The organism is Agathobaculum butyriciproducens (genome assembly GCA_003096535.1).
Taxonomy (GTDB): Bacteria; Bacillota; Clostridia; order Oscillospirales; family Butyricicoccaceae; genus Agathobaculum; species Agathobaculum butyriciproducens.
Genome location: QEKJ01000002.1, coordinates 172,043 through 229,713, shown reverse-complemented (window position 1 = coordinate 229,713; position 57,671 = coordinate 172,043). Strand labels below are relative to the sequence as shown.

Here is a 57,671-nt window from a genome sequence, read left to right as displayed (position 1 = left end):
TCCTTATCCGGGTCCTGTGCTTCCAGATAAAGCAGCTGAGCCACGACCAGAGAAGCGGTCGTGTCGTTTACTTCATCGCACAGCATGATAATGCGGTCATTCAGCAGGCGGGAGTAAATATCAAACGAACGCTCACCGCGGCCGGTCTGCTCTACGACCATAGGGACTAAACTCACTTGGGAAAACTCCTTTCAGCAAGGCGGATAAGCTGCGAAAAAGCGCAGATTTTGTCCTCCTTGAATATAGGTGAAAAAGCGCGAGCGTCGCTCGCGCTTTTCTTATGAACCAACGCTAAGCGTTTGGTTTGCTGTTGTTTGCGCGCTTTGGGGAATCAGCAGAAATTACTCTGCGGTCTCCTCGGTGGTCTCCTCAGCAGCCTTCTTCTTTGCTGCCTTCTTAACCTTGGCGTTCTTCTTGATGAACTCGAGCGCGTTCGAGATCTTCAGATCGCCCTCCAGAGCTTCCTTGGAAACGATGGCCTTAACCTTCTCAACTTCCATCTTGTACTGCTCTGCCATCTTAGCATACTCTTCCTCAAGCTCCTTATCGGAAACAGTAATGCCTTCCAGTTCAACAACCTTCTGCAGTGCCAGACGGGTCTTAACCTGACGCTCTGCCTGATCCTTGAACATTGCGCGGAATGCGCCCATCTCAGTGCCGGTCATCTTGAGGTACTGCTCGAGGCCCATGCCCTGCATCTGCAGGCGGTAGCCGAAGTCCTGTACAATGGTGTCAACCTGGGAGTCGATCATAGCAGCCGGAATGTCAGCCTTCATGCCGTCGATTACAGCGTCCAGAACCTTCTCCTCGAAAGCGTTGTCAGCAGCTTCCTGACGCTCTGCCTTCAGGCGCTCGGTGATCTCCTTCTTCAGATCGTCGAGGGTCTCGCAGGTGTCGGAAACGTCCTTAGCGAACTCGTCGTCGATCTCCGGCAGGATGGTCTCCTCAACCTTGTGTACCTTGCACTTGAAGGTAGCTTCCTTGCCTGCCAGCTCCTTAGCGTGGTACTCCTCCGGGAAGGTAACAACTACGTCCTTCTCGTCGCCGGCCTTGCAGCCGATCAGCTGATCCTCGAAGCCCGGGATGAATGCGCCGGAGCCCAGAGTCAGCTCGTGATGCTCTGCCTTGCCGCCCTCGAACGGAACGCCGTCTACGAAGCCCTCGAAGTCGATGTCAACGGTATCGTTCTTCTTAGCCTTGCGCTCTACGGTCTCGGTGCGGGCATTGCGCTGAGCCATGCGGTTCAGCTCTGCCTTAACGTCAGCCTGCAGAACCTTAACGGTCTCCTTCTCAACCTCGATGCCCTTGTACTCGCCGAGCTCAACTTCCGGCTCAACCGGTACCTTGGCGATGATGGTCAGGCCGCCCTCTTCTGCCGGGTCGCCCAGGTCAACGTCTGCACGGCCGACCGGCTTGATGCCAGACTTCTCAACAGCCATTTCCATAGCGTCCGGGTAAATGATATTGAAAGCTTCTTCAAAGAACACGCCTTCGCCGTACAGCTTCTCGATCATCTTGCGCGGTGCCTTGCCCTTGCGGAAGCCCGGAACGGTGATGTTCTTGCCGGTCTTCTTGAATGCCTTGTCCTTAGCTGCTTCAAACTCAGCCTTGGTGATCTCGATAGTCAGAGCAACGACGCTGTGCTCCTGCTTTTCAGTGTTTTTCAGTTCCATGTTGCCAATCTCCTTACTTACTTTCGATTGTATCTAAATCATTCTACCAGATTATTTTGAGAATTTCCATAGTTTTTTCTATTTTTTCAGAAAAATCGGGATAAAATCCACAAAATCTCCGGAGACGAGCTTCCATTCAATTCCTTCCTGCTCACCTGTTACGGCATGACTCAGGCTTTTTCCATGCAAATGTCCGTAAATACAGCGCTTTACACCGTACTTATGCAGCAGTTCGATGATCTCACCGCAGCGGTAGGACGCGTAAAGCGGCGGATAATGCAGGAAACAGAGTATCTCCTCCGGATCTGCGGCAGCGCCGAGCTTCAGCGATGCCTCGAGCCGCAGCAGCTCGCGCTTGAAGATCTTCTCGTTGTGCGGGTCGGCGAAGTCCTCCTCAAAGGGCCAGCCGCGCGTGCCGCACAGCGCGGTCTTTTCATAGAAAAAACAGTTGTTATGTAGAAAATCAATGGTAGTAAATCCGTTTTCATCTAAGAAACGGTGCATTTTGGAGGCGGTTTCCCACCACAGATCGTGGTTGCCCTTCAAAATGATCTTTTTGCCCGGCAGCGAGTCGATCAGCGCAAAATCGCCTTTCGCTTCCGCAAGGTTGATGCCCCACGAAATATCCCCGCCCAAAACAATGGTGTCCTCCGGCGCAACAAGCGCACGCCAGTTTTTGATGATCTTTTCCGTGTGCCCCTGCCACCGGCCGCCGAAAATATCCATCGGCTTGGCTACATCGGCGGCAAGGTGCAGATCAGCAAGCGTATAAAGCGCCATTACAGATCCTTGAGCAGACCGACGGTGGACAGAATGTCGGCCTTGTCTACCACGCGGTCAAAGCGCGGTGTTTTGCCTGCCAGAGCGGCAAGCGGAGCGGGTGCCGGTACACCCGTCAGCTGAGAGAGCACCTCCAGCTGGGTAACGTCGTCGTTCTCGAGCGTACCGCCGAGCGCCTCGATAACCGAGCGGCAGAACTTGAACGGAGACGCGGTGGACGCGATCACGGTCGGCGTTTCGTCGCCGGTGCGGGCGCGGTAGTCCTCGTATACACGAACGGCAACTGCGGTGTGCGTATCGCACAGGTAGTTCTCGTCCTTCCACAGCTTGTTGATGGTATCAGCTGCATGACTGTCGTCGCAGCAGCCTGCGTCGAACTCAGCCTCGATCTTGGCAAATACATCCTCGGCTACCTTGTAGCTGCCCTCGGTATTCAGCTTGCCCATCAGCTCTGCGACCAGCTTGTCGTTGAAGTCGGAAGCGAAGAACAGCAGACGCTCGAGGTTGGACGAAATCAGGATGTCCATCGACGGCGACGTGGTGGTGAAGAAATCGCGGTTGCGGTTGTACTCGCCGCCCTTCTTGAAGAAGTCGGTCAGCACGTTGTTGCGGTTGGACGCGCAGATGAACTTGTTGACCGGCAGACCCATCTTCTTGGCGATGTACGCCGCAAGGATGTTGCCGAAGTTGCCCGTCGGTACGCAGACGTTGATCTTGTCGCCCTGTGCAATGGTGCCTGCGGCAACCATATCGCAGTACGCGGAAACGTAGTACGCGATCTGCGGCGCCAGACGGCCCCAGTTGATGGAGTTTGCCGAGGACAGCATCATGCCGTCCTTGTCGAGCGCTGCGCGGGTATCCTCATCGGTGAAGATGCGCTTTACCGCACTCTGTGCATCGTCAAAGTTGCCGCGGATGGCTACAACCTCGACGTTTCTGCCTTCCTGCGTTACCATCTGCAGCTTCTGCATGGGTGATACGCCGTCCACCGGATAGTACACCATGATCTTGGTGCCCGGTACATCGTGGAAGCCGTCGAGCGCTGCCTTGCCGGTATCCCCCGAGGTAGCGACCAGAATGCAGGCGGTACGGGTCTCGCCGGTCTTGCGCAGGGACGCGGTGAGCAGGTGCGGCAGCATCTGCAGCGCCATATCCTTGAACGCGCAGGTCGGACCGTGCCACAGCTCGAGCAGGTTCTTGCCCTCGCCCAGCTTTACCACCGGTGCAGTATCTGCGCCGCCGAACTTCTCATCGGCGTAAGCCTTGGACGCAAAGTCCGCCAGCTCCTCCGCCGTGAAGTCGGTCAGGAACTTGCCGAGAATGAGCGCCGAGCGGCCCTTGTAATCGCTCTCCGCAAGCGTTTTCCAATCCGCGTCGGTAAGCGCGGGAAACGCGGTCGGGCAGTACAGGCCGCCGTCCGGTGCGATACCGTTGGCGATGGCGTATGCCGCGGAAACCTTGCGCTCCTTATTTCTTGTGCTTACATAATCCATATTTTTACAACCTCCGCAGTGGTTTTGATTGCTTCTTCTATTGTATAGCAAATATGTATGTTTGGGCAATAGGCAATTCCGTGGAAATTCCGCCGTCCTGTCACAACATTTTCTGCATAAAGTTGAATGCGTTGTCATAAAACAGCCCATCGACCGTTTCCTGCTTGTAGCCAAGCGTCAACATGCGGTCTGCCAGACGATACATATCCGCCAGACCGTCAATGCCGATCGGCAGGGTATCGCAGCCGTCAAAGTCACAGCCGAGCGCGACCACCTTCTCGCCGTACATGCCGATGAAACGCTCGATGTGGTCGATGGCGTCATCAATCACCGAATCGCTCTGCCGCACGAGGAACGGCGTGTACAGGTTGACGCCGACCAGTCCCCTGCGGTTTGCAATCTCAGCGAACTGCTCGTCGGTCAGGTTGCGCGAGTTGCGGCACAGAACCCGCGAATCGCTGTGCGTCGCAACAAACGGACGGTCGGTTGCCTCGCACACGTCCCAGAACCCGCGGTCGGACAGGTGCGATACATCAACGAGTATCCCCTTCTCGCCGCAGTCACAGACCAGCTGCTTTCCCAGCTCGGTCAGACCCTCGTTCTGATCCACGGCGGATGAGCAGCCGTAGCGGCTGCGGTAATTCCACGTCAGCGTGATAAGACGCACACCGGCGTCGTAAACATAGTCGAGCGCGTCCGGCCGGTCGGGCAGCAGCTCCGCGCCCTCGATAGAGAGCAGCGCCGCCGCCTTTCCCGCCTCCACCGCCGCGCGGATATCCGCCGCCGAACGGCAGAACGTCAGCCAGTCGGCGTTGGCGGCAAACTCGCGTCTGGCAGTCGTCAGCATGCGGTCGAACCGCTCATCGGCGGGCGTATCGAGCAGACAGTCGCGCGTTTCCGGCGAATACGGCTGTCTCGCGCCGCAGAACAGCGCAAAAAACTGTACATACGGCTGATACCTGTGCGCTGCTGCATAATTGATATGTAAATCGTTCTCCCGCAGGTGTTTTCCTGTCTCGCAGCACTCATAGATGGTGTCACAGTGCAGATCAAACAGCTTCATACTCACCCTCCAAAGGCGTTTTCCAGATGGTTGATGCGCGGCGGAACCGATGCGTTTTCCTCGCCGTAAACCTCGATCACGTCAAACCGCGGCTGCTTTTCGGTCGGGTGCTCCTGCAGCCACGCCTGTGCAGCGGCGATGATCTTCGCCTGCTTGGCCGGTGTGACGGCTTCACACGCCAGACCGTAGCGAGCGTTTTTGCGCGTCTTGACCTCCGCAAAGATAACATACTGTGCGTTCTCCGCAATAATGTCAATCTCACCGAACCGGGTGCGGAAATTCGTCGCGGCCGTGTGCCAGCCGCGCTTTTCGAGGTACAGCCGAGCCGCTTTTTCACCCCACGCGCCCTTCATCGCGGTGCATCCGGATGCTTTTCGTAAAATTTCTTGAGGAAGGTCATCCGGTGGATCGGGCATGGGCCGTGTTCGAGCAATGCCTCATCGTGCGCCTTAGTCTCGTAGCCCTTGTGCTTTTCAAAGCCGTACTGCGGGTACTGCTCGGCGAACTGGCGCATCAGGCGGTCTCGCGTTACCTTGGCGATGATGGACGCTGCCGCAACAGACGGGATTTTTGCATCGCCGGAGACCACGCACTCGTGCGGCTGCTCGAGTCCCTGCGAGCGATTGCCGTCCACATAGACAAAATCCGCCGGGCGTGTCAGACCGTCCACCGCCTGCTTCATCGCGCGGTAAGTCGCCTGCAGGATGTTGATCTCGTCGATCACCCGCTCGTCCACGAGCGAAACCGACCACGCAAGCGCGTTTTCCGTGATTTCGTCGAACAGCTTCTCACGCTTCTTTTCGCTGAGCTTTTTCGAGTCGTTCAGTCCCTCGATGACGATTCCGGCGGGCAGGATGACCGCAGCAGCGCACACCGGTCCGGCGACCGGACCGCGTCCGGCCTCATCCACGCCGCACACCGAGTCGTAACCGTTCGCCCATGCTTTTTCTTCGTATTCCCAAGTCATGTTTGTCTCTCCTAAAACCAAGGGCGAACACTGCGGTTCGCCCTCGAAATGTTGGTTTATTCCGGCTTCTCGAGCGTAATGCGGCCGAGAACACCGCCGCGGAACTCATCAAGCAGGATGCGCGCCATGCGCTCGGTGTCGATCTCACCGCCGCGCAGCAGGAAACCGCGGCGCCTGCCCGCCTGCTGCAGCAGCTCATAACCGAGGAAATCGCACTCCTCCTCCGGGATGGCGATGCTGTAGCGGTCGATGATGGTCTGCGGCGCCTGTTCTGCAAGCAGCTCCATCAGCTTGCAGCCGAGTGTCTCAACATCCAGAATATCGTCCTTGATCGCACCCGTGCACGCCAGCAGAATACCGACGCGCTCATCGTCGAACTTGGGCCACAGGATGCCCGGGGTGTCGAGCAGGTCAATGCCGCTCTCCACGCGGAACCACTGGCTGCCGCGCGTCACGCCCGGACGATCCGCCGCCTTGGCGGATTTTCTGCCGAGAATGCGGTTGATGAACGTGGATTTGCCCACATTCGGGATGCCGACGACCATCACGCGCACGGACTTGCCGACCAGACCCTTCTCGTTCCACTGGGCGATCTTGTCCGCCAGCAGCGTGCGAACCGCGCCGGAGAACGCCTGCGTACCATTGCCGCTGCGGCTGTCGGTCTGGATGACCGCCATGCCCTGCTCACGGAAATGCTTCGCCCAGACAGCCGTCATGTTCGGGTCGGCCAGGTCGATGCGGTTAAGGATCATCATGCGCGGCTTGCCTGCCGCGATCTCATCCATATCCGGGTTGCGGGACACCTGCGGAATGCGTGCGTCCACGACCTCACAAACCGCATCCACCTGCTTGATATACTCCGCCATCTGCCGGCGGGTCTTTGTCATATGTCCGGGATACCATTGAATGTTCATATTACTTCACCGTTCCAAAATCGCTGATTGGGAAAACCACGCTCTGCACATGACCGAGGATGTAGCGCTCATCCACCATGCCGAGACGGCTGTCGCGGCTGTCAGTAGAGGCGTTGCGGTTGTCGCCCATGACGAACACGCAGCCCTCCGGCACGGTCTGCGGATAGGTCAGATCGCCCATATGCTCGAGTACATCGATCGTTTCGTTGATATACGGCTCATCGAGAACCTCGCCGTTGACGCTCACGTCGCCGGTTACGGGATCAATGTCCACCGTATCGCCGCCGGTCGCAATGATGCGCTTGACGATCGGCTGATTGTTGTAAAAACCCTCCTTGCGCAGCACGACAACGTCTCCGCGCTCGGGCGTATAGTTCAGGTTGCTTACCAGCATGATGCTGTGATCCTCGAGGGTCGGGTACATGCTCATGCCGTCCACGCCGATCAGGCGCACGAAAAACGTGAATACGACCACGAAGAACACCAGAACCGCCATCAGGGATTCGCCCCAGCCGAACAGCTCGCTCGAGAAGCGTCCCTCACTCTTTTTATTTTCGGTTTGCTGCATTATGATTTCCTCCATCAAAAAGATAGCATACAATATTATTATAGCGATAATACAGCGTATGCGCAAGTGAAAACAAAAAACGGAGAGCAAAAGCTCCCCGTTTCATGTGTTTGGTTTTTACTAAGGTGATACTGCAAGCAGTATTGCCTTGAAATTAAACCTTCTCTGCGATCTTGGCAGCCTTGCCTACGCGGCCGCGCAGGTAGTACAGCTTAGCACGGCGAACCTTACCGCTGCGAACAACCTCGAACTTAGCAACGTTCGGGGAATGTACCGGGAAGGTCTTCTCTACGCCTACGCCGTAAGAAATGCGGCGAACGGTTACGGTCTGGTTTACGCCAGCGTGCTTCTTAGCAATGATGATGCCTTCGAATACCTGAATACGCTCGCGGTTGCCCTCCTTGATCTTTGCGTGTACCTTAACGGTGTCGCCGATCTTCAGAGTGGGCAGATCGCTCTTGAGCTGCTGCTCGGACAGGACTTTAACGAGATCCATTTTTTAGTCTTCCTTTCGTCTTAGACATTCTTGCCGCATCGTAAACCCATAAATGAGCAGAGGAATGCCCGTGTTCATTGTTACTTGACTATAATATCATATCATGTGGCGGATTGCAAGTGTTTTTTCAATCCTGCGCAGATTTTTGTCTCATTCGCTCGACAGACTCGGCGTGCACGGTCTCGGTCTGTGCCTGCGCCTTCTCGTTTTCATAAAAGCCGATGACAACGTAATCTCCCACCTGCAGGTCCTCAAAGCCGATTTCCTGCGTTTTGCCGGAGTCGGAATTGTAAGCAGAAAGCGCTGCTTTCGAGCAGTCTGCCGTGCCATGCTCGCCGAATACAGTCGTCTCTCCCGCATCCCGCACAGTGATTGTTTGATTTTGGCTGTCTGTGGACACAATTTCTGCGTCAGCAAGCAATCTAATCGGCTTTTGCTGACTGCAGGCGCATAAAAGCAGACAAATCCCCAATCCCGCAGCATAAGAAATTTTTCGCATTTTATCGCCACCTTGCATAATTTTTATCACAAACTGCTTGCATTTCTTGTTCACTTTTATTATACTGAAAATACCACCCGCTGTAAAGGAGTGTTTTTCATGTGGGCATACGAAAGCGTATTTTATCAGATCTATCCCATCGGCTTCTGCGGTGCGCCGCGCGTAAACGACGGCGTGACCGTTCCGCGCATCCGCAAGGTCAGCGACTGGGCGGAGCATATCGCGTCGCTCGGCTGCAATGCCGTGTACTTCTCCCCGATTTTTGAATCCGACAGCCACGGCTACGACACCCGCGATTTCCGCAAGGTGGACTGCCGTCTCGGCACCAACGAGGATTTCGCCGCCGTCTGCAAAACGCTGCACGAGCACGGCATCAAAGTTGTGCTGGATGGCGTATTCAATCATGTCGGACGAGGTTTCTGGGCGTTCAAGGATGTGCAGGAGAAAAAATGGGATTCCCCCTACAAGGACTGGTTCCACATCTCCTTTGACGGCAATTCAAACTACAATGACGGCTTCTGGTACGAGGGCTGGGAAGGTCATTTTGAGCTGGTAAAGCTCAATCTGCGCCATCCGGATGTGCAGCACCACATTTTCGAGTGTATTCGGCAGTGGAAGGACGAATTCGGCATTGACGGTCTGCGGCTGGACGTGGCGTACTGTCTCGACAAGGATTTCATCCGTGCGCTGCGCGGATTCTGTGACTCGCTCTCGCCCGACTTTTTCCTCGTCGGCGAGCTGCTCCACGGCGATTACAATCAGTTTGTCGGAGACGGCATGCTGCACTCCTGCACGAATTACGAGTGCTACAAGGGTCTGTATTCCTCGATGAACAGCTTCAACCTGTTTGAGATCACGCATTCGCTGCTGCGCCAGTTCGGTCCGGAAAACTGGACGCTGTATAAAGGCAAGCACCTGCTTTCGTTTGTGGATAACCACGATGTGACGCGCGTTGCGTCCATCCTGCAGAATCCGGCGCATCTGCCGCTGATCTATGCGCTGCTGTTCGGCATGCCCGGCATTCCGTGCATCTACTACGGCAGCGAATGGGGCGCCGAGGGCAAAAAGCAGGACGGCGATGACGCTCTGCGCCCCTCGTTCGAGCAGCCGATCGTGAACGACCTGACCGCCCGTATCACCGCAATGGCGAAGGCGCACCGCGAAAGCCGCGCGCTCTGCTACGGCGGCTTCAAGCAGCTTGTGCTCACCAACAAGCAGTGCATCTGGGAGCGCGAGACAGACGGCGAACGAGTGCTCGTTGCCGTAAATATCGACGAGCAGCCGTACCACGCACACTTTGACGCGCGCTGCGGCCGTGCTGTGGACCTCATTACCGGAGAAATGCACGACTTCGGCGGCGGCAGCGAATTGCCTCCGTACTCGGCTTACTTCTGGAAGTGTGAGCGATAAAGCAAACAAAAAAGACCTTGAAACTCAGGTTTCAAGGTCTTTTTCTATCTTATTTGCGCTTTACATAGTCGATAACGAGGGCATACGCCGTGCCGTCCGCCAGATCGGCGCTGAATACGACAGCCGTACCGTCCTTGCGGTAACGCTCGAGCGCAGACTTTTTCAGCGTCAGCGTCTGACCGCTGATCGTGTAATCGCTGCCTGCGTTGAGTGCTTCGGTCACGCCGTTGTTCTGCACAGTCACCATACGCACGCTTGTGCGCGTCAGCGGCAGCGTGAACTTCGGTTCGCTCGGCGAGAACGTGTTGTACTCCTCGACCGCCCAGCTTTCGCCGTTCGGTGCGGAATCGCTCACGGTCAGGGTAAACGCCTCGGTCTTGCCGTTTTTCAGCTCAACGCTGATGGTGTAGCTGCCCGCTCGAAGCTGCGCCAGCACACCGCGCGGCAGGATGAGCGAACGCGTCGAGGAATCGAACGTGTAGTCGATGCTCGACAGACCGAGCACCACATCCCGGATATCCTCCGAGGTATTGGCGCCGCTCAGACGTGTGTGCACATCCGCGTACTTTTCCGACTTGTAATAGCGGTCAAAAGACGCATTCTGCACATTTTCGCTCACCGAAGAATCGGTAACCGCAATGGCGATTACCGCCGTTTTACCGTCCGAGAGCATCAGCGTCAGCTTGTAGCTTCCGCGCGGCAGCCTGCCCAGCCAGTCCGCGCTGATGGCGGCTCCGGTCGAGGTCTGCGTATAGTCCGTGCCTGCGGCGAGGACTGCACCGTTACTCTCGATTTTCTCAATTTTCAGACCGTTCGGCACGGTGACCGCAACATTTTTGCCCAGTGCAGAGAGGTTATTCAAATCGACCGCTATGCTTTCCGGCGAAACAGCCGCCGTCACGCTGCCCGTGAGCGTCTGTCCGCCTGCGGTGGCGGTCACGCCGTTTGCGATCGTGTAGCCGGAGACCCGCACGCTGCTGGCAAAACTCACGCCGCTGCTCTTGATCTCCGCCTGATAAATCGTGCCATAGCCGGTGACAGACGCAGGCTTGCTGGCGGTCATGCGGTAGACCGACGCATTCGCGGTGGTGGAAACCGTGGATTCGGTATCCAACTCCAGATGATTGATATCCGCATCCAGCGTCAGCGAAACCTTCTTATCGCCGTTTATTTTTACATCCGCGAAGCCTTCATAGCCTGGGGTGGTCAGCTTTTTCTCGTAGAGCACCGCTGTGCTGCGGACCTCCGTGTTCGGAAAACGAGCGGCGCCTGCCGCAGTAACCTGCAGCAGGCGACCCATAGGCGAGGACACAACGATGTGGTCGCTCATTGTATTCGTCATTGTTACCGTGCCGCCGGCTACGATGATCGTACCCTTGACGTACACGTCATTCAGCTGTACCGCATCCGAGGCAAGACCTTCGGTCAGGTACAGATCGCCGTCGATCGTCGCATCGGACAGCGTGCAGCTTTCCGAGATGGTGACGTTCGCGGTATCGCTCTTGAGGTCGGAGCCGGTATAGGCTTTGCCGGCCGTCGAAAGCGAGGTTCCAAGGTAATAGTACAGGATCTTCGCCAGCTCTGCGCGGGTGATAACCTTGGTCGGCTTGAAGGTATTATCCTTGTAGCCGGTGATAATGCCCTTGTCCACAGCCGCCTTGACGTAGCCCGCCGACCACGTCGCAACCTGCGCCTTATCCTTAAACGACAGGTTTGCCGGTTTTACATTGCCCGGATTGGCCTTGTACAGCCGTCCGAGGATAACCGCCGCCTGCTCACGGGTGACATACCCCTCCGGATTCATCCTGCCGTTGCCGGTGCCGTTAATGTAGCCGTACTTCTCGGCAATGCGCACCGTATCGTAGTACCACGAGTTGGACTGCACATCGCTGTACGAAATGCTTGCCTTCTCCGTAAAGTGAAACGCACGGTTGACATAGCGCATGAACTCCGCACGAGTGACCTTGCGCTCCGGCTCGTACTTGCCGGTGGTCGCACTCGGATTGATGATGCCCTCATCATCCAGATATTCGATAAAGTTTTTGCTCCAGTGTCCGTCCAGATCGGAGGCAAACGCTGCCGGTATCATCGTTGCCAGCATCGCTGCACACAGGAAAGCAGATAGTAAGCGTTTTTTCATAAGATACACCTCGTATGTGGGTTACAGGCAATACCAAATGATTGAACAAGAGCGATTTACGAGCAAATTTTGCGTACTGATTAGGCGTGGTTTTGCAGCAATACGAGGTATTGCAAAAAATCACAACGACATCAGGACACAAAATTTCCGTAAAGCGCCGCAGCTTTAATCGTTTGGTATTGCCTAAAGTATAACATAGACAAACCCGCTTGACAACAGGCTTTGCCGGACACATTCTGCCAATGTTTACGCATTTCGGACATATTCGAGGAAAATTCGTCCTTTACGGCTCGTACCGCCGAACGCCTCCACGCGCGCACGGCCGACGCCGCGCACGGTCAGACGGTCGCCTTCCGTAATCTGGTGCTCCGGCTTCATGCAGGGTGTGTTATTGACGAACACCAGTCCCTTCTCGATCCGCGCCTGTGCGTCCTTGCGCGGCAGACCAAAAATCAGAGCGGCTACGCTGTCCAGACGCGGAGACGCCACCGAACCGGTCCCCCGTTTTTCCTCGACTGCCGCGTACTTCAGGTCGCTGAGGTCCTCGCGTGTCAGCGAAAGCTGCTTGCGGCCCGCTTTGGCGAAGTGCATGAGGATGAACTCCGCCATATCCTCGAGCACGATGATGTCTGCTCCTTCCTCGTGCACGAGAATGTCACCGACCACCGAACGGTCGATCTGCAGGCCCATCAGCGAACCGAGGTAGTCGCGGTGCGTGAGCGTGTCCTCCCGGCGCTTGCGGGCGCGCAGCAGCGCCAGCGGCGCGGACAGCTTTGCGCTCTCGGCATCCATGTAATCCGGATAAAACAGATAAATCCCGCGTTCCGCGTCCTCATAGCCGCCCCAGAACAGCGCATGACCGGTCGCTCCGGCAAGGCGCACCGCATCCGTGCACAGCGCCCGCTGCTTGAGGTCGAGGAACTTGGTATGGGTCAGATAACCGCGCTGCTCACACGTCTGCTCCTTGTCGAGCAGTCCTGCCAGCAGCAGCTTATCGTCGCCGCTGTGTGCAAGCGCGGTCAGGATCTCTTGCTTGGTCTTCAAGGTATTTTCCTCCATTGCGGCATAGATTTTCCGTTATGCCGCCTATTGTTTTGCATGATAGTATTGTACTATCTTCTTTTTTCGTTTACAATAGAGATTAGCATTTTAATGATGGAGATGATCGAATTGACCGTGAAGGACGCCGTTTTGCAGGCACTCGAACAGGCACGAGGCACCCGTCTTTCCGGCGGACGGCTGGCCGAGCAGCTTGGCGTATCCCGTGCGGCGGTGCACAAGGCGATCGCCGCACTGCGCGAGAGCGGCCTTGCCATTGACGCCGTGACCGGAGAAGGCTATCGCCTGGCCTCGGATGACGACAGCCTGACCGCCGCAGGCATTGACGCACTGCTCGATACCGCGGTCATCGGACGCGAAATCCTGGTCGAGCCGTCGCTCACCTCGTCCAACACAACGATGAAGGAGCAGTATCTCGGCAGAACGCACGGCTTCACGCTGTTTGCCGAGGAGCAGACCGGCGGACGCGGACGGCTCGGCCGCACGTTCGTCTCCCCTGCCGACACCGGCGTGTACATGACCATTCTGCTGCATCCGACACTGCCGCTGTCGCATCTGTCGTTCGTCACCATTTCGGCGGCGATCGCGGTCGTGCGCGCCATTGAGCAGACTGCAGGCTTCACGCCGCAGATCAAATGGGTGAACGACGTGCTGATGAACGGACGCAAGCTGTGCGGCATCCTCACGGAAGCGACCATCGAGGGCGAAACCGGCACGGTAAGCTCGCTTGTGGTCGGCATCGGCATCAATCTGCAGCCCAATCCGGCGTGGCCCGAGGAAGTACAGGCGGTCGCGGGTGCCATCAGTGACTTCGGCAAGCCGCCCCGCAGAGCCGAACTGGCCGCCGCTGTCCTCAACCACTTCGAGGATGTGTACCTGCTGCTCGAGCAAGGCAAGGAACCCGAGCTGCTCGAGCAGTACCGCGAACGGCTTTGCTGCATCGACCGTCCGGTGACGGTCAGCAGTCCGGCAGGCCGCTACGAAGCCGAGTGCATCGGACTGGACGAGAATGCACATCTGCTGGTGAAAACCGCGGACGGACAGGTGAATGCCCTGTCCTCGGGCGAGATCAGCATCCGACTGTAAATCGCATTTTATACATTATATATAAGGAGATATTTCTATGTTTCAAACCGCTGCAGGCGTGACCGTTCCGTTCCCCGAAAAGCTGTCCGAGCAGTACGAACTGGACGGCAACACCATCACCGCAAACCTCAGCTTCGAGAAGCTGAGCGACTTTGTGCATTCGTTCTACGCCGAGCTGGACGAGCCGCTGTTCCTCGCCATCCATCCGGATGCGGAAAGCGATGAGGTCTGGTATCTGGACGGCATGACGAAAAAGCAGCTGACCATGATTTTAGACGGCTACGGCGAACTGCTGTATCAGGACGGTCTTTCGGCATTCGCTATTGGCTCTCTGACCACCGAGGAGGAGCTTTTCGTACAGAAGTACAAGGTTCTGTCCATTTACAGTGAGACTGCAAAGCGTTTCGTTCCCCTGCTGAAAAAATACGGCATGGAGCCGACCGGACATCTTGTCACCGCATGGGATACGTTCTCCGAAGAAAAGCCCGGCGCCGCAGAGCGCCTCGAGATCGCCGGTCAGACCGTGCCGGATATGATTAAAGAGCTGTGCAAGATCGGCATGTATAAAGGTTAATTACAGGGCTTATACGAAAAAAGACACCGATTTCTCGGTGTCTTTTCTTATCCATCTTACATTTAGATTTCCATGATGATCGGCAGGACCATCGGACTGCGCTTGATCTTCTTGAACAGGTAATCACTGACATCGCCCTTGATGGCGGATTTCAGGCTGTTCCAGTCACGCAGATTCTCTACCGAGCAGCGGTCGAGCGCCATCTGCGAAATGGTACGCAGCTCCTCCATGAGAGCCTCAGCTTCCTTGACGTAAACGAAACCGCGCGATACGATATCCGGACCCGCAATGACAACGCCGGTCGTTGCGTCAACCGTGACAACGATAACCAGCAGACCGTCCTCGGACAGATGCTTGCGGTCACGCAGAACGGCAGTGCCGACATCACCGATGCCCAGACCGTCTACCAGCAGACGGCCGGCCGGCACGGAATTGCCCAGACGAGCCGAATTTTCGCTGATCTCGATTGGACGGCCGATCTCACTGACGAGAATGTTCTTCGGGTTGACACCCATCTCGCGTGCCAGACCGGCATGCTGCACGAGCATGCGGTACTCGCCGTGTACGGGAATGAAGTACTTCGGCTTGCACAGACCGAGCATCAGCTTAAGATCCTCCTGGCAGGCATGGCCGGAAACATGGATGGCTGCCGAACGGTCGTAAATGACCTCAGCGCCCTGCTTGTACAGCTCGTTGACCATGTTGTTGATCGACTTCTCGTTGCCCGGGATAGCAGACGCTGCGATCAGGATACGGTCGCCGGAATTGACCTCCACCTGCTTGTGACTGCCGTACGCCATACGGTACAGCGCGGACATGGTCTCACCCTGAGAACCGGTGGATACGATGATCAGCTGGCTGCGCGCGTAGCGCTTGATCTCGGAAATGTCGATCATGACCTTGCCGGAATCCTTCAGATAACCCAGCTCCATCGAAACCTTGGAGATCTTCTCCATGCTTCGGCCGCAGACAGCTACCTTGCGTCCTGCCTTGGCGGCAATGTCGAGAATCTGCTGCAGACGCGATACATTGGACGCGAACGTTGCAATGATGATGCGCTGGTCGCTCTCCATAATAAATTTCTCGAGCGATTTGCCGACGATTTTCTCACTCGGCGTGTAGCCCGGACGCTCGACGTTGGTCGAGTCGCTCATCAGCGCAAGCAGTCCCTTCTTGCCCAGCTCACCGATGCGGACAAGGTCGATCATCTCACCGGAAACCGGCGTCAGGTCGATCTTGAAGTCGCCCGTGTGCAGGATGGTGCCCAGCGGCGTGGTGATCGCCAGCGCAACCGAATCCGCAATGGAGTGGTTGGTGTGGATAAACTCGATCTTGAAGCAGCCGAGCTTAATCGTATCACCGGCGCGCACGCGGTTCATCTTGACCTTCTGGGGCATCTTGTGCTCGGACAGCTTGGTCTCGATGATGCCGCAGGTCAGTCGGGTCGCGTAGATCGGTGCGTTGCACTCGCGCAGAACATACGGAATAGCGCCGATATGGTCCTCATGTCCGTGGGTGATCACATAGCCGCGCAGCTTGTTCAGGTTGCGCTTGAGGTACGTTGTATCCGGAATGACCAGGTCAACGCCCAGCATGTCGTCATCCGGAAAGGCAACGCCGCAGTCAATAACTACGATGTCATTGCCGTACTCGATCACCGTCATGTTCTTACCGATCTCGTTCAGACCGCCGAGCGGTATGATCTTCAGTTTTTCCTTCATAATAGTATTATCACTTTCCTTTATCTGATTGTTGTTTATTATATGTACGCGGATGTCGTTTCCGCTTTTCTGAAAAGGCAGACCATGCGATCCCGTCTGTCTTTATCCACATGTGAAGGATGCGGTCCGTTTTCGCTGCAAATGGCACAGCGCATTCCCACACGGACTGCAAACACTTATTTTTAATATACCACAGCTCAGCAGAATTGTAAAGAGTCAGTCATCAAAGCGCTCTGCGCGGCCTCGTCGAAACAGCCAATCTACCTATATACTATTTATGCACAGTGCCCCACTGTTTTACCCATTCTGCGTGTCCTGCATAATGACCGGTCAAACCGGACAGACTTCCCTTTCGGTCCCTGCGGTTTGTAACAAAGCCGCCGATGTGCGTTTTACACGGCTAACCGTAAAAAACCGTATTTTCGCCCAATTATGCCATACAGATTAACGAAATCCAGCGATAAACTCTGTGAAATGTGCACAAAATTCTATGAAACCGTTTGACAAATCGGAGAGGATGCAGTATGATTGGTTACAGTTCGGAAACAGAACGTAAACAAAACAGTAACAACCCAGAAAACAACATCGGTTTTTCCGGTGGCGCGGGAAGTGTTCCCGCTGCGTTTTCACCTGACTTTTAGGAGCGTAACACAAATGTCTATTTCTCTGCGTAAGCATGCTGCCATGTTCCTCGCGGCAACCTTCACGGTAGGCTCGATGGCAACCTTCGGCGCTGCTGCACTGGATCAGCCGACTGCGGTACTCTCTTCCACTCTGAACCATTCTGTCGGCACGGTGCTCACCTCTGCCGAGATCTCCAATGCACAGCAGGCTATGGCGAAGGCAAAGGCTTCCGCACTCAAGGCACAGCAGGATGCTGCCAAGAAGGCGCAGGAGGAAGCTGCTAAGAAGGCTGAGGTTGCCAAAAAGGCCGCTGAAGAAGCAGCTAAGAAGGAAGCCGAGATCAAGGCCGCTGCAACCCAGACCGCTTACAACCAGCTGGTCGCAAGTGCAGCCACCGCCCGTCCGGTAGCTTACTCTACAACGTATCTGGCAAGCGATGCCATCAAGGCAAATGCCACTGCGCTTGGCAATTATAAACTGACCTTCTACGATCCGTGCGTTGAATGCAACGGCAACAATCTGGCACTGACCGCTACCGGCACCACCCTGACCGAAGGCCGCACGATCGCAGTTGACCCGTCCGTCATTCCGCTCGGCAGCCGCGTATTCATCGAGGGCTACGGCGTGTTCATCGCTGAGGACACTGGCGGAGCGATCAAGGGCAACAAGATCGACATTGCAGTAAGCACCCACGAGCGTGCAAATGAGCTTGGCGTGCAGTACGCAAATGTATATCTGCTGAAGTAAATTTTCGAGGAGCTGTGCGAAAGCACGGCTCTTTTTTTCTGCCTGTTTGAGCGGTTTTACGGTTGCAGACATGGATGGCATCGGTTTTTGTTTTGTATTTCGCGTCAGAATCGCGTGTGATGAACTTTTGATGGATTGGTTCAAAACTATACGGAAAATTTACAAAGTCGATTGTGCGGCGTTTGAGTGGGTTTTCATTATCATTCCAGAAATTAGGGTTTTCGCTTGCGAAGCGAGAGAATCCTGCCTGCCCGGCAGGAGCGCAAGAGGGTAGACAACCTGCGGTTTTCCACCCTCTGATTTTCTCCCCTTTCCTAAGATAATCCGGTGCAAGCCAGAGACCGGCGACCGCTGTGAAAAGGAGAACGACAGAGGATTTTTTCTTTCGTGTCGTTCTCTAACTATTCGCAATGTCAGATACCTTGCTGCTACACAGGCGGTTTCATCTCCGCAGGCGCGGCACAAGGTGAATTGCCCGAAGGGCAAGAGAGGGTCCCCTGGGGGATGACCGTGACGCGCAACTCGTTGGTCTGGTGGCTACAGACGGCACCTGCGGGTTCCATCTGATAACGCATGTTACCGTAGGTTGCGGCAAGGTGAATTGCCCGCAAGGCAAGAGAAGGTGCCCCGGGGTACAACCTCGGCGCACCGCTTCTGACGAAAACCATATCGCAAACTACCACGGACACCATTTTTATATAATATCCATAGAGCGGGGTACCCTCACCCCGCCGTCTGCAAATTATTTGTACCATTGTAACCGTAGGGGCGCACATTGTGCGCCCACGGTATCGTTAAATGGATACGGTCATTCTTCTATGCACAGGTTTCATTCGCACTGCGGGAGCACACTGTGCTCCCCTGCGATTACACATCTGCAAATGGTAAAAAACGGCATCATGCGGTCATGCCGCCCTGCAATATAACATGATATTATGGTTCACATGATAAATCCCCGAAAAAGCAAAAGAAAACAGCCGCAGACACCTGCGGCTGTTTTGATTCAATTACGCGCTCTCGCGCTCCTCCTGCACCTTGGCGATGCCATGCTGGATCGGTTTCCACTCGACCTTGCCGACCAGAGCGGCGATCGAAATCGGAACATAGGTGAGCATGAAGAACGGGAAGGTAAAGGTATACAGCACCTTTTTCCACGCCGGACCTGCGATGCGCTTCCACTCGGCGATCATCGTCACCGCGCCGAAGGCAAACAGGCTGAACGTAATGCCGCGCACGGTCAGCATCAGAATACGGCCGAGCATGCGCATAACGCGGTATGTAATGTATGCCGGCTGTGCGAAGCTGGTCACGCACAGGAGTACGGCCAGCAGCAGCGAGCCGATGGTAACAAGGTTGCACGGTGCAACCGTCATCAGCATATCATAGCAGGACATGCCCGCCTTGCCGCCGCGCGTACAGCCGCGCAGCAGTGCGCCGGTATACTTTGCGTCCACCTGATAGAAGCCCTTGCTCCAGCGCAGACGCTGATCCCACGACTGACGGAAATGCTCCGGCTGCTCATCGTAGATGATGGCATTGCCGCAGTAGCCGATCTTACGGCCGCGAACCGCACTGGCGATGGAGAACTCGATATCCTCGGTCAGCAGATGATAATTCCATCCGCCTTCCTCGCGGAGTACATCAGCCGAAATCAGAAAACCAGTGCCGGAAACCGCACAGTTGACGCCCAGACGAGTTCTCGGGCGGTTCAGGAAGCGCGACTCACGCAGGAACCACAGTGCATAGCCTGCAGAGATCCAGTTCGCGCAGAAGTTCTGCGAATTGCGGTAGCTGGTCAGTGCGGAATACTCGCCGGTATCGTACATCTTGTTCATCTCACGGACGAACTGCGGATCTACGATGTTGTCCGCATCGAATACGAAAAACGCGTCGTACGCATCCTCACCCTGCTCCTCAAAAATATGCTTGAACAGATAATCCAGCGCGTAGCCCTTGCCGACCTGCACCTTATTAAATCGCTCGTACACGATCGCACCGGCGCTGCGCGCTACCTCAGCGGTATTGTCCGTGCAGTTATCTGCAACAACAATGACATCGAGCAGCTCTGACGGATAATCCTGCTCCTTCAAGGTGCGGATCAGTCTGCCGATAACGGCGGACTCATTGCGTGCCGAAATGATCGCCGCGTAACGGTGCAGCTCTGCATTTTCTACGCCGCCGCGCTGCTTGCCCCACAAGCCAACCAGAAGGTAAAAGATCTGGTACGCATACGCTGCAGTAAAGAAAATGAACAGCACCCACTGCATGCTCTCCAAAAACCGAAGCATAAAAATTCCTCGTTTCTTCTCCTGATGTATTTCTCTATACTTTAGATATTGTGGCGGTTGTTTCAACCCTTGTACTATAATAGCACTATTAACGCATTATGCAACATATTTTTAACCGGATTTCACAAAATTTTTAATTTTTCACTGTTCGCACAAAATTTTTGTGCTTTCATGCGTTTTTTTCATGCCACTTTGCCCTGTCTTTTCGTAAAAAACAGTAAACCGGGAGATGCATTCGTTCCGCACCGCTGACGCTCTTTCACTTTTCCCTGCTGTTTGCCTGGACAAAGCTGGGTTGTCTTTATAATATCATCAATTTCGTATACATTTCATAAAGGAAGGGAGGGCATTTTCCCTCGCCGCTCTCCCCTGCATATACAGCAAAACGGCTGCCGCATTGCGACAGCCGCCGGTATTTGATTATTAAGGCAACACCGCACAATTAAAGCTGCGGTGCTTTGCGGAAATTTTGTGTCCTGACTTTGTTGCAGTTTCACGGTAATACATCGAGTATTACCGCAAAACTGTGCCTCGTCAGTACGCAAAATTTACTCGCAAATCACTCTTGTTCAATTATGCGGTATTGCCTTAACCGTTTACCTGCTTTGCCAGCTCGTCAGCCAGCGCTTCGAGTGCGCCGAGCTGGTTCTCTGCCAGTGCAGACTTGATGGAGATCGTGTTCTCGAGGATGGTCATGTTCTTCATGCCCTCGAGCGTACCGATCATCTGCTTGCCCGCAGTAGCGGCCCAGGTGCCGTTGTCAATGACCGCAACCGTGCGGTTCTGCAGGTTAAGCGCCTTGATATCGGACAGATATGCCTCCATCTTCGGCTGAATGCCGCTGTTGTAGGTCGGCGCGGCGAGCACCAGATGGCTGCAGCGGAAGCTCTCGGCTACCAGCTCGGAAACATCGGTCTCGGACACGTCGTACATCGCGATATTCTTCACGCCCTTGTCAGCCAGCATACCTGCGAGCACGTTTGCGGCGTTCTCAGTGTTGCCGTACATGGTCGCGTAGGCGATCATGACCGTCTTGTCCTCCGGCTCATAAGTGCTCCACTTCTGGTACTTCTCCAGCAGCAGACCGAGATCCTTGCGCCAGATCGGGCCATGCAGCGGGCAGATCATCTCAATATCGAGCGATGCCGCCTTCTTGAGCAACGCCTGCACCTGTACGCCGTACTTGCCGACAATGTTGGTGTAGTAACGGCGGGCATCGTTCATCCAGACCGTGTCGAACGTAATCTCGTCATTAAAAATGTTGCCGGCCAGTGCGCCGAACGTGCCGAACGCATCAGCAGAGAACAGGATCTTGTCCTTCTCATCGTAGGTGACCATGACCTCCGGCCAGTGCACCATCGGCGCCATGACAAAATGCAGGGTATGCTCACCCGTAGACAGCTTGTCGCCTTCCTTGACGACCAGCGCACGCGCGGCAACGTCCGTTCCGTAGAACTGGGCAAACATGCCGACCGCCTTGGCACTGCATACCATCTTCGCCTCCGGATAGCGGCGCAGCATGTCGTCGATCATCGCACAGTGATCCGGCTCCATATGCTGAACAACCATGTAGTCCAGCGGACGGCCGTTCAGCGCGTGAACGACGTTTTCGATATACTGACGGCTGATGGACTCGTCCGCCGTGTCAAACAGCACGGTTTTCTCATCCAGCAGCACATAGCTGTTATAGGATACGCCCTTGGGGATTGGGAACAAATTTTCAAAGCGGCTCAGGCGGCGGTCGCTGCCGCCAACATAAATGAGATCATCCGTGACCTTTCTGGTACTGTGCATCGCACGACACCTCCGTATAAATATCTATATTGAATTGTAGCATATTTTTGTGCATTCGTCCAGTGGGAGGGTTAGTCGCGGCGTACAAAAAACGACCGGTGAAACAGCCGGTTTTTGACGGGATACAGGTTTCGATCGGTTACAGCAGCGTGCAGGTACCGAGCACCATGAACAGACCAAGCGACAGGCTGATCAGCCGGCCGACAATCTCGCCGGGAGTTTGCCGTTCAGTGCTCCGTGCAGCATATCGAATGAGCGTTCTGTTTTTGCCATGTGCATTCTCCGTTTCGTTTTTTGTCTGCTTCTATTGAAGCACGGTTTTATTGATGAGAAAAGCACATGTTTCTCATGTTTTGCATTGCAATTCTGCATATATATTGTTTTGTCCGAAAGCAAAGAAAAAGTGCAGAAAACTTGCGTTTTCTGCACTTTGAAAGCACGAATATATGATTAGCGCTTGGAGAACTGCGATGCACGACGTGCAGCCTTCAGACCGTATTGCGCGAGTTTTTGAGCTGTTTTCCCTTGATACTCCGGGCTTTTCCGGCTTTCTGCCTCTCAGTTATCCGGTGTGCGGACCATAAAAAACGGCCTTTTTCATTCAGCAATAGCCTGATGAAACGCACCATTTACTACCCCAAACAGTTCCTCTGGTTTATTATACTTCACTTTTGCATAGATGTCCATAGTTGTTTTGCTGTTTTCGTGTCCGGCAAGGTATTGTACTGTCTTTGGATCAACGCCTGCATAGAGAAGATTGGTGATGTAAGTGTGCCGCAGCTGATGAGGTGTCACATCAAAGTCCAGCGTATATTTGATTTGGGGTTGATTCTTCTGGGTCATACCCAGCGTTGGAGTAACCGTATATTTGATACTCTCCCCATTTACATACTTATAATAGTTCCGGGGCTTAGTGGAGCGGACAACGACATACTGCCACACTCTTTGGAACTGCGAGGCAGCCAGTGGCTCTCCTTTGCTGTCAGCGATCACATAATCTGATATGGAATTTTCTTTCGTTTCTCTCAGACAATCCACCAAACACTTCGGTATCGGAATATCCCTTTTTGCCGCCGGAGTCTTTAGCACCGTAGAAACCACGGGTCTGTTATGCTCTGTACGCCATGCCCGCCTCACCGATAGATAAGGTGTATCCTCGTCCAGAAATACACAATCCCATTGCAGTGCAAGAATTTCTTCCCGACGCAGACCGGAATACAAACCGAGCATAATAAACAAATATGGAGGAAGCCCCTTGACTGTATCCAGAAGCACGGCTACCTGCTGATCTGTCAATGCCTCCTTCTTTTTTGTCGGTTTTCCGCCTTTACCGGATATTCCCGCACAGGGATTGTGTTCAAGAATTTGGTTTCTCTCTGCCGCATAAAAAATGCACTTGAGCAGCATATTGACCTTATTGTATAAGCCTTCCGATTTCTTTGACAATGGAACAAGAGCCAGCCGAATATCGTCAGCAGTCACTTCTTCCATATACATCTCTCCCAGAGGTTTGATGATATAGTTTGTCATATCCCTCGTATAACCTCTGAGTGTAGACGCAGACACCTTTGCTGACTGCATCAGCAGCCACTTCTCGCCATACTCGGCTACTGTCGGGTGCTGCCGGTGAAAGATAATTTCTTCTACCTGCTTCCGGGCCTCTAACTGCTTCTCATACAATTCTTCACAAGTAGCGGCATACAAACTCAACTCTTTGCCATCTGCATCCGTAATCCTGGTTCTGTAATACTGGATTCCTTTCAATGTAATGGTCCCGTACTTCGGGATCTGTGTTTTCTTTTTTGCCATCTTTGATTGTCCTTTCTTGATAATGTGTAGTCTCCGTATCTACACTCTCTTTTTATCAGAAAGCCTCGATTTAATCAAAGATACGGCTGATGTAAAACAAAGAGCGAGACATCCTTGCCTCGCTCCTGCTTTACTTCCTGTTTTATTATTACTGTGTTGCGTCCCAGCTTGCAAACGCGCAACTCATTGATCTGACCAGCTCATCTGGTCTGTTGTACTTAACCTTTGCATAAATGTCCATGGTAATCTTGCTACTTTCATGGCCTGCCAGGTATTGAACCGTTTTGGGATCTACCGATGCATGAATGAGATTGGTAATGTAAGTATGCCGCAGCTGATGGGGTGTTACTTCAAAGTCCAGACTGTAAACCACTTTTCCGTTATGAGCGGCCTTTTCTCCCAAGACAGGTGTGACAGTATGCTTTACTCTTTTTCCATCTTCATACCGATAATAGCTCCGCTCCTTGACCGTCCTCGTAACAATATACTGCCAAAGTCGCTTAAACTGCGTGTAGGACAGCGGTTCGCCGTCCCGGTTTGAAACCACATACTCCGAAGTCGATGTTTCCTTTGCTGCTTTCAAACACTCAGCCAAGCAAACAGGAAGAGGGATATTTCTCTCCGCAGCCTTGGTTTTCAATTCGTCTGAGATTACCGGTCTGTTGTGTTCTGTGTGCCATGCCCGCCTTACCGTCAGATATGGAGTATCCGTATCCAGATATACTGAATCCCATTGCAGAGCAAGAATTTCTTCCCGGCGCAGCCCTGCATATAAACCAATCATGACAAAGACATAAGGCGGCAAATCTCGGATAGCATTCAAAAGGCGTGCTGCCTGTTCATCTGTCAAAGCCTGACGATCCTCTTGTGGAACACCGCCACCTTTTGTCGTGAGATAAATCGTCGGGTTATGGTCAATGATCCTGCTTTCCATCGCTGCGCGAAAGATAGATTTGTAAAGGATTACCACAGATTTATAAACCGATGCAGATTTCTTGGAAACCGGAACAAGGGCAAGCTGAATATCATCCAGGCTAACCTCACCCATCCGTTTATCTCCCAATTCCGCTATAATATGCCGCCTGACCTTTGAGGTGTAATCCGTCAAAGTAGTAGCTCGTACATGAACCGACTGCATCAGCAGCCACTTTTCACAATACTCTGCAACTGTGGGCGTTTTCCGATGAAAAGTGGCATTCTCAATCTGTTCCAACGCAAGCGTTTCTTTGTTGTATAGTTCTTCAGGTGTTTTTGCGTAGATAGCTACGAGCTTACCATTCGTGTTTTTGATTCTGGTCCTATAATATAGGACACCTCTTTTCATAACTGTGCCATATTGAGGAAGCATTATTTTCCTATTTGCCAATTCCTCCACCTCCTAAGAATATACTCCAGCGCTGTATCTATGTTTTATCAGACCATTATGATTTCGACAAGGATACGGACCGGCTCACACTCCAGCTCTGCGAGGTTTACGATATGTTGCGTTCTTTTCTGCTGGCTTTGCTCTGTGGGTGCATTTTGCGATATACTCCTGAAGGCCCGCCGAGGTAAAGTACACACAGCCATTCTGCACATATTGCACATAAGAAATAAGGCCATTGTTACGGGCCGCGTCCAGCGTTGCAATGCTGATACCCAAAATTTCTGCTGCTTCTTTTCGCGTAATAAGTTTTTCCATAAAGCATATTTCCTCCAATCCGTCAAGTTTGTCATCGTGTTTGTTCAAAATCACATGAATACGCTGGCAGCCGAAACCACCAGCGCATGGTATCTGATTTTGAACAGAAAGCGGCAAACGCTTCCTATTTATATTTCTCAGCTTTCGTCACATTTGCCACGCCCCCTGACGATGGGAACACAATAGGTCTCCGCTGGCGCGGATGTCATAACTCCGCAGCATCGTTCGTAACGTGTGCCGCAGGGTTCCCCCCAAGTCTTTGGCGGGCCGTGAGGAAGTATCTTTAAGCCCCCATGTAGTCATCGCGCCAAATCTGCCACCATTCTTTTATGAAATCGTAGATCGCTCCGAAGCAGTGCTTTCATCACCTCCCTGACTGCTCCATCCTCGCGGCGTTTCATATTCGCTCATACATGGGTTTATGTACCTGTTGTGCTGTCTATTCGATTGTCAATGTGCAGATGAAGGAGGAAAACTTGTCCTTCTTATTAACACTGACAAAAAAGGCAAAAAACAGGCGCATCAAATGAAACTTTATCAAAAATATTTTCCGAGCTGCTTTAAGCCACGGCGGATACTGTCTCGAACACGGCTTGGATCTACACCTTCTACCCCGGCAATTTCATTTACCGTCATTCCCAGGTAATATCGGGCATAAATCCTCTTTGCCTGTTTTTCCGGTAAATTCATCACAGCAGAATAGACCTGCTCCTGAAGCTGCTTTTCCTCCAGAAGCATCTCCGGTGTTTTCGGCTTCAACAGCACCGCATTTTCAATGCCATTCTCCCAATCCAGAGAATACTGTGCTTTATAACGATACATCTTTCGCTCATACGCAGCCTCCGCACGTTCAGCTGCTCGAATAGTCTCCATTACTTCCTCTGTCACATCTACAAAAAAGTCTGTTGTATAAACATCAGGATAAAGTTCCCGAAGGTTAATTTTCTTCATTATGTACCTCCATTTCGATTCACGGGTGATTGACGAGTGAATCGAATGGAGGTGGGGAACGACACCGGTATACAGCCGGATTATCTCCGAAAAAAAGGCAACAAAAAACGCCAGATTCCCGCAATGGGAAACTGGCGCACCAAGAACAGTTATTATTATGCTGAATCACATGGAACGATAATGCCGATGCAATGCTATACTTGCCCGGAGGAGGGGCAATGCTTTTTTTAATTGATGTAGATCATGGGAGCTTTGAAAAAGCAAAAGAGACACGGCAAATTAACCTCCAAGCGGCTACCGTGTCCCTGCAAGTCGTCATTAGTTTGTGTAAACGCAAAGAAACGGCGGCTCTGAAATTGTCCTTCAAAACCGCCGATTGAGTTCAAACCTTAAAATAGCGCACGAAATTATCTGCCCCAGTCAACGGTTTTTTTCTTTCCCCGGACGGGGCAGATAACTTATTATGCAGAGCAGAGCGGAGCCGATGTGCGCTAATCGGTTCCTTGTACTTTCTCCTTCAGCTTTCGGAAAGATGTATCACTGATGGCGTGTTCAATCCGGCAGGCGTCTTGTTCCGCTGTTTCCTGATCGACGCCAGCAGCGATAAACTGCTCCATAAAAAACAAATGGCGTTCATAGATTTTCTCGGCAATCTCCCGACCTATGACGGTCAGATGAAGGAACCCATCATCATCCACGGTCAGAAAACCTCCATTTTTCAAAACGCCTACCGCATGGCTGATACTCGGTTTGCTAAAGCCCATGTGCCGGGCAAGGTCAATTGAGCGGACCATGCCCATTTTCTTTTGTAGAACAAGGATAGCCTCCAGATAATCCTCCCCAGACGCATGAATCTTCATCAGTTCCTCCTTTATGCTTATTGTTGAATCCTCCACCCCTCAGCCTGTTCCCGAATCTTAATAAATTCCTGATAGGTTCCCCTTTGAGCCAGCAATTCCTTATGGGTTCCTTTCTGCACGACGGTTCCACCATCAATGACAAGAATTTGATCCGCATTTTCAATCGTCGCCAGTCTATGGGCAATCGTTATGATTGTTTTACCATGTGTCAGTGCGGAAATAGCCTCTTGAATCAAATGCTCATTCTCTGGGTCAATGCTGGCCGTGGCCTCATCCAAAATAACAATCGGCGCATCTTTCAGCATGGCTCTGGCAATCGAAATCCGCTGCTTTTCACCGCCGGAAAGAGAAGAACCGCCCTCCCCAATGACGGTATCATATCCATCTGGCAAGGCCATAATAAAGTCATGGCAGCGCGCTTCTTTTGCAGCGGCAATCATCTGTTCCTCCGAAGCGTCCGGGCTGCCGAATTTGATATTGTTACGGATTGTATCCCGGAACAGATATACATTCTGGAACACCATACTGATATTTTTTAGTAAGCTGTCACAGGTAAATTCTCGAATATCTGTTTCTCCTAAAGTGATTTTTCCGGCGTCAACATCATAAAAGCGTGCAATCAGGCTGCACAGGGTAGACTTGCCGCTCCCGGAGGGACCTACAATCGCTGTTGTGGTATTCTGCGGAATCGTGAAATTCACATCGTGCAATACAGTCCGTTTATCGTAACCAAAGGATACATCCTGAAAAGTAATGTCATACGAGGTCGGTGTAATATCTTTTCCGTCTTGGTCGATATATTCTGCATTTTCCAGAGCTTCCAGCTTATTCATAGCGGAATCTATAAGACCCAGCATGTGAGCCGCGTCGTTAATGTTTTCCACACTTCCAAAGATTACGAAAGAAAACAGAACAAACATCAGGAAATAAGCAAGACTCATTTGCCCGTTAAGTGTCTGCCATGCACAGATAAACACAATCCCCATAGATGCCAGTTTTAAGGAGAACAGATGCAAGCAGTTAAATGGCGTATAGCCTTTTTCTACTTTGATATGAATATTTTTCAAATCCGTATTTGCCTTGCGGAAACTTTCGATAGAAGCCCCTTCCTGTCCGAACGATTTAACGATGGACAGCCCGCGGATATATTCAATCGCAGAGCCAGACATATCCTCCATGGCCTGGTGCGTGATAGCAGCGGTCTTTTCACTATGCCTGCTGATACCATGTAAGGCCAATGAGGAAAAGGCAACGCCGACAACAGAAATCACTGCTGCGGCTGGACTCAGGAAAAGGAAACACAGGAGAATTGCAATAAACTTTGCATATCCGTTGATGATGATGTCAACCATCTTCATTCCCTGCAATTCAAGTGTGGATAGCTCCGTGGTAACACCTGTCAGAATATCGCCCACGCTGTTTTTAGAAAAATATCCCAGAGGAACCCTTTTCAGCACATCGCCTAAATGGATTCGCTGCCCTGCGGCTACTTCATAACCAATGCTTTCCTGCAACACCGCCCGCAAATAAGAGAGTAGAAAGTTAAGCGCAATCGAGCCAACAATAATCCAAAGCGTCTGCCAGATCAGGGAGGATTCTATTGTGTTGCCTGCCCAATAAGCTGCGATTGCTTTATCAAGGGCATAAGCGGCAGCCATTGTAGGGATCGCCGTAGACAGGCTGCTGAAAAAGGAAAAAACAGAGCCAAGATAGAGGCGTCCCTTATATTTCCCCGCCCATTTAATGATCCGTTTCATAGACTTAAACATGAGCGGCCACCTCCTTCTTTTCACTCACAGACCAATTCTTCGCCCCGATGTGGGCTTTCCACATATCCGCATAAAGCGGACACCGCTTCAACAATTCTTTCTGCTTTCCGCAATCCACAATCCGGCCTTTTTTCAACACGACAATCTGATCTGCGTTCTGAATGGTGGAAAGGCGGTGGGCGATCACAAGAAGAGTTTTACCCTTTGATAACGCCATGATAGATTTCTGAATTTTATCTTCGTTCTGCGGGTCAGTAAATGCTGTCGCTTCATCCAAAATAACAATCGGGGCATTTTTGAGGATCGCCCTCGCAATCGCAATTCGCTGTTTTTCGCCGCCGGACAGCCTCTTTCCGGCATCACCGGCAGGGGTATCATATCCTTTGTCCAAACGCACAATAAATTCATCACAGCAGGCCGCTTTCGCCGCCGCATATACTTCTTCATCTGTGGCGTTTGGATTTCCAAGACGGATATTTTCTTTCAGGGAGCAATTAAACAGGAAGTTATCCTGCGTCACAAAACTGACCAGTTCGGAAAGCTGGCGTATAGACAACTCTTTGATATTCTTCCCCCCAATGGTAATGTTGCCGCCTGTCACGTCCCAAAACCTTGCAATCAGACGGGCAATCGTTGATTTACCGCCGCCAGACGGTCCTACAAGTGCCGTAAAACTTCCCTCTGGCAATTCCAAGTTCACATCATGCAGTACTTCATTTTGCTCGGAGCCGTCATAGGAAAAGGTTACATGCTCCAACACAATATCATTGCGGGGTATGGATACGGTTTTCCCTGAATCCGGCAGCACAGGCAGGTTCAAAAGTTCATTTGCCGCCTCTACTGCATATTCCATAGACTTTGCTTCGTTAATGAAAGTGGTTGCTTTCATCAACGGCCCAACAATGCTGAGGGAAAGAATAATCCCCATTGCAAGCTCTGCGGGGGAAATACTTCCATTCTGTACCAGCAGAAGGCCGACAGGAAGAACCCCCAGTAGCGTTGTGGGCATAATCGCCATCATCAGGTTCATCGTTTTCCATGTGCTCTTAAACCATGCCAGGGTAAACTCTTTGAACGACTGGACAGCATTAACAAATTTTTCATAGGAGCTTGTGCTTTGATTAAAAGCCTTTACAACCTCGATGCCTTCCACATACTCAATAATAATACTGTTGACATGGTTATTTGCCTCCATATAAGCGGCGTACTGACTGTTATAATTCCTCATAAGGAAAAACATAGGAATCATGGCCAGCACCGGAGCAATCAGAACCGCCAATCCCATGCGCCAGTCAATGACCATCATCCAGGTAAAAATTGCAACAGGGAGTAGGAGGTTAGAAGTCAATTCCGGGATCATGTGTGCCAAAGGCGGCTCTAAATCCTCCACCTTATCCATGATGATATTTTTCAGATAGCCGATTCGCCGCCCCATCACTTCGCCGAGAGGCGCTTTCATCAGCCGGTCCGCAATTTTAAGCCGGATTCCTTCCAAAATGGTATAGGCTGAAATATGCGCCATGATCGTAGAGATTCCATGGCAGGCAACCCGCAGCAGGTAGCCCACTGCTCCAACCAGACACCAAATCAGAATGCCATTCAGGGTCACATTCTGATTGATAAATGCCAGCAGGATTTCATATACAGCCCAAAAAGGAATAAACCCTCCTGCAACGCTCAGAATGGCGCAGAATACCGAAAGAGCCATTTTCCCCTTGCATGGTGCGGCGAAGGAAAACAGAATTTTCACCCAATTATCTTTTTGCTGCTTCATTACAATCACCTTCCTTCTTTTTAGTCAGCAAAGAAAAAAGGATGGGTAGTCTTTGCTAACCATCCTCATTGTAGCAGTATTCAATTCTTCTTTCCTCTCCAAAACGGCATTTATGCACCGTTTAGAAAAAAGATTTTCGATATTCCATCGGCGTCTGCCCTATCACCTGCCGGAAAGCTGTTGCAAATTTACTGGGGCTTTCATATCCCACAACTCCTGCAATTTCCGCAATCCCTTTTTTGGAATCCTGTCGGAGCATTGTGGCAGCAACGTTCATCCGATAACGGCGAATATAGGAATACATGGAATCTCCGTATATTTCCTTAAAGCAGGTTTTCATCCCCGTCAATGAAATCTGGAATCGTTCAGCTAATTCATCCATCGTGTAATGCTCCTGCAAATTTGCCGTAATAAGATCATGGATCGCTTTGATTTTTTCTACCTGCCCTTTATAGAAATAAGGGCGATCTTCTTTGGAATCAGAAAACTGCAAAGCGTCCAGATATAAAAGCAGCTCCAGGGCTTTTACTTTATAGTAGTCACCTTTGATCTGCTGCGGGACAAAGTAAAGCTCTGAAAAAATATGTTCAATTCCTGGCTCATTATGAATCACAAACGGTTTCTTGTCATTGCAATATTTTTTTTGAAGCTCGTACAAATCAACAGAAAATCCGCCAAAAAAGTCTTTCAGCGCCGGCACAGCAATGTCCAAATCAAATCCCAGGGTCACCCCATGATAGTGGCAGAGTGGAAAGCAGAACCGTCCCGAATGGGAACGCCGGTCATCCACACGCATCTCATGCTCTTGCAAATAGCTATACGCATGATTGCCAATCTCGCTTTCGATCCGTCCCTCCCTGCAATGGTCTATATAGAGAAGCGAACTGTCCGTACTACTCTGAAAGTAGGAGGTACATTCTTTCAGGTGCATATCGCTATACATCACAAAAGCGCCATCAAAAATTTTGTGGGCTGTCATGGTTCCCTCGCCGCTCTCGTCAAAAAGCTGCAGGACAACGCAATCCTCAGTTTCAATGACATTTTTAACATTTGAGCCGCAGTTTATTTTACCATCAAACAGTTTGATTTCCGCCGCCTCCTTCCATCATAAAGAAATTAAATAACCGTTCTCGTCCTTCCGTATCCTGGAGGAAATAGTTTTCTTCCAATCTGCCGTTTTCCAGATGGATCACATAATTGCAGCACCTGAGTATAAATTCAGGATCATGGGTCACAATCACAATGGTTTTTCCTGAATCGGCAAGTCCTTTGACCGAATCGGCCACCTGCCTCATGTGAAAGAGATCAAGGCCGCTGGTAGGTTCGTCAAATAGTATAACCGGACGTTCAGAGGCAATCGCAGAAGCAATCGCCACACGTTGTTTTTGTCCTCCCGAAAGCCCCATCGGATGGCAGGCTTTGTACGGGAGCAAATCCATTTCTGTCAAGATAGCCTCTGCCTTTGCCACATTTTCAGGCGATTCATCGGAATCTTTCCCCGGCATACTTAACAGGACTTCCTCTAAAACGCTCTCCGTAAAAAGCTGATGATTTACATCCTGCATGACCATATAGCATAGCTTCAGCCGCTGTTTGCTTGAATAGGAAGTACCATCTTTTTCGAGGATACCTTTACATCTTTTTTCCAATCCGCATAAGCAACGGGATAGTGTCGTTTTGCCGGCTCCATTGTGCCCGATGACCGCCGTTACATTTCCGGCAGGAAGCTCTATATTTTCCAGAGAAAGCGTTTCCGGCTGTTTCTTGTATGCGAAATGGAAGTGGTTCAGTTTCCATATCCCCTGCCCTGAATGTAGACTGGCAGGCTCAATGTCTGCAAACTCACCCAGGCCAAGAGGCCGTAATCCCATTTTAGCTTTTTCCGCCGCCGGAATCAACTGAAATTCCGGCAAAGTATAATCCCCTTGTATTTCCCCGTCGCTTAAATATATGATCCTGTCTGCCAGATCATAAAGATAGTAGAGCCGGTGCTCCGCAATAATAATTGTTTTGCCCTGTGACTTCAATATTTTTAACAGTTTCCGAAAATCAGCGATGGAATAGGCGTCAAGGTTGGAAGATGGCTCGTCCAAAACAAATACATCCGGTTCCACAGCGGCGGCAGATCCACAGGCGATTTTTTGCTTTTCCCCACCGGAAAGGGAGAAAATACTTCTGTCCAGCAGATTTGTAAGGTTCAACTGCTCTGAGACCAGCTTTACCCGCTTTCGGATTTCTGCTTCTTCCAATCCATGGTTTTCACATCCAAAGGCAATTTCGCTGGTCGTATCCACATTAAAAAATTGAGAACGTGGATTCTGAAAAACAGAACCCACTTTTTTTGATATATCAAACAGGGAAAGCCCGCTCATATCTTCTCCATCAAGCATGACAGTGCCTTCCAGCTTTCCATCGTAATAATGAGGAATCAGTCCGTTAAACAGCCGTGTCAGTGTGGTTTTACCGCAGCCCGATGTTCCGCAGAGCAGTACAAAATCCCCGTCGTTAATAGACAGGTCAATATTTCTTAATGTTCCGTGTCCTTTCCTGTCTCCAATGTCAGTTTCATTTGGAGGGTAGGAAAAAGAAACTTTTTTACATTCGATCATAGGCCTACCTCCCTGTAATCATCGTGACAATAGGAATTGCAAAAGCCACCACACATAGCAGCAGGAAAAAAACATCCTGCACATGAAAGCCGATTTCGCAGATGTTTGTCCTCTTGACCGGACCGCCCAATCCTCTTGTCAGGGCTGCCGCATTTAATTCTTCCCCGATCTTGACGGAACACATGATAACAGGGACAAGCCTGTATTCCAGCATTGCACTGGCTTTGCCCCCGCCAAAACGGATTCCTCTCATTTTCATAGCGTCCCCTATGGCATTATATTCTTCTACAACCGTAGGGAAAAATCGGAATATCACGGACATAGGAATGATGATCTGCTCCGGTAAATGCAGCTTCTTCATAGAGGCAACAAACTCGCTGACCGTCGTTGTCCTGACCGTGATGTATCCCATCATAATCCCCGGCACAAACCGCATAAAGAAACCGCAGATTGCAACAACAAGAAAGTTAGGAAGGCCGGACAGGTGGGGGAGCGCCCATAGTTGCAATATATAGCTGCCGCCATATAAAACAAAATAGATAACCGATCCCTTCCACGATTTTTCCGTGAGCAGCAGGATCAATGGAACAGCAGCCAAAATAGGAGCAAACTGTTTAGAAGCAGCCCCACCTCCGCCGCTCAAGACAAAGAGGGCAATCGTGATAAGCAATGCCAACTTTGTCCGAGGGTCTAACGACAGGCCGGTTTCCTTTTTTTTGCTTGCTAACAATTCACGGCGCATTATGCAATACCCGCACGCTTAAAGTGCTTTTTGAAAATTTTCTGGCCGATCACACCGCCGATCACGCCGCAAACGAACCCGGCAATCAAAAGAAGGGGGAGCGTATATGCCGAGATATAGCTCATAATGGAATCTGCATACTCTTGTCCATAACCGCTGATTAGCTGCTGATAGTAGCTGTCCCGTGTTGCAACAATGGGGATGTAGTTTCCGATGATCCACATAGAAAAAACACCATGCGATATGATTCCTTTTTTTGCACTCTTATAATCGCCGGATTTCAAAACAAGATCAGCCAGGACACCGAACACGGCACCGGTAATAATGCTCCAATACCCCATGCCGGTCAGCAACATTAAAATACCGCAGATCAGTCCTGTCAGCGATACCATTCCAAACTTCTGGACTTTAGAATAATACAGCATCATTACGATTCCGCCAATCAGCGGAACCAGCACGATCAGAAGCGGAAGAAAAATAGGGATAAATCCCAGCATGGCAATCGCCATCATCACCACAAAATAGATCGCAGTGAAGATTCCAACATTGATAAGGTCTTTTCCTTGTAGTTTATTCATTATTTGGTCCTCCTGTTTGCTTTTGTGTTAGCACCAGCTAACCGCATTTCAGTATAGCAGATATGTCGGTATGTTTCTTCTCCAAAAAGGCATTTTCGCTCCAAATAGACAATTACTTTGCTCTTGCTGTCTTTACGGGGAGTGATTGCCTGCGTGTGTGCGTGAACATAGAACTATTCAACATTGAACAGAGGCGGTTCTTGCATAATTTGAAATGGAAACAGCCAAAATCTCCGCTTCAAATTGTAGTATTAGTAGAAGGAGAACTAGAAGGTAGGGTTTCGATAGCAAGCACAGCAAGTGAGTACCCGCTTGCGATTTTTCGTATTTTCAGATCTCTTGACCGAAAATGAAAAATGTTTGTTGAGATAATCTCAAACTCTTATGAAGAATGGAGGCAGCGCATGGCGAACCGGAAACGGAATATCCAGATGAATTTTTATGTCACAGAGAATAAAAAACGGCTTATAGATGAGCGGATAAAACTGCTAGCCTCCCTACCGCATTCAATATCATTCTCGTTTGGCAACGAACTAAAAGCTGAAATCTGCAATTCATCCTCATAGTTCAATTAGTAGCTGGAAACGCCATAATCATGGAGCAACCATGTTATCAAAAAGAAATCAGCATAATCAGTCCTGTTCTCAAGCACAATAAGGTTATTCCTTTGTGCAAATCGGAACGATAAAATATATTTGAGGTGAACGATTATGCCGATTGATGATTTAACTGCTTTAGGGCAAAAAATGCGGGAAGCCCGAAAGAATAAAGAACTGACACAACAGGAACTTTCCGATCTAAGCCATGTTTCTGTAAAACAAATTGCCAATATCGAAAAAGGGAAAATGAACCCGTCCTATTTGATTTTGAGAGCATTGGCAAAGGTCCTGCACATCTCTTTAGATACGCTTATAAATCCAGATATTTCTCTGGAGGATGAGGGTGTCAATCAGATGAAAATGCTTTATTCCAGCTGTCCGCCAGAAATGCGTGACACCCTGCTGCATCACACCCAAGAAACAGTGAAGGAACTGACAGAGTTATCCGAGAAATTTGAAACGAATTGAGCCAGTGAGTGAAATTTAACGATTCTCTCACTGGTTCTTTTCATTTTCGGAGAAAAGAGGCAAGCAATGCCTGTGTTAATACACACAGGCCCGCAGGGAAGAAAATCCCTTTGTGATTTTCCTCTCTGCTTGCTTGTTGAGGGCAGCGCCCCCACCCCCCCCCCCTTGAACACAGAATTTCATTCTGTGGCTACGCGTTCTGCGAACGCTTTTGACCAGGACCAGCTTACCGCTGGCCGTGGTCTTTTTCTTTTTCAACATCCTGTTCTACCTCCATTTTCAGGACCCGATCTACATTGGCCTTTGCCGTTAAAAGCTCTCGCATTTCTTCACGGGAACGCCGGTACTCGGCATAGGTCTTTTTCTTTTCTTCCAGCAATTTCGCATACTCTGTCTGCAACTCTTTGACCTTGGGCAGCTTCTTGACGCCCATCTCATCAAAGGCATTCTTAGCAGCCTGATGGAGCAGAATTTCTTTCTCATGTTCTTCCCTGAATTTCTTAGAGTAACCCGCCTTGCGGTATGCCACATAGACCTCACGGGTCTTGGCATAATTTACGATGTGAGTACGCAGAACAGCGATCTCTGCCATGCGCTTTTCAGCCGCTTTGATCTGCGCCGAAAGTTCATTGTGATGTGCCGTGGCAGCCGCAGCCTTTTCTTCCAAAACCGCATACTCCAGCAGGTTGTGCTCTGACAGGTAATTCATGGTCTGCGCCATCTGCTTGAGGTTGAACACCTTAGCCCATCGAGCATAGCCAGCGCCTTTTCCAGCCTGCAATTTTGCCTGAATGTCCACCAGCAGATTGATCTTTGGCGGCTCTGCCTGTGTGACTGTTTTCTTTCGCGTGGTATGTGCTTTCTTCCCGGAGAGAACTGCCCGCAAATCTTCCAATCCATATCCTTCGCCCAGACTGTCCATGCGGGCGGCTTTCTCCCAACCAGAGAGCTTCAGTCGATACGATTTTCCGCGCTTTGATACCTCACAGCCGGACTCTTGCAGCAGCTTCAGCAGCTCCTCAAAATTAGCAGGACTTTGTGATAATGCGTTGTCAATCGCCACACGAAGCAGCTCTCGGTGAGAGGGCTTTGCCTGATCTCCCATCCATTTGTTATAGCTCTTTCCATGAGGGTTCGGATTCTCTACAATGGACAGTCCGTTTTCAATGCAGATGGTATCACTTAACCTGCGAACCGCCTTGGTACTGCCCCAAAAGTTTCGGAATTTCCGGTCATATTCTAAGCTGACCGATGACCAGATAATGTGATTATGAATGTGCGACTTGTCTATGTGAGTGCAGACCACAAAGGCATGATTGCCTTTAGTAAAACGCTTTGCAAATTCTACGCCCAGCCGGTTTGCTTCTTCCGGGGTAATCTCACCAGGGCGGAAGGACTGGCGCACATGATAGGCGATCACATCATCTGCGCCGCGCACCCGTCCGGTAGCGGCAATGTACTGCCGCTTTGCCAGAAGGAACTCCGCATCCGCAGTCCGGCTGTCACACGCATAGCCGGTAATGAGCTTGCCGTTATCTGTTTTCTGTGGATTTGCTACATAGTCGATGATGTCACTGATTGCCCGACTTTCTGTGCGACCCTTGCCAACATGAAGCGGCATGATTCTTGTAGTTGCCATAATAGAAGGCCCTCCTCTCATAAATATTTTTTCGCTGAACTCTTTGCTTCTATCGTTGCAATAACTTTCTCCGCTGGGTATAATAAAAAAGAACATTCTACAACCTCAAAGGAGGGATTTTATGATAGAACAGCTCATTGCCGAAGCAACGGAATGTGATTTCAAAGTTGCTCTCGAAACAAAAAAGCCAAAAAGCTGGTTAAAAAGTGTCAGTGCCTTTTCCAATGGAATCGGCGGCACTCTGTTTTTCGGAGTCTCCGATGACCGGGAGCCTATCGGCTTGTCCGATGTTCAAAAGGATGCTGAAGCGATCAGCCGCTTAATCAAAGAACGTATCACACCACTACCTCAGTTTATCTTAAAACCATTACAGGAAGATGGTAAAAATCTATTAGCTCTGGAGGTTTCTCCCGGCCGCAGCACCCCATATTATTACAAGGCAGACGGAGTGATGGAAGCATATATCCGTGTTGGAAATGAAAGCGTAATTGCCCCGGATTACATTGTAAATGAACTGATCTTAAAGGGAACCAATCAGTCCTTTGACACCTTAACAACAGAAGCTGTGAAAAAGGATTACAGCTTCACACTCCTGGAGGCAACCTATCTGGAACGAACCGGCCTCCGCTTTGAGCCATCCGATTATGTTTCCTTCGGTTTGGCTGACAAAAATGGGGTCTTGACCAATGCCGGAAAGCTCATGACCGATCAGCACACAGTTTATAACTCCCGTATGTTCTGTACCCGGTGGAATGGCTTGGAAAAAGGCTCTATCTTTGATGATGCACTGGACGATAAAGAATACGAAGGGAATCTGATTTATCTACTGAAAAGCGGCAGTGAATTTATTCGCAATAATTCCAAAGTCCGTTTTGTCAAAGAGGCACAGTATCGTGTAGACAAGCCAGATTATGCTGAACGAGCTGTGACAGAGGCTCTTGTTAATGCGCTTATCCATCGTGATTATATTGTACTTGGCAGCGAAATCCATATTGATATGTTTGATGATCGGGTGGAAATCACATCTCCGGGCGGTATGTTTGGCGGCGGCTCAATTCAGGAATACGATATTTACAGTATCCGTTCGATGCGACGAAACCCTGTGATTGCTGACCTGTTCCACCGCATGAAGTACATGGAACGCCGTGGAAGTGGCCTACGCAAAATCGTCAGTGAAACCGAAAAGCTGCCTGGATACACAGAGGCATATAAGCCCGAATTTTCCTCAACAGCGACAGATTTCAGAGTCATCTTGAAAAATGTAAACTACAACTTAGAGGGTGACGCCCACCAAGTTATCCACCAAGTTACCCACCAAGTTATTGAACTATCAACGGTATCCAAACAGATTTTGGCTTTTTGCACAACACCAAAATCCAAGAAAGAGCTTGCAGTATTTTGCGGCTTCAAAGATTTAAGAAACTTCACCTTGAAGCATATCAATCCGCTTTTAGAATCCGGGCAATTAGAAATGACTATTCCCGATAAACCTAAAAGTCGCAATCAAAAATATATTACAGTTCGTTCCGAATAAACAGAGAAGCAGGGCATTGGGTCTCATCTCCCATTGTCCTGCTTCTTTTTCATTCCAAATTATATTCACATCATTTACCCATACACCCAATCCTGGATCGCAAATTTCAAACTCTGCACCTTTCCCAGCAGCCAGATCGCAGCCAGCGGCAGCCCCATCGGGCTAATCAAAAATGCCATAATCAGCAAAATTGCACCATTCTGCGGGGAATAGGTAATAAGCACAGCCACGCCAAGCAGAGCAATTACCGTGCTTAGTAGACCAAGCACCAGACCGGATATGTAGATCAGCCCCGTGCAGAGCCAGACAAAAAGCGTCAACACCAAAACGACCGGTGCAGTTACGATCATCAGCAGACATTTCAAAATCTTCATTCCTGTTCCTCCTTCCAACGCTCCAGATACCGTTTGCACAGGGCATCCGCTTCTCTCTCATCATCTTCCGTCAACTCCCGTCTGCCTTTGGTCAGTTCAATCTCCACATAAGTCCGGTAATCATCAGTTAAGAGATTGAACAGTTCCTTGGGAGTATGGCACACCTCGCCAGAGCAATAGTGAAAATCTTGGTCAAATTCAACTCTTACACATCCATGGCGGCTGATATAAACTTCTATGGTCTCGTCTGCGGTCAGGTAATCCGCAAAAATCTCCAGCACCTTTTCAAAGGTCAGCATCTGTTTTCACTCCTTTGCTACGCTTCTTATTCTACTCATATTATCCGGTACGGACAGGCAAAAGACAAGGATACAGACAAAAAGAAAAAGCGGAGGAAGGTGCGGCGAAGAAACGCCGTTCCTCCCTCCGCAAATGGAGTATCTATCCCTGTTATGAAAGTTTGGAGAGTTGGGTAAGGATTTCCTTCACACCCTCCCACAGTTGTTCCTGCCGCTGGGATATATCCTCCAAGTCAGCATTATAAACCCGCCCGGTCTCATGCACTTTGCGGGTCAGCTGGTTCAAGTTGTTGCTGCTTCGGCGCATCAGGGAGACCAACTCCTTCAGCTCTGGCAGTTCCAACTTGACCACATAACCATCCAGCGCCATTTTCCGCAGATAAGCACTCAAATTCTCTGTCCCGTATTGCTGCATCTTTTGATGGATCAGCTCCAGTTCTTCTGCGGACACCCAAAACAAAACCGGAACATCCCGCTTGCGCTTTGCCATGGTTATCGCTCCGGCTCCCGTTTTTTCGGGGCGGCAGACTTATGGGCGGGCAACTCCTGTTTGAGCTTTTGCAGGACAGAACTTTTCTGCTGTTCTTGAGCGACTTTTCGGAACTGTCTGGTGAACAGGTCGGTCAAACCGGGATTGACCTGATCTACCACCAGATAGGCACAGTGGCGGGAAGCGCCGCTGTCCTCCAGCGTAGGAATGTTTTTTGCCCATGCTTTATTGTCCTGAGAGATACGCCCGTCATAGTTCTTGCGCTGGATGGTGTTGGCAAGAATAAACTGTACCCGTTCCGTCCCGAACTTTTCCAGCACATCTTTGACCGCCGCCTCCGTATCCAGCCGATTCTCTGCATAGTGGGCGCTGATGGTCTGCTCAATGGCTTCTTTGCAGGCGCTGTTCGCCTGATATGAGAGGTTGTACTGTGCCATTTCCCCATGCTCGGACGCATAGGCAGCAGAATGTGGATAGACCGGTGTTGTTCGCAGTTCCTCTTTGGCTCTGCACACATCGTCGGCACGGCTTTCAATGCTGTCCCGGATCACATCCATATAGCCGGTCTCCAGCTTTTCAAAATAGCGGTACACATCCGCCAGCGGAGAGGGAGATTCCAAAAGTGCCTGAGCCTGGGTGTCGGTCAACTCCAGTTCCTCCATTGCCATCACGATGTCCTCGCGGATGGTGTACTCATAGGCATGGTTTAAGACTTCTTCCGGGGGCTGGCTTTTCAGCCAGTCCCGGAACTTGTCCTGTTCGGCAGCCATCTTTTCATAAAGGGCTGTATTCAGATCGTTAGTATTCATGTTATCGCACCTCCTCATGCTGTTTTGGTTTCTTGTCTGTACTACGGGGTTGCACCGGGCGTTTTAGGGTATCCAGCACCGAAGGCCGTGTGCTTTTGGCAACAACAGACTCGGTGTGTGCCTGCCCCTTTCCGTCGATGTTGAGCAGGGTATCCAACTCCACCAGACGGGCGTTTTTGTTTCTCAGTTCTTCTTCATAAAGGAATGGCTTTCCGACTTCCTCCTTTGCGGCAGCCTGCTGCTGATAGAGGTTATCCAGCTGGGCCTTTGCCGCCTCCAGACGCTGGGGCATCTGGGCGAGGGCATTGTCGATACGGGTAAGATTTCCGCGAGGGTCTGTACCAAGGGTTGCCCGGTGGGTCATCTGTCCTTTCAGCAGGAGCGTATATTCCTGTTTCCAGGCGGAAAATTCCACGGACATGGCATAACCCCGGTAGCTGCCGATCTGCACCGGATCGGAGGTTTTGACCTCCTTGCAGGCATCCAAAAGAGCTGCACCAGCGTTCTCCTTATCGGTCAGCAGGTCTCCACGAATCTCCATACCGGCAAAGCCGTCCTCTGGGTGCGGGTGAGCTGCCAAAACCTCCAGATCAGATTCAAAGCCCTTGATAAAACCTTTGTGCTTTTCAATCTCCTCCGGGAAGTATTTGAGCAGCTGGTCCTCCAGACGATATTGCTTGCTCTGGTGGTCGGCTTTCATCAGCTTCAGGCGGGATACCTCCACATCCAAATCCATACGCTCCTTGATACGGGGATCTCCGGCACACAGAGCCTTGATCTCGGCAAAGGAAAGTGCTGTTTCGTCCACATCATCGCAGGAGCGCACCGGCGATTTAGAAGTCATGATCTGACTGATGAATTTTTGCTTATTCTCCACCGTCTGCCAGAGGTATGCGTCAAAGGTTCCTTCGGTCACATAGCGGTACACATGGACAAGAGGATTCTGGTTACCCTGGCGCTCGATACGGCCCTTGCGCTGGGCAAGGTCTCCCGGTCTCCACGGACAGTCCAGGTCATGAAGTGCCACCAGACGGTCCTGCACATTGGTGCCTGCGCCCATCTTTGCGGTGCTTCCTAAAAGGACACGAACCTGGCCGGTGCGGACTTTAGAGAACAGCTCCTTTTTCCGCACTTCGGTGTTGGCTTCATGGATAAAAGCGATCTGGTCGGCAGGCATTCCCTGAGCAATGAGTTTCTGACGAATATCGTCATATACCGTAAAGACCGGTTCCTGCTCCGGCAGAGGCACAGCGCCTTCCAATGCGTGAAGCAGTGGATTATCCAGCGTTTTCGCCGCCTTGCTTGCAGGAGCTTTTGCCTGCGGTGTAGAAATGTCGCAGAACACCAGCTGGGTCAGCTTGTCAGCTTTGCCATCCCGCCAGATCTGCATGATGTTGTCCACGCACTGATTGACCTTTGTGCCAGGTTCATCCGGCAGCATCTGGTTGACGATTCTCTGGTCCAGGCCCAGCTTACGGCCATCCGAGGTAATCTTGAGCATATTGTCCTGGGATGGGTCAACGGTTCCACTGTGTACCAGCGATGCGCGCTCCGAAAGGGTCCTGACCATTTCCTGCTGATGTTCGGTAGGCTGCGCCACGATGTTGTGGTATTCCACCTCCGGGGTGGGCAGGTTCAGTTGGTCGGCGGTCTTGATGTCCGCCACTTCTTTGAACAGGTTCATCAGCTCCGGCAGATTAAAGAACTTGCTGAATCTCGTTCTTGCTCGGTAGCCGGTGCCTTCCGGTGCCAGTTCCAATGCTGTGACGGTCTCTCCAAATCGGGAAGCCCAGCAGTCGAAGTGGGTCATGTTCAGTTCTTGCAGGCGTTCATACTGAAGATAACGCTGCATGGTGTAAAGCTCGGTCATGGAGTTGCTGACCGGGGTGCCGGTGGCAAAAATCACACCACGGTTTCCGGTGATCTCATCCATATAGCGGCACTTGGCAAACATATCGGAGGATTTCTGCGCGTCCGATGTGGAAAGACCAGCCACATTCCGCATTTTTGTGTATAGAAACAGGTTTTTATAGTTGTGGGCCTCGTCCACAAACAATCGGTCCACACCCAGCTGCTCAAAAGTTACCACATCGTCTTTTCGCCCCTCGGCTTGCAGCTTTTCCAGTCTGGCTTCCAGAGACTTTCTGGTACGCTCCAGCTGCTTGACGGTAAAACGCTCGCCGCCACTGGCCTGTACCTCTGCAATCCCCTCAGTGATCTCGTCGATCTGTTCATAGAGAAGCCGTTCCTGACGCTCCCGGCTGATGGGGATACGCTCAAACTGGCTGTGTCCCATGATAATGGCATCATAATCACCCGTCGCAATACGAGCGCAGAACTTCTTTCGGTTATGGGTCTCAAAGTCCTTTTTTGTGGTGACTAAGATATTGGCGGAAGGATAGAGACGTAGAAACTCCGACGCCCACTGCTCAGTCAGGTGGTTGGGAACCACAAAGAGAGATTTCTGGCACAAGCCCAGGCGTTTGGCTTCCATCGCAGCGGCCACCATCTCAAAGGTTTTGCCCGCGCCTACTTCGTGTGCCAGCAGGGTATTTCCGCCATACAGCACATGGGCGATGGCACTTTTCTGGTGTTCCCGCAGGGTAATGGCCGGGTTCATGCCGCCAAAAGTGATGTGGCTGCCATCATACTCGCGGGGACGGGTAGAGTTCATTTCTTCGTTATACTGGCGCACCAAAGTCTGGCGGCGCTCCGGGTCTCTCCAGATCCAGTCCCTAAAGGCTTCCCGGATCGCCTGCTGTTTTTGAGCTGCCAGGGTGGTCTCCTTGGCGTTCAGCACGCGGCGCTCTTTTCCGTCTGCGTCCTCTATGGTGTCATAGATGCGGACATCCCGCAGGTTCAGGCTGTCCTCTAAAATCTTGTAGGCATTGGCACGACTGGTCCCATAGGTGGTATAAGCTGCCACATCGTTGTAGGATACAGAAGATTTCCCCTTGATCTGCCATTCAGCGGTAAAGGACGAATAGTTGACCTCGATACTGCGCTGGAGATAAAACGGGGTGTTGAAGGTCTCGTACATAAACTGCTGGATGTACTCTTTGTCGATCCAGGTAGCGCCCAGACGCACCTCAATCTCCGACGCATCCAGGTCTTTGGGCTGGGCGGCGGTAAGAGCTTCCACATTGACTGCATAAACCGGGTCCTGCTGTGCAGCCCGTTGCGCCTGACGCAGTTTGCGGCGTACATTGCCGGAGAGGTATTCATCAGCAGTCACATAATGGGGTGTGCCGTCTTTCTCCAGCTGTCCCGGTACACGGAAGATTACGCCTTGCAGCTCTCCGGCCAGTTCTTCTTTTGTTTTTCCGGTAAGCTGGCTCATATAGTCCATATCCACGCGGGCTTTTTCCGAGATGGACACCGCCAGTGCTTCACTTGCCGTATCCACCACAGCCACCGCCTGATGGGGCTTGATGGTCCGCTTGGTGAACATATCTGCCTTGCGTTCCAGCTTTCCGTTCTCGTCGATGACTTCCAGCGCACAGAGCAGGTAATAGGAAGAATCGTCTGCATAGGCCAGACGGTTTGCACGGTCATTGATGAGACCGCATTGGGAAGAAAAGCTGTCATAGAGGCTGTTCAGTTCCGCCTGCTTCTCCCGAATGATGCTGTCCGGAACCGCTGCATCCATCTGAAGGTCGATCAGTTCCTGCACACAATCACGCAGTTCCACAAGACCTTTTACACGGGCTTCGGCGGTGGCGTTGAGGTCAGGGCGCACCATACGGCTGTTTTCCCGGTAGTACACCTGCCCGTCTACAATGGCATAGGAATAGTTCTTCACATTGGGGTCGGCAGGAATGGAGGTGTCAATAGCTTCGCCTTCGCCCAGTTCCGGCAGCTCTGCCTCCTGATAAGTCCCATGAATGTACTTCACAGCATCATGCAGCTGGTCGGAAAGCTCCAGTCCCTCGATAGGGTTCACGGTGTAATCCATACCATGAGCAGTGCTTACCGGCGCCTGTCTGCCCAGCACCATTTCCGGGTGGTCGATAAAATACCGGTTGATGGAAAATCCGTCCTCCGTCTGTCCGATCTGGGTCCATTCCGGCACGATGTCCAGCGGGCGGTCCCGCTTTTGGAGAAAGATGATGTCCGATACCACCTCGGCACCGGCATTCTTTTTGAACGCGTCATTCGGCAGACGGATCGCTCCCAGCAGCTCAGCACGCTGGGCAAGATAGCGGCGCACGGTGGAATCCTTGGCGTCCATGGTATATCGGGAGGTCACAAAAGCCACCACACCGCCGGGACGCACCTGGTCGAGTGCTTTGGCAAAAAAGTAGTTGTGAATACTGAAACTCAGCTTGTTGTAGGCTTTGTCATTGACCTGATACTGACCGAAAGGTACATTGCCGATGGCAAGGTCAAAGAAGTCACGCCTATCGGTGGTCTCAAAGCCGCCTACTGTGATGTCCGCCTTGGGATAGAGCTGCTTTGCGATGCGCCCGGAAACAGGGTCCAGCTCCACGCCGTACAGACGGCTGTTTCGCATTTTCTCCGGCAGCATACCAAAGAAATTGCCCACACCCATAGACGGCTCCAGAATATTTCCGGTCTCAAATCCCATACGGTCCACCGCTTCATAGATGGCCTGAATGACCGTAGGGCTGGTGTAATGGGCGTTGAGGGTAGAGCTTCTGGCGGCGGCATATTCCTCCGGGGTCAGCAGTTCTTTTAGCTGGGCATACTCTAAAGCCCATGCCGGTTTCTCCGGGTCAAACGCATCAGAGAGACCGCCCCAGCCCACATATCGAGAAAGAACCTCCTGCTGTTCGGGGCTTGCCTGCTGTCTGGCAGCTTCCAGCTCTTTCAGCAAACGAATCGCATTGACATTTGCCTGGAACTTGGCTTTCGGACCGCCTTCGCCCAAATGCTCATCTGTAATGCGGAAGTTTTTTGCATTGCGGCGCAGGTTAGCCTTGTATTCCTCATAAGATGCTTCCTCGGCAGCTTTGGCATTGGGAAAGGTCTGCCACTGGCCATTGACCTGAATGGAAACCGGGTGTTCGTCCAGCACTTCCTCAAAGGTTTTCTCCGGCTCAGTCACAGGGGCTGGCGGCTCCGGCTCCTCGATATGCAGTCGTTCCACCACCACATCATAAGGCAGATTGTTCTTATCGCCCGGATAGACGGCCATGGTCTCGGAATGGAAGGTCGGGGATTCGGTAGCCGGTTGGGGCTGTTCCTGTCCAAAGCCATCCAGCTGACGGGCATACATCCCGCGCAGCAAAGGCGCAACCTCATCCCAGCGGAAATACAGCACAGCCAGACGCTTTTCCTCTGCATCCATGACTTCCAGTTCTATGCCCTGTGCCGTGGTACGGTAATCGACAATATCGCCGGTCTCCAGATTCAGTGTCTCAATCTCACCGGAATAGGCTCTGCTCAGCCAGTAGGCGATCTCGCTGTTGCTCCTGCCGGATTGCAGCAGCGTGGAAATCTGCTTTTTATCCGCTTCATCCATCAGTCCATGAGCCAATACATCCCGCAAGTCCTGATCTGCCTTGTCCGGGTCAATAGGAAGAAACTCGGTATAGTAAGCATTGCGGCGGTCTGCCCGAAGCAGCTGCTCGAACTGTTCTTTGCGCTCTGCCCGGTAGATGGGATATACCATCCCGGTGGGCAGAAGCTGTACGGTGTCCTCCCGCAGCTCGGTGATCTGATAGGCGTCATCCTCGATATACACGGTATCGCCCACGGCATAGACCGGGGCGGCTGGGTCATAGGAGGTTCTTTGCGGAATTGGGCGGCGAACTGCGTCATATTCCTCATCGGAAATGGAAACTTCGGAAGTCTGCTCTGTCTCGGCATCTGCAATCTGCTCTGCATCTGACCTCACCTGTTGGATAAATGGATCATTGTCCAGTTTTTCCGGGTCTGCCACCTGGCCGTTGACAATCCCTCTTTCCTCCAGAGCTTCCCGGATGGCGATGGGGTCGATGTTGTCAAAACGGTCCTGTTCTTCTTCGGTATAGAACCGATCCTCCTGAATGAGCTGGGCAAGCCTGCGCTGTACCTTCGGCCATGGCAGCTGTGTTTCCTCCGGGCTTCCGGCACGGACAACGAACAGGCTGTTGCTGCCGCCGTATTCCTGAGCCAGCCATGCGGCGGTATCTTTTTCCCTTGCATGATCCTTCATGTAGCGGACAACGGCGTGTTTACTCTCAATATTGCCGTTCCATGCACAAAGGGCAGTATCAATATCTTCCTGAGAAAGAGGGCGCAGAAGCTCATGGAGCTTTGGATAGGTTTCGTCGATCACTTCCCGGTGCAGACGCTGGCGGAACTCCGGTATATCAGAATAGAGACGGATCAGCTCCATATCCTTAGAACCAAGGACCGCACGGCGTACAGCAGCATTGCCCTCGATGACAGCATTTTCACGGTCGGAATGACCGCAGGCATTTCGATATGCCACATCCTCAGATATGGCGGCAGTCACCACAGGCTTATACTGCTCAAACTGCTCCCGAAGGGTAGGCTTTGGCGTTTCTTCCTCTATCTCCGGCTGCTGGGCATGAATGGCATCTTCTTCTGCCAGATCCTTTTCAGCCTGGATCTTGTCATACTGCGCTTGTTCCTGTTCGGTAAGATAGCGGCCTTTCTGGACAAGTGAGGTAATGCGCTTGGCAACCTTTTCCCAGTTCAAGTGAACATCCGGGCAGTCCTGCTTTTTATAGTGCAGTCCTTTCCCATCGTGATCTTCGCCGCTGTGTGTTGCGCCGGACAGGGCATGAGAGCGTCCGCCAATGCCATACTCGTCTTTAAGGAATCTCACTTTTTCCTTATCCGTATGATTTTCCATGAAGAACGCATAAATACGGCCTTTTCCTCCGGCAAAACTGCTGCCGCCGGTCATGGCGGCGTCGATCTCATCCTCGGTAATGAAATGCTGGACGGTTGGCACTTGGGAAAGGTCCGAAGAAAAGGTCCTGCGGGGCAGGTCAAGGTCTTTCAGGTTCTCCCAGATTTCCCTTGGCCTATGGTAATGAAAGCGCAACAGGTCACGGTCCTGCTGATAGGCAGTCCAGAAGGCGGCGTATTCTTCCTTGAGTGTCTGGCGGAAAGCCGGGTCACTCAGCTGCTCGGCAAGCCATGCAGTTTCTTCCGGGAACCCGGTTCTCTGAATACCGGACAGGCAGGACAAATATCCGGCTTCTCTGGCTTCCTCGCTGAAATCGTGGTACAGATACCAGAGCTTTTCTGCAAGGAGGGAGCGTTCATAGCCTGCCGCTTCCGCAAGCTCCACATTGGAGGCAAACTGACCACTCTCCAAAAGCTCCCCGATACGCTCTGCGGCACTCTCCCAGGAAATGACCTGGGCAGACCTGTCATAACGGACAGACTTCCCGTGGGAAAGATGGATACCATCCTCGGCATACCATGCGCTCACGCTGCCAAGGCCGTTGCCGCCGTGGTACAGCGTTTTCAGTATCTCGGCAATCTCAGCGGTGGTTTTCTGCTTTTCAAAGGCTGCAACCACACGCTCCCTCTGACGATCTGTATTGCCTCCCAAACGCAGCACATGGTCAATATCATTTTGAGCAAAAGAAAAAGCAGAGGATGTATGCGCTACATTCTCTGCTTCATCTATGGATTGGATCTGCTCCGCTTCGGAGAGGAACAGGTTTAGGGTCAGCTGTTGATAAGCTCCACCATCAGGATCTCCTCTGCCTGGGCTTTGCAGGTGTTCATCAGGCCCACCCACTTCATGGGATCGCTGGCTTTCAGTTCCTCGGTGGCTCCCGCTTCCTTCGCCAGCTGGGGCATCATCTGTTCCAGTCTGCTCTGGGCGGTCTCGTCGATCTCGATGAGGTGCGGGTACAGCTTCTCGCTCAGCAACATCTGGTTGTAGAGGATGGGACGGTGTTCTTTCAGGTAGGTTTTCCTCATCCTGCCGTACTTGCCCAGGGATTTCTCCGGCTGCTGGCTCAGCTTCAGGTCGGGAATCTGATAGTCTCCGTTCTGGATGTAGGTCATGGGATTGTTCATCTTGCTTGCTCCTTTCTTGGTTGGCTTCGCGCTCTGCATTTCGGACGGTAACGCCGATCTGCCGCAGCACCTGCTGGTTGATCTGGCTGACCGCTGTTCCCAGCGCCCCGATGGTGGACGGGGTGTTGAAATCAAAGATCGCCATGAAATCTTCGTGGTCGAAGTAGCGTTCCGGCTCCAGTCCACAGCGGGACATCAAAGCGTAAGTGATGCTGACGGTGGCGGCTGCCTTGAACTGCACTCCGATGTTATACTCATCATATTCCTCCAAAAAGGAACCGTCAACGATATAGAAGAAGTCCTGCTGATGCTCCGTCCAGTATTCCTCGGCCAGTTTTCCGGCTACCTCCGTGAGCTGTCCGGCAAGATCATCACCGGAAACATCATAGGTGCGCTCCAGCATGGCCTGCACGGAATCCAGATGGCGCTCCTCCAACTGCCACAGCCAGGGAGTGCGGGAATGTTCACGGGTTCCGGTGTCGGAAATGTCAAAGACATAACGCAGGCGAGGTCTGTCCCCGGAATCATCCACCAGAGCGATTCCCTTGGAACCGCGCCTTACATAACGGCCCATCTTTTCATTCCACAAATCGTACTCCGCACAGGCGGTGGCGTCCGGTCGCTGGGCATAGATCATCAGCTGCTCATGGAACGGGTACTTGTAAAGGCGGGAAGCAGTAGTGAGAAACCCTGCCCATTCCTGCCAGCTCCCCGTGAGCTGTGTTGCCACCTTGTCCGCCATCTGTGCATATAGTTCAGCTTTGGTTGGCATAGTGTTCTGTCCTCCTTTCAGTTTTGGGGTAAAGAGGCGGGGTGGCAGATCGCCACCCCATCCCTGCGGTTATGTTGTTTACTGGTCAAAATCCGGGTACAGCTCCAGTTCGGCAAACTTCTCATCAGTCATCGCACAGAGCTTCGTAAGAGCGCTGTCGGTCAATTCCCTCAGTTCCGTTTCCTCCGGGGCCAGCTCGCCGCGCATCTCACGCAGGCTGTCGATCAGTCCGGTGCGGCTGCCGGTATTGTAAATGCACATCAGGTTCATTTCCTCAAAAGTAAAGTTTCCCATATCAAATCTCCCTTTCCGCACTCTTTTTTGGCGCTATCTTTTTGTGTTCTGCCTTGGGCTGGCTTTTCAGCTGATCCACAACGGACTTTTTCTTTTCCCGTTCCTCCCGATGGGCAGCGGCAGCCAGATCCATCAGGGAAATGGGCTGACCGCTGCGGGCCTGCTGTTCCAGCTCTGCCACCGTAGGCTCTTTTGCGCCATTGTTGATGATACCGTCGATCATGCCGTAATCGTCCTCCACGGCCATCTCCGCATTTTTCAGCGGATTTTCCGGCAGGAATCCGGGGATCTGGGTAAAACCAACGCTGTCGCAGTAATGACGGGATACCTTACCGTCCTGCCTGATCGCAACGATGTCGCTGACGCTCATGGAGGGACTGTGAAAGTCCACGGGCTTTTCCAGATTGAATTGCTGATAGAGTTTTTCCAGCTGCTCCGGCACGGTGCCAGACTCCCTCAGAGGAGCTGTGTAAATGAGGTCATAATTGCTGCGGTCTATGGAAATGTCATGGGACTTTAACCAATCCAGATTCATAAAGCGCACATTCTGCGGATCGTCACGGCTCACCTGATAGATGGCAAAGCAATCTCTGTTCTGAGCAAGAAATGCCTGTTCCCGTTCCTGCTGATGTTCCTGGCGCTCCATGACCTTTTCGTGGAACTGAGGGCTTTTCTCCCATTCCTCATGGTCCACACCGAAAAGACCGCCATGATCCATGATTTCCTGCGGGTCAAACACCATGCTCTCCGTGTTATCTTCATGGAGGACATAGACGGTCAACCCGGCAGCGTCCAGTTCCAGCGCCCGTTCTCTGGTAACAGGGAGCATCCCGTCATAGGAGTAACCGTATTCCTGCATATCCGGTGTGGAGACCTGCTCATCCGGCGTTGGGTATTCATCCAGCGCCTGCTCCTGTGCCTCCGGCAGCTGGGAAGAAGCAATCATCTGACTGGCCTCTGCCTGCATCTGCTGATAGGCCGCTTCCTGCAAGGTCTCGATCATAGACAGGGGAGCGTGTCTAAGCGAAGTGCTGTCCAGATCGTTGTCATCACAAATCTGGAGAACTGCATTTTTGCGGGAAAGCTCCGGCATATCCAGCTGACCGCCATCCATCTCTTTCATGGACGCGGCATCATAAAGGGTATAGTCCCAGCCGCTGTCACAGGGCTGGATATGAAGATAGGTGGCATCGTCGATCAGAAACAAAGCCTCCTGCTGGTTGGCGTCCGCCCCCAGCACCTCCATTTCCGGCATGGCCGCAGCCAGTTCCTTTACCGCTTTCTGTACCAGCGGATTGTCACGGTAATAGTCGATTGCCTGGATGGTATCCAGATCAATGGTCTGCCCGGTCAAAATCGGAAAAGGTCCTTCATAGTCGCTTCCGTCTTTCAGCTCAAAACCAATTCCTTTGATCCCGTTCATTCGCTCTGCCGGAATCTCCTGATAAATGCGAACCGCTTCCTCCAAAGACAGGTTATCGTGGTATTCTCCGAGGTTTGGAAACTCCATGCACTCTGCTACATAGTAGGTCAGATTGCCGGTCGGCTGCTCTATCGGGGCGGTTTCCGGCTCTGCTTTTGTATTGGGGTCAATTCCACGCTCTTTGCAGATTTCCTTATAGTGGCGCTCAATGTCACAGATCAAAGTGCCGGAGGTCTTATTGATGGTCTCCAAACTGGCTCTCAGCTCTTTCAGTTCCTTGCCCTGACTCCAGCTTGCAATATAGCCGAAGCTGTTTTCTCCGGTCTCGATGCCAAAATATTTGCAGACTGCGTAGGAGATGCTTTCAGCCTCCACTTCCTCCGTGTGGCGGTCTTTCCTATGTTCTTGCAAAAACTGGGTGAGGGTAGAAAAGCCGCCAACAAAATTCAGCCCTTCTTCCTCGGTCAGCCTCAGGCGTCCATCTTCCGCCAACTCCAGCGGCTCTGTCAGCAGAACGGAACCTGCATGGTTTACAACCACTTGTTCTTCTACACAGACCGGCTCTCCGGGGTCGTAGTCAGAACCGCGCAGGTCATAGCAATAAACGCCCTCCGGCAGATTATCACGGACAATCCGCCCATTGGAGAACAGACCGGGTTTATCAAACAGCTCGATTTCCTGATATTGCTCGTCATTGGCAATCTGAATCTTTTTCTGATTGTGGAGCTTGCTGTGGGCAATCTCGTGTACTGTGGCCGAAACCGTCTGCACCTCGCTCATGCCCTGGCGAATGGCAATTTTCTGATGATCGGCAGAAAAATAGCCGTCCGTATCGGCGGCCATTGCTTCAAAAGTAATCGGCACCGGTGCGCTGCGGCGCAGGGCCTCCATGAATGCCTCATAATTTGGCACATTGCCGGAAAGGGAGGAAGCAAGCTCCGGCAAAGGTTTCCCGTCGGTCTGGCTCACATCAAAGACCTTGACCGGACGAAACATGGGGATTTCGATTTCTTTTTCCTCTGTGACGATCTTTCCGTCTTTATCCAGAATCGGAGCCTTGGTATCCGGGTCCAGCTTCTGCTCCTCGATTTTCTTCTTATACGGTGTGGGGGCGATGATGGTAATGCCACGCTCGCCCTTTTTTACATGACGCTCAAACTGGTCTTTCCACTTATTGTATCCGGCTACCAATGTAGCGTCCGGCTTCTGCATATAGATGAGCATGGTGTTGTTTACCGAATAGCGGTGGAAGCGGGACATGACGGACAGATAGCGCATATACTTTTCACTCTCAAACAGTTCTTTGATCCCCTGCTCGATGCCATCTGTGATTTCCCTTAGCCGCTCTCGGTTGGTGGGTTTGTTCTCAGCCATGATTTTCAATCTCCTTTCCAAGTGTGTGATTTCTGCTGTGTGTTCTGCAATCCATGCCTTTTGTTCTTCTTCACTTTCATAAAGAAAAAGGTCCAACAGGTACTCTACATAGGTTTTTTTCTGGATTGCTTCCACAAAACGGGGGTGCGGTTCTTCCTCCGGTGTCCGGGGAGAATTGTCGGCCTCCCATTTTTTCAGCAGATAGTAGTAATCGGACAGTACGCGATAACACCGCTGCCGGTCCTCCCGAAATTTCTGTGCCTCGTTTTTCTGCCGGACATACCTCCTGCGGGGAGGGGCCTGACTGTCATAGATCAGGCCAAAGTCCTGTGCCAGTTTCTCCGCCGCTTCTTTTGAGGAGAGGTCAAAGAGCTTTGCGATAAAGTCGATCACATCCCCATCTTCACCGCAGCCAAAGCAGTGGAACCGCTGGTCTACCTTCATGCTGGGGTTCTTATCATCGTGAAAAGGACAGCAGGCCATGCCATTTCGCCTGACTTTTATCCCATAAAACTCTGCCGCTTCTCTGGTGCTGACCGACTGCTTGACTGCTTCAAATACATTCTCTGCCATGTGCCTTTAACTGCCGGACTTTTTCACAGGGGGCTGGTATCCGGCGGCTTTCGCACGCTCACTGGCAGCTTTGCGGCGTTCTGCGCTGTATGGCTCCCTGACTGATACACACCGCTTGGGGACGGTAAAGTTATGGGCGTCCTTTCGGGTGATCTGGTCGGGGTGCTTTTTTGCCAGCAGTTCCAGTTTCTCCATCAGGCGGGGATCGTGGGTGTAGACCTCAGCCATTGGTTCTGCCTGGTTATAGAGGAGAATGGTTTCCCGTTCCACTAAAGAGAGCTTCATCGGCTGCCTCCTTTCCGCTGGTCAAATTCCAGCTTGAAATTGGCATACTGTCCATCGTCCTCCAAAACCACAGTGGCATCGTAGGTCTTGCCGGTTTTCTCCGAATATAACCCCGTCACACGGACACGGCCATCGTTCAGCAGCGCAGACACCACAGCCTTGGTCGGCTGTTTTTTCTTGGCAGCCCACCATTTGTTGTTTTTCCAGATTGCAAATTTGCAATCTTTGTTCTGACAGAAGAAGCCTTTTTGCAATTCTGCAACTTCACCGCCGCAGCGAGGGCATTTGCCCACCACCTCACGGGGCGGCGTGAACAGGTACTCCGTTCCCTTGATGACCTGATAAGTCCCCACCAGATCTTTCAGCATGGTGCTGATCCCGGCCAGAAACTCCTCTGGGGCAAGCTGCCCGCGCTCGATCTCTCCCAGGCGGTACTCCCACTCGGCAGTCAGAAGCGGCGATTGCAGCTGTTCCGGCAGCACTGTGATCAGGGAAACTGCATCGTGGGAAGGAAGAAGCTGCACCGTTTTCCTGCTCTTTTTTCGTTCCAGAAAACCGGCAGATACCAGCTTTTCCAAAATACTGGCACGGGTGGCCGGTGTCCCCAGACCTTTTCGCTCGGCATCCTCCGGCATATCCTCTTTTCCGGCAGTCTCCATCGCGGACAACAGGGTGTCCTCCGTAAAGTGCTGGGGCGGACTGCTTTTGCCTTCTTTGACGATTGCCGCAGAGACCGAAAGGGTCTGTCCTTCAGTCAGCTCCGGCAGGGCTTTCTCTGCACCCTCTTTTTTCGGCTCTGCATCCTTCATTTTGGCACGGTAGGCGTCCTCCAGTGCTTTCCATCCGGGGTGCTTCACCGTTTTTCCTTTGGCAGTAAACTTCCTACCGGCACACGTTGCAATCACAACGGTTTCCGAATAGATATGGGGCTGGGCCACGGCACACAGCAGACGCAGGGCCACCAGCTCCAGCACCGCTTTTTCTCCCGCAGGAAGGGCAGAAAGGTCTGCATCCTTGAGATTTCTGGTAGGGATTACTGCGTGGTGGTCGGTTACTTTCTTGTCGTTGATGACCGTCTGCGGATCACAGGTAATGGCGATCCCTTTGCGAAATGGCATAGCATTGGCAACCAGATTCACCAGCACCGGCAGGCTGTCTGCCATATCACCGGTCAGATAGCGGCTGTCAGTACGGGGATAGGTGCAGAGCTTCTTTTCATACAGGCTTTGCAGATAGTCCAGGGTCTGCTGGGCTGTAAATCCAAGCAGGCGGTTGGCATCTCTTTGCAGAGTAGTCAGGTCATAGAGGGCAGGCGGCTTTTCGGATTTTTCCTTGCACTCCACTTTTTTGATTGTGACAGCTGCACCCTGACAGGCTTCTTTCAGCTGCTCTGCGCTTGCTCGGTCACTCATGCGCTCCCCGGATACGGTAAGACCGGGCAGCTCCAGCGCCACGGTATAAAAGGGAACCTGCTTAAAGGTGTCGATCTCAGCTTCTCGCTGAACAATCAGTGCCAGCGTTGGGGACATCACGCGCCCGATGTTGAGGGTGCGGTGGTACAGCACGGAAAAAAGCCTTGTGGCATTGATCCCCACCAGCCAGTCGGCCTTGGCACGGCAGAGAGCAGCATCCCGAAGTCCATCATAATCTACACCTGGGCGCAGGTTTGCAAAGCCCTCCCTTATGGCGGAGTCCTCCATCGAAGAAATCCAGAGCCTTTTCATCGGCTTTTGGCAGCCTGCCAGCTCATAGACGCTGCGGAAGATCAGCTCGCCCTCGCGTCCGGCATCACAGGCATTTACTACCTCCGTCACATCCGGGGCGTTCATCAGCTTTTTGAGAATATCAAACTGCTTTTTCTTGTCCTTTCCCACCACCATCTGCCAATGCTCCGGCAGGATAGGCAGGTCATCATATCGCCACTTGGCATACTTGGAGTCATAGCTGTCTGCATCCGCAAGACCGGCCAGGTGGCCCACGCACCAGCTGACACGCCAGCCGTTACCCTCCAGATACCCATCCTTACGAGCAGTTGCACCGATTACCGTAGCCAGACTTTGTGCAACCGATGGTTTTTCAGCAATCACTAAATTCATAATCTTCAGCCTCCCATTCTTCCCGCACAGGCGTGTGCAGTTTTTTCTCTATGCTGTTTTCCTCATCCAGTAGCAGGTTATAACCAAACCGGTAGTCATAGCGGTACAGTTTCCCCAGCAGGTCATTGATGATGATACGGCAAGCCAAAATGACACGGGTTTTATCCACCTGCATCAGCTGGTAGCGTTGATAATTGCTGTAATATTCTTCGTGACGGCGGGTATTGCAGGCGGCATCTTCAAGTAAACTATCTACTGCATCCTGACAACCATCTTCTTTTTCCCCTTCCATGCAGTTCAGAAGTTCCATCATCAAAGGAAAGCTCTGTTCATCCATAGGAGCTTCTGCTGCAAGAAAACCGATCAGAGCGGATAAGAGCAGATGAGCCGCCGTCTGTTCTTGTTCCGTCAAAACGGCCATTGTTTTCTCCGCATTTGGCAGGATCTTTTCTTCCACAAAATCTGCCGCGTCACCGGAATAAAGCTGACGGATAGAATCTATGGACAATGAAACTGTCATGGTATCTAAGGAGAAATCAAAGGGGTCATCCTGCTTTGGCTTTCTCCAAAGTTTGTTTAACATGGTAGAAAGAATGTCGCCGCCAAAATACACAGCAATCACAAGCAGGTCAAAAACAGCAATCAGCTTGATAAATATAATCAGAACACTCATTTTTTTCGTTTCCTTTCTTTGAGCCAGCGTTCCATCTCACGATGGCAGATACCTACGCAGGGACTTCCATAACTCCCGCAACCATAGCAGGGGTGGTTGCGGGATAAAGAATGAGGACGGGAAGTTTCCCTCCCGCCCTCCGGCCTGCGTGTCATCATGCGTTCATAGGGACTGTCTGTGAAACGGGTCATTTCACGCTGTCCTCGTCATCTTCTTCTGTGCTGCCCCCATCAGCGTCCGGTTCGTCCGACTCCTCATCCTCGGTTTCCCATTCCTCGGAATCCTCCTCGCCATAATCATAATCGTCCAGACTGTCATTGCCCTTGGTCTTAGGTTTATTCTTCATGAGCTTCATGTAGGCAAATACGCCACCGCCGCCCAGCAGAGCCAGCAGAAGAATCAGCGCAGCCGGATTTAGTCCGGCAGGCGTCTCTTTTTCCGGCTCCGGTGTTTCTGCCGGAGGTTCCGGTGCTTTGCCCGTACATTTACTCTTATCAGTTGCGCAGACCGGGCAAGCCGTATTGACTGCCCCTGCTTCACATTTTGTCGTGCAGCTACACACAGCAGCCGGCTCCTCTTTGACATTTTCATCTTCCATCAGTGCCATCAAATCCGCTTCATCCACCTGGTTCAGAAAGTGAACAGCAGTCTTTTTATCCTCATTAGCCCTGTCGATCAAAATGTAAAAATAGTTGCCAGCCTTGGTAGTAACGGTAATGAGCTGCTTATTGCCACCAAAATCATCCACCAGAGCGGCATTGCCATCTGGTGTAAGTGCCGGTGCCGGTTCTGTTTCTTCCACAATCACATTGCTGTCATTGGTAGAATCCTCTGCCGGTGCCGCCGGAGCCTGTTCTGACCCCTGTGCAAAAGCAGGGATCGTAAAGCCAAATGCCACAACCATTGTCAGGCAAAAGGCGGAAAGTGTTTTGCAAATTCTTTTATTCATAAGCGGTAGCCTCCTGATTATTTGATTCCGACAGTGCTGTATCTCTGCCGTGGTTCATTCCACCGGAAAGCATAGCGTTCAGCTGTGCTGGAGTCATGCGTAACGCACGAACCATCTGAACGATCTCCAAATTTTCTGCCTCGGTTTTCTGTGCTTCCAGCGCCTTGAGCTTTTCCTGATACTCTGCGATCTTCTCGCGGACCTTTGTAATCTCCTGGTCAATGCGCTCAATTTTGTTCTTTGCCATCGTCTATCACTCCTTCTTAAAAATCTCTGTTACCAGTTCATCAGGCCGTAGCCCTTAATGCTTTGATAATTCAGGTCATAACTTTTGATCT

General features: G+C 51.7%; 51 protein-coding genes (2 of these 51 running past the window's edge). 8 read left to right on the top strand and 43 right to left on the bottom strand.

Annotated elements, in window-relative coordinates; translation table 11 throughout:
* The 11 genes from clpP to C7386_RS13385 all read right to left on the bottom strand — a co-directional run.
* On the bottom strand, nt 1–176 hold the beginning of the coding sequence (clpP, locus tag C7386_RS03770) for an ATP-dependent Clp endopeptidase proteolytic subunit ClpP (RefSeq protein WP_110436602.1). The gene continues 406 nt to the left of window position 1, outside the view; only the first 176 of its 582 coding nucleotides appear in the window; it begins with the start codon at nt 174–176; its stop codon lies off the left edge, out of view.
* 165 nt (nt 177–341) lie between these two features.
* Complete coding sequence (gene tig, locus C7386_RS03765) at nt 342–1,673, bottom strand: trigger factor (protein WP_116704876.1); 1,332 nt, start codon at nt 1,671–1,673, stop codon at nt 342–344.
* A 78-nt stretch (nt 1,674–1,751) separates the two neighbouring features.
* Nucleotides 1,752–2,453, bottom strand: coding sequence for a metallophosphoesterase (locus tag C7386_RS03760; RefSeq protein ID WP_116704875.1), 702 nt, complete (start codon nt 2,451–2,453; stop codon nt 1,752–1,754).
* The gene (thrC, locus tag C7386_RS03755; RefSeq protein WP_110436599.1) at nt 2,453–3,946 is read right to left on the bottom strand and encodes a threonine synthase; all 1,494 of its coding nucleotides are present in this window, start codon (nt 3,944–3,946) and stop codon (nt 2,453–2,455) included. The genes C7386_RS03760 and thrC overlap by 1 nt, the downstream gene beginning before the upstream one ends.
* 100 nt (nt 3,947–4,046) lie before the next feature.
* Nucleotides 4,047–5,009 carry a dipeptidase gene (locus C7386_RS03750; protein ID WP_116704874.1) on the bottom strand — a complete coding sequence of 321 codons (963 nt, stop codon included), beginning with the start codon at nt 5,007–5,009 and terminating at the stop codon, nt 4,047–4,049.
* A gap of 2 nt (nt 5,010–5,011) precedes the next feature.
* Nucleotides 5,012–5,362: a YraN family protein gene (locus C7386_RS03745; protein WP_116704873.1), complete on the bottom strand. Its 351-nt coding sequence runs from the start codon at nt 5,360–5,362 to the stop codon at nt 5,012–5,014.
* Nucleotides 5,359–5,976, bottom strand: a complete 618-nt coding sequence (gene rnhB / locus C7386_RS03740; RefSeq protein ID WP_116704872.1) for a ribonuclease HII — start codon at nt 5,974–5,976, stop codon at nt 5,359–5,361. The genes C7386_RS03745 and rnhB overlap by 4 nt, the downstream gene beginning before the upstream one ends.
* Nucleotides 5,977–6,032: 56 nt before the next feature.
* On the bottom strand, nt 6,033–6,890 hold the full coding sequence (gene ylqF / locus C7386_RS03735; RefSeq protein WP_110436595.1) for a ribosome biogenesis GTPase YlqF: 858 nt from the start codon (nt 6,888–6,890) through the stop codon (nt 6,033–6,035).
* 1 nt (nt 6,891) lies between these two features.
* Entirely contained in the window at nt 6,892–7,458 is a 567-nt protein-coding gene (lepB, locus tag C7386_RS03730) for a signal peptidase I (protein WP_110436594.1), read from the bottom strand.
* A 154-nt stretch (nt 7,459–7,612) separates the two neighbouring features.
* Complete coding sequence (gene rplS / locus C7386_RS03725; RefSeq protein ID WP_110436593.1) at nt 7,613–7,954, bottom strand: 50S ribosomal protein L19; 342 nt, start codon at nt 7,952–7,954, stop codon at nt 7,613–7,615.
* Between the two features lie 127 nt (nt 7,955–8,081).
* Nucleotides 8,082–8,321, bottom strand: a complete 240-nt coding sequence (locus C7386_RS13385) for a hypothetical protein (RefSeq protein ID WP_165815448.1) — start codon at nt 8,319–8,321, stop codon at nt 8,082–8,084.
* A gap of 231 nt (nt 8,322–8,552) precedes the next feature.
* Between C7386_RS13385 and C7386_RS03715 the strand changes: the two genes are divergently transcribed.
* Entirely contained in the window at nt 8,553–9,863 is a 1,311-nt protein-coding gene (locus tag C7386_RS03715) for an alpha-amylase family glycosyl hydrolase (protein WP_110436591.1), read from the top strand.
* A gap of 49 nt (nt 9,864–9,912) precedes the next feature.
* Here the strand turns inward: C7386_RS03715 and C7386_RS03710 are convergent, their stop codons facing one another.
* Both C7386_RS03710 and C7386_RS03705 read right to left on the bottom strand, forming a co-directional pair.
* Nucleotides 9,913–12,003 (bottom strand): S-layer homology domain-containing protein, encoded by a 2,091-nt coding sequence (locus C7386_RS03710; protein ID WP_116704870.1) that lies wholly within the window; start codon nt 12,001–12,003, stop codon nt 9,913–9,915.
* A gap of 246 nt (nt 12,004–12,249) precedes the next feature.
* A complete protein-coding gene (locus tag C7386_RS03705) occupies nt 12,250–13,047 on the bottom strand; it encodes a YlmH family RNA-binding protein (protein WP_165815447.1) in 798 nt (265 codons plus the stop codon).
* 108 nt (nt 13,048–13,155) lie between these two features.
* Here C7386_RS03705 and C7386_RS03700 point away from each other — a divergent pair, with 108 nt between their 5' ends.
* Nucleotides 13,156–14,148: a biotin--[acetyl-CoA-carboxylase] ligase gene (locus tag C7386_RS03700; RefSeq protein ID WP_165815446.1), complete on the top strand. Its 993-nt coding sequence runs from the start codon at nt 13,156–13,158 to the stop codon at nt 14,146–14,148.
* A 37-nt stretch (nt 14,149–14,185) separates the two neighbouring features.
* On the top strand, nt 14,186–14,722 hold the full coding sequence (locus tag C7386_RS03695) for a hypothetical protein (RefSeq protein WP_116704867.1): 537 nt from the start codon (nt 14,186–14,188) through the stop codon (nt 14,720–14,722).
* Between the two features lie 62 nt (nt 14,723–14,784).
* On the opposite strand, the gene C7386_RS03690 is transcribed toward C7386_RS03695, so the two are convergent.
* A complete protein-coding gene (locus C7386_RS03690) occupies nt 14,785–16,443 on the bottom strand; it encodes a ribonuclease J (protein ID WP_116704866.1) in 1,659 nt (552 codons plus the stop codon).
* Between the two features lie 654 nt (nt 16,444–17,097).
* Here C7386_RS03690 and C7386_RS03685 point away from each other — a divergent pair.
* Nucleotides 17,098–17,814: a 3D domain-containing protein gene (locus C7386_RS03685; RefSeq protein ID WP_116704865.1), complete on the top strand. Its 717-nt coding sequence runs from the start codon at nt 17,098–17,100 to the stop codon at nt 17,812–17,814.
* Between the two features lie 1,007 nt (nt 17,815–18,821).
* On the opposite strand, the gene C7386_RS03680 is transcribed toward C7386_RS03685, so the two are convergent.
* The 6 genes from C7386_RS03680 to C7386_RS03650 all read right to left on the bottom strand — a co-directional run bounded on the left by C7386_RS03680 (nt 18,822) and on the right by C7386_RS03650 (nt 26,337).
* Nucleotides 18,822–20,102 carry a glycosyltransferase family 2 protein gene (locus C7386_RS03680; RefSeq protein ID WP_252197176.1) on the bottom strand — a complete coding sequence of 427 codons (1,281 nt, stop codon included), beginning with the start codon at nt 20,100–20,102 and terminating at the stop codon, nt 18,822–18,824.
* Nucleotides 20,103–20,690: 588 nt separating this feature from the next.
* Nucleotides 20,691–21,896, bottom strand: a complete 1,206-nt coding sequence (locus tag C7386_RS03675) for an FprA family A-type flavoprotein (RefSeq protein WP_110436584.1) — start codon at nt 21,894–21,896, stop codon at nt 20,691–20,693.
* Nucleotides 21,897–22,493: 597 nt separating this feature from the next.
* A complete protein-coding gene (locus C7386_RS03670) occupies nt 22,494–23,705 on the bottom strand; it encodes a tyrosine-type recombinase/integrase (protein ID WP_116704864.1) in 1,212 nt (403 codons plus the stop codon).
* Nucleotides 23,706–23,853: 148 nt separating this feature from the next.
* Nucleotides 23,854–25,071, bottom strand: coding sequence for a tyrosine-type recombinase/integrase (locus tag C7386_RS03665; RefSeq protein ID WP_116704863.1), 1,218 nt, complete (start codon nt 25,069–25,071; stop codon nt 23,854–23,856).
* An 84-nt stretch (nt 25,072–25,155) separates the two neighbouring features.
* Nucleotides 25,156–25,386, bottom strand: coding sequence for a helix-turn-helix domain-containing protein (locus C7386_RS03660; protein ID WP_008728422.1), 231 nt, complete (start codon nt 25,384–25,386; stop codon nt 25,156–25,158).
* A gap of 537 nt (nt 25,387–25,923) precedes the next feature.
* Nucleotides 25,924–26,337, bottom strand: coding sequence for a sigma-70 family RNA polymerase sigma factor (locus C7386_RS03650; RefSeq protein ID WP_116704862.1), 414 nt, complete (start codon nt 26,335–26,337; stop codon nt 25,924–25,926).
* 218 nt (nt 26,338–26,555) lie between these two features.
* Between C7386_RS03650 and C7386_RS13380 the strand changes: the two genes are divergently transcribed.
* Nucleotides 26,556–26,717 carry a hypothetical protein gene (locus C7386_RS13380; RefSeq protein ID WP_015529866.1) on the top strand — a complete coding sequence of 54 codons (162 nt, stop codon included), beginning with the start codon at nt 26,556–26,558 and terminating at the stop codon, nt 26,715–26,717.
* A gap of 111 nt (nt 26,718–26,828) precedes the next feature.
* Here C7386_RS13380 and C7386_RS03640 read toward each other — a convergent pair whose 3' ends face one another.
* The 7 genes from C7386_RS03640 to C7386_RS03605 all read right to left on the bottom strand — a co-directional run bounded on the left by C7386_RS03640 (nt 26,829) and on the right by C7386_RS03605 (nt 34,669).
* Nucleotides 26,829–27,197 carry a metal-dependent transcriptional regulator gene (locus C7386_RS03640; RefSeq protein WP_015518831.1) on the bottom strand — a complete coding sequence of 123 codons (369 nt, stop codon included), beginning with the start codon at nt 27,195–27,197 and terminating at the stop codon, nt 26,829–26,831.
* A gap of 17 nt (nt 27,198–27,214) precedes the next feature.
* The gene (locus C7386_RS03635) at nt 27,215–28,966 is read right to left on the bottom strand and encodes an ABC transporter ATP-binding protein (RefSeq protein ID WP_015518830.1); all 1,752 of its coding nucleotides are present in this window, start codon (nt 28,964–28,966) and stop codon (nt 27,215–27,217) included.
* On the bottom strand, nt 28,959–30,740 hold the full coding sequence (locus C7386_RS03630) for an ABC transporter ATP-binding protein (RefSeq protein ID WP_116704860.1): 1,782 nt from the start codon (nt 30,738–30,740) through the stop codon (nt 28,959–28,961). The genes C7386_RS03635 and C7386_RS03630 overlap by 8 nt, the downstream gene beginning before the upstream one ends.
* 121 nt (nt 30,741–30,861) lie before the next feature.
* Entirely contained in the window at nt 30,862–31,719 is an 858-nt protein-coding gene (locus C7386_RS03625) for an AraC family transcriptional regulator (protein ID WP_182429159.1), read from the bottom strand.
* A gap of 94 nt (nt 31,720–31,813) precedes the next feature.
* The gene (locus C7386_RS03615) at nt 31,814–33,349 is read right to left on the bottom strand and encodes an ABC transporter ATP-binding protein (protein WP_116704859.1); all 1,536 of its coding nucleotides are present in this window, start codon (nt 33,347–33,349) and stop codon (nt 31,814–31,816) included.
* Between the two features lie 4 nt (nt 33,350–33,353).
* Nucleotides 33,354–34,091, bottom strand: coding sequence for an energy-coupling factor transporter transmembrane component T (locus C7386_RS03610; RefSeq protein WP_008728411.1), 738 nt, complete (start codon nt 34,089–34,091; stop codon nt 33,354–33,356).
* Nucleotides 34,091–34,669 (bottom strand): MptD family putative ECF transporter S component, encoded by a 579-nt coding sequence (locus tag C7386_RS03605; RefSeq protein ID WP_008728410.1) that lies wholly within the window; start codon nt 34,667–34,669, stop codon nt 34,091–34,093. The genes C7386_RS03610 and C7386_RS03605 overlap by 1 nt, the downstream gene beginning before the upstream one ends.
* Nucleotides 34,670–35,379: 710 nt before the next feature.
* Between C7386_RS03605 and C7386_RS03590 the strand changes: the two genes are divergently transcribed.
* Nucleotides 35,380–35,736 carry a helix-turn-helix domain-containing protein gene (locus C7386_RS03590; RefSeq protein ID WP_116704857.1) on the top strand — a complete coding sequence of 119 codons (357 nt, stop codon included), beginning with the start codon at nt 35,380–35,382 and terminating at the stop codon, nt 35,734–35,736.
* A gap of 226 nt (nt 35,737–35,962) precedes the next feature.
* Here the strand turns inward: C7386_RS03590 and C7386_RS03580 are convergent, their stop codons facing one another.
* Complete coding sequence (locus C7386_RS03580) at nt 35,963–37,375, bottom strand: relaxase/mobilization nuclease domain-containing protein (protein ID WP_003526268.1); 1,413 nt, start codon at nt 37,373–37,375, stop codon at nt 35,963–35,965.
* Nucleotides 37,376–37,496: 121 nt separating this feature from the next.
* Between C7386_RS03580 and C7386_RS03575 the strand changes: the two genes are divergently transcribed.
* The gene (locus tag C7386_RS03575; protein WP_005335801.1) at nt 37,497–38,909 is read left to right on the top strand and encodes an ATP-binding protein; all 1,413 of its coding nucleotides are present in this window, start codon (nt 37,497–37,499) and stop codon (nt 38,907–38,909) included.
* A gap of 74 nt (nt 38,910–38,983) precedes the next feature.
* Here C7386_RS03575 and C7386_RS03570 read toward each other — a convergent pair whose 3' ends face one another.
* From C7386_RS03570 to C7386_RS13655, 6 genes are all read right to left on the bottom strand, one after another.
* On the bottom strand, nt 38,984–39,283 hold the full coding sequence (locus tag C7386_RS03570; RefSeq protein WP_003526265.1) for a CD1845 family protein: 300 nt from the start codon (nt 39,281–39,283) through the stop codon (nt 38,984–38,986).
* The gene (locus C7386_RS03565) at nt 39,280–39,582 is read right to left on the bottom strand and encodes a hypothetical protein (RefSeq protein WP_116704856.1); all 303 of its coding nucleotides are present in this window, start codon (nt 39,580–39,582) and stop codon (nt 39,280–39,282) included. The genes C7386_RS03570 and C7386_RS03565 overlap by 4 nt, the downstream gene beginning before the upstream one ends.
* A gap of 151 nt (nt 39,583–39,733) precedes the next feature.
* A complete protein-coding gene (locus C7386_RS03555) occupies nt 39,734–40,078 on the bottom strand; it encodes a plasmid mobilization protein (protein ID WP_425518628.1) in 345 nt (114 codons plus the stop codon).
* On the bottom strand, nt 40,075–40,881 hold the full coding sequence (locus tag C7386_RS03550; protein ID WP_055195349.1) for a DUF3848 domain-containing protein: 807 nt from the start codon (nt 40,879–40,881) through the stop codon (nt 40,075–40,077). The genes C7386_RS03555 and C7386_RS03550 overlap by 4 nt, the downstream gene beginning before the upstream one ends.
* A gap of 1 nt (nt 40,882) precedes the next feature.
* The gene (locus C7386_RS03545; RefSeq protein WP_437124092.1) at nt 40,883–48,427 is read right to left on the bottom strand and encodes a helicase-like domain-containing protein; all 7,545 of its coding nucleotides are present in this window, start codon (nt 48,425–48,427) and stop codon (nt 40,883–40,885) included.
* A gap of 110 nt (nt 48,428–48,537) precedes the next feature.
* The gene (locus C7386_RS13655) at nt 48,538–48,894 is read right to left on the bottom strand and encodes a TnpV protein (RefSeq protein WP_080552315.1); all 357 of its coding nucleotides are present in this window, start codon (nt 48,892–48,894) and stop codon (nt 48,538–48,540) included.
* Between C7386_RS13655 and C7386_RS13650 the strand changes: the two genes are divergently transcribed.
* Nucleotides 48,881–49,648, top strand: a complete 768-nt coding sequence (locus C7386_RS13650; protein ID WP_318261177.1) for a hypothetical protein — start codon at nt 48,881–48,883, stop codon at nt 49,646–49,648. The two genes, C7386_RS13655 and C7386_RS13650, sit on opposite strands and share 14 nt — an antisense overlap.
* 96 nt (nt 49,649–49,744) lie before the next feature.
* On the opposite strand, the gene C7386_RS03540 is transcribed toward C7386_RS13650, so the two are convergent.
* The 9 genes in view from C7386_RS03540 to C7386_RS03500 are tightly spaced (at most 29 nt apart) and all read right to left on the bottom strand, a layout consistent with a single transcriptional unit that may run on beyond the window.
* A complete protein-coding gene (locus tag C7386_RS03540; RefSeq protein ID WP_116704854.1) occupies nt 49,745–49,960 on the bottom strand; it encodes a transposon-transfer assisting family protein in 216 nt (71 codons plus the stop codon).
* A 1-nt stretch (nt 49,961) separates the two neighbouring features.
* Nucleotides 49,962–53,330: an LPD28 domain-containing protein gene (locus C7386_RS03535; RefSeq protein WP_116704853.1), complete on the bottom strand. Its 3,369-nt coding sequence runs from the start codon at nt 53,328–53,330 to the stop codon at nt 49,962–49,964.
* Between the two features lie 6 nt (nt 53,331–53,336).
* Nucleotides 53,337–53,615 carry a hypothetical protein gene (locus tag C7386_RS03530; protein ID WP_004798047.1) on the bottom strand — a complete coding sequence of 93 codons (279 nt, stop codon included), beginning with the start codon at nt 53,613–53,615 and terminating at the stop codon, nt 53,337–53,339.
* Complete coding sequence (locus C7386_RS03525; RefSeq protein ID WP_116704852.1) at nt 53,612–55,711, bottom strand: type IA DNA topoisomerase; 2,100 nt, start codon at nt 55,709–55,711, stop codon at nt 53,612–53,614. Before C7386_RS03525 ends, C7386_RS03530 begins: the two co-directional genes overlap by 4 nt.
* Nucleotides 55,692–56,384 (bottom strand): hypothetical protein, encoded by a 693-nt coding sequence (locus C7386_RS03520; RefSeq protein ID WP_003526248.1) that lies wholly within the window; start codon nt 56,382–56,384, stop codon nt 55,692–55,694. Before C7386_RS03520 ends, C7386_RS03525 begins: the two co-directional genes overlap by 20 nt.
* The gene (locus C7386_RS03515) at nt 56,381–56,575 is read right to left on the bottom strand and encodes a hypothetical protein (RefSeq protein ID WP_116704851.1); all 195 of its coding nucleotides are present in this window, start codon (nt 56,573–56,575) and stop codon (nt 56,381–56,383) included. The genes C7386_RS03520 and C7386_RS03515 overlap by 4 nt, the downstream gene beginning before the upstream one ends.
* Nucleotides 56,572–57,333, bottom strand: a complete 762-nt coding sequence (locus C7386_RS03510) for a DUF4366 domain-containing protein (protein WP_003526243.1) — start codon at nt 57,331–57,333, stop codon at nt 56,572–56,574. The genes C7386_RS03515 and C7386_RS03510 overlap by 4 nt, the downstream gene beginning before the upstream one ends.
* Nucleotides 57,326–57,580, bottom strand: coding sequence for a DUF4315 family protein (locus C7386_RS03505; protein ID WP_003526242.1), 255 nt, complete (start codon nt 57,578–57,580; stop codon nt 57,326–57,328). Before C7386_RS03505 ends, C7386_RS03510 begins: the two co-directional genes overlap by 8 nt.
* Nucleotides 57,581–57,609: 29 nt before the next feature.
* Nucleotides 57,610–57,671 carry the 3' portion of a CHAP domain-containing protein gene (locus C7386_RS03500; RefSeq protein ID WP_116704850.1) on the bottom strand. 1,675 nt of this gene lie beyond the right edge of the window, so the window shows 62 of its 1,737 coding nt (coding positions 1,676–1,737); its start codon lies off the right edge, out of view — the gene reads right to left on this strand; its stop codon occupies nt 57,610–57,612.

Excerpts from the sequence above, each read along its gene's own strand:
- C7386_RS03610 (WP_008728411.1), bottom strand. The coding sequence starts at position 34,091 with ATGCGCCGTGAATTGTTAGCAAGCAAAAAAAAGGAAACCGGCCTGTCG.
- C7386_RS03550 (WP_055195349.1), bottom strand. The coding sequence starts at position 40,881 with ATGAATACTAACGATCTGAATACAGCCCTTTATGAAAAGATGGCTGCC.
- C7386_RS03635 (WP_015518830.1), bottom strand. The coding sequence starts at position 28,966 with ATGTTTAAGTCTATGAAACGGATCATTAAATGGGCGGGGAAATATAAG.
- C7386_RS03535 (WP_116704853.1), bottom strand. The coding sequence starts at position 53,330 with ATGGCAGAGAATGTATTTGAAGCAGTCAAGCAGTCGGTCAGCACCAGA.
- tig (WP_116704876.1), bottom strand. The coding sequence starts at position 1,673 with ATGGAACTGAAAAACACTGAAAAGCAGGAGCACAGCGTCGTTGCTCTG.
- C7386_RS03615 (WP_116704859.1), bottom strand. The coding sequence starts at position 33,349 with ATGATCGAATGTAAAAAAGTTTCTTTTTCCTACCCTCCAAATGAAACT.
- C7386_RS03675 (WP_110436584.1), bottom strand. The coding sequence starts at position 21,896 with ATGCACAGTACCAGAAAGGTCACGGATGATCTCATTTATGTTGGCGGC.
- C7386_RS03530 (WP_004798047.1), bottom strand. The coding sequence starts at position 53,615 with ATGAAGCTCTCTTTAGTGGAACGGGAAACCATTCTCCTCTATAACCAG.
- C7386_RS03745 (WP_116704873.1), bottom strand. The coding sequence starts at position 5,362 with ATGAAGGGCGCGTGGGGTGAAAAAGCGGCTCGGCTGTACCTCGAAAAG.
- C7386_RS03640 (WP_015518831.1), bottom strand. The coding sequence starts at position 27,197 with ATGAAGATTCATGCGTCTGGGGAGGATTATCTGGAGGCTATCCTTGTT.
- C7386_RS03650 (WP_116704862.1), bottom strand. The coding sequence starts at position 26,337 with ATGAAGAAAATTAACCTTCGGGAACTTTATCCTGATGTTTATACAACA.
- C7386_RS03540 (WP_116704854.1), bottom strand. The coding sequence starts at position 49,960 with ATGGGAAACTTTACTTTTGAGGAAATGAACCTGATGTGCATTTACAAT.
- C7386_RS03505 (WP_003526242.1), bottom strand. The coding sequence starts at position 57,580 with ATGGCAAAGAACAAAATTGAGCGCATTGACCAGGAGATTACAAAGGTC.
- C7386_RS03565 (WP_116704856.1), bottom strand. The coding sequence starts at position 39,582 with ATGCTGACCTTTGAAAAGGTGCTGGAGATTTTTGCGGATTACCTGACC.
- C7386_RS03750 (WP_116704874.1), bottom strand. The coding sequence starts at position 5,009 with ATGAAGCTGTTTGATCTGCACTGTGACACCATCTATGAGTGCTGCGAG.
- C7386_RS03515 (WP_116704851.1), bottom strand. The coding sequence starts at position 56,575 with ATGACCCGTTTCACAGACAGTCCCTATGAACGCATGATGACACGCAGG.
- C7386_RS03510 (WP_003526243.1), bottom strand. The coding sequence starts at position 57,333 with ATGAATAAAAGAATTTGCAAAACACTTTCCGCCTTTTGCCTGACAATG.
- C7386_RS03680 (WP_252197176.1), bottom strand. The coding sequence starts at position 20,102 with ATGCTTCGGTTTTTGGAGAGCATGCAGTGGGTGCTGTTCATTTTCTTT.
- C7386_RS03590 (WP_116704857.1), top strand. The coding sequence starts at position 35,380 with ATGCCGATTGATGATTTAACTGCTTTAGGGCAAAAAATGCGGGAAGCC.
- C7386_RS03690 (WP_116704866.1), bottom strand. The coding sequence starts at position 16,443 with ATGAAGGAAAAACTGAAGATCATACCGCTCGGCGGTCTGAACGAGATC.
- C7386_RS03605 (WP_008728410.1), bottom strand. The coding sequence starts at position 34,669 with ATGAATAAACTACAAGGAAAAGACCTTATCAATGTTGGAATCTTCACT.
- C7386_RS03520 (WP_003526248.1), bottom strand. The coding sequence starts at position 56,384 with ATGAGTGTTCTGATTATATTTATCAAGCTGATTGCTGTTTTTGACCTG.
- C7386_RS13655 (WP_080552315.1), bottom strand. The coding sequence starts at position 48,894 with ATGAACAATCCCATGACCTACATCCAGAACGGAGACTATCAGATTCCC.
- C7386_RS03685 (WP_116704865.1), top strand. The coding sequence starts at position 17,098 with ATGTCTATTTCTCTGCGTAAGCATGCTGCCATGTTCCTCGCGGCAACC.
- C7386_RS13380 (WP_015529866.1), top strand. The coding sequence starts at position 26,556 with ATGCTTTTTTTAATTGATGTAGATCATGGGAGCTTTGAAAAAGCAAAA.
- rnhB (WP_116704872.1), bottom strand. The coding sequence starts at position 5,976 with ATGACTTGGGAATACGAAGAAAAAGCATGGGCGAACGGTTACGACTCG.
- C7386_RS03670 (WP_116704864.1), bottom strand. The coding sequence starts at position 23,705 with ATGGCAAAAAAGAAAACACAGATCCCGAAGTACGGGACCATTACATTG.
- C7386_RS03760 (WP_116704875.1), bottom strand. The coding sequence starts at position 2,453 with ATGGCGCTTTATACGCTTGCTGATCTGCACCTTGCCGCCGATGTAGCC.
- C7386_RS03710 (WP_116704870.1), bottom strand. The coding sequence starts at position 12,003 with ATGAAAAAACGCTTACTATCTGCTTTCCTGTGTGCAGCGATGCTGGCA.
- C7386_RS03525 (WP_116704852.1), bottom strand. The coding sequence starts at position 55,711 with ATGAATTTAGTGATTGCTGAAAAACCATCGGTTGCACAAAGTCTGGCT.
- ylqF (WP_110436595.1), bottom strand. The coding sequence starts at position 6,890 with ATGAACATTCAATGGTATCCCGGACATATGACAAAGACCCGCCGGCAG.
- C7386_RS03625 (WP_182429159.1), bottom strand. The coding sequence starts at position 31,719 with ATGACAGCCCACAAAATTTTTGATGGCGCTTTTGTGATGTATAGCGAT.
- C7386_RS03695 (WP_116704867.1), top strand. The coding sequence starts at position 14,186 with ATGTTTCAAACCGCTGCAGGCGTGACCGTTCCGTTCCCCGAAAAGCTG.
- C7386_RS13650 (WP_318261177.1), top strand. The coding sequence starts at position 48,881 with ATGGGATTGTTCATCTTGCTTGCTCCTTTCTTGGTTGGCTTCGCGCTC.
- thrC (WP_110436599.1), bottom strand. The coding sequence starts at position 3,946 with ATGGATTATGTAAGCACAAGAAATAAGGAGCGCAAGGTTTCCGCGGCA.
- C7386_RS03570 (WP_003526265.1), bottom strand. The coding sequence starts at position 39,283 with ATGAAGATTTTGAAATGTCTGCTGATGATCGTAACTGCACCGGTCGTT.
- C7386_RS03575 (WP_005335801.1), top strand. The coding sequence starts at position 37,497 with ATGATAGAACAGCTCATTGCCGAAGCAACGGAATGTGATTTCAAAGTT.
- C7386_RS03580 (WP_003526268.1), bottom strand. The coding sequence starts at position 37,375 with ATGGCAACTACAAGAATCATGCCGCTTCATGTTGGCAAGGGTCGCACA.
- C7386_RS03630 (WP_116704860.1), bottom strand. The coding sequence starts at position 30,740 with ATGAAGCAGCAAAAAGATAATTGGGTGAAAATTCTGTTTTCCTTCGCC.
- C7386_RS03700 (WP_165815446.1), top strand. The coding sequence starts at position 13,156 with ATGATGGAGATGATCGAATTGACCGTGAAGGACGCCGTTTTGCAGGCA.
- rplS (WP_110436593.1), bottom strand. The coding sequence starts at position 7,954 with ATGGATCTCGTTAAAGTCCTGTCCGAGCAGCAGCTCAAGAGCGATCTG.
- lepB (WP_110436594.1), bottom strand. The coding sequence starts at position 7,458 with ATGCAGCAAACCGAAAATAAAAAGAGTGAGGGACGCTTCTCGAGCGAG.
- C7386_RS03660 (WP_008728422.1), bottom strand. The coding sequence starts at position 25,386 with ATGGAAAAACTTATTACGCGAAAAGAAGCAGCAGAAATTTTGGGTATC.
- C7386_RS03715 (WP_110436591.1), top strand. The coding sequence starts at position 8,553 with ATGTGGGCATACGAAAGCGTATTTTATCAGATCTATCCCATCGGCTTC.